This window comes from Jiella avicenniae (genome assembly GCF_021390325.1).
Classification (GTDB): domain Bacteria; phylum Pseudomonadota; class Alphaproteobacteria; order Rhizobiales; family Rhizobiaceae; genus Jiella; species Jiella avicenniae.
This window is the reverse complement of sequence record NZ_JAJUWU010000017.1, coordinates 113715-170496: the sequence shown is the minus strand read 5'-3', so window position 1 is coordinate 170496 and position 56782 is coordinate 113715. Positions and strand designations below refer to the sequence as shown.

Here is a 56782-nt window from a genome sequence, read left to right as displayed (position 1 = left end):
ATTGGGGTGCAACACCCCTTGGTGGGAGGAAAACGATGGTGAAAAGCACGTCTTGGAACGCGCCGAACCTGACCCGGCGGCATTTTTTGGGTGCCGCCACGATGGTGGGCGCCGGCGCCATGCTGCCTCGGTCCGTCTTCGCGCAGGCACAGCCCTGGGCCGAAGCGCCGAGCAGCAGTGTGGACCGGCTCAATATGGCGATGTGGACCTATGGCGACGTCTGGCCGACGGCGGCGAAGCAATTCGAGGCGGCGTGGGGCGTTCCGGTCGAGGTGATCTCGATCCCGTTCCCGGAGCTGCCGACCAAGATGATGAGCCTCTATGCGGCGGACGAGACCATCGACATCTCTCTGACCTCGCCGGCCACGATCGCGAACTGGCACGATCTGGGCCTCATCGAGCCCCTGGGGGACCTGCCGGGCGCGCAGGCCTATGTCGACGACATGGTGCCCACCGCTCGCGACAGCTGCTTCTTCGACGGCGAACTCGTCGCACTGCCGTTCATGGGCGCGGTCTGGGCCTGGAACTACAATTCCGAGCTGCTCGAAAAGGTGGGCGGCAAGCTGCCGACCAGCTATGACGAACTCGACGAGATCGCAGCCAAAGCCAAGGCCGACGGGATCTCGCAACATCCTTATGTGTGGTGTGCGATCAGCTCGGGCGAGCACATCACCTTCACGTGGTATTCGCTGACCTGGAACCGCGGCTCGGGCCTCTTCGACGCGTCCGGCGCGCCGCTTCTCGGCGAGGGGTCCGAGGCGCGCGAGACTCTGCGCTGGTGGGCCAAGACCTTCGCCGACGGGCTGTCCGACCCGAGCTCTCTGCAGCTGTCGATGGATGCCAGCGCCCGCGCCTTCGCCACCGGCGGGCACCTGTTCCGGGGCCCGACGCAGCACTACGGGCTTCGGGTCATCAACGATCCCGACCAGTCGCCGATCGCCGGCAAGGGCGTGCTGTGGGAAGGGCCGCTGGGGCCGCGGACGATCACGTCCTGGCACCTTGCCTATGTCTCCGCCAACACGCGCGATCGCGACTGGGCGTGGATGCTGTTGCAGCAGGTCGCGGGCAAGACCAAGTCGGGCGAATACGAGATGGCCAAGCAGGTCGCGAAGGCCGCCGGCTTCGGGCCTGGCTACAAGAGCCTCGTCGAAGGCGGATTCATCGAGGACGTATGGTCGTCATGGATGGACGTCTCGAAGTACAAGCAGCTTCAGGACAACGCCTCGAACTCGTTCGAAGTGGTCAATGCCTTCTACAAGCCGTGGTACCAGGAATGGAACCAGCGGGCGGAGATCGAGCTGCAGCGCACTTTGACCGGCGAGATCACGGCCGACCAATGCTGTGATAACCTGATCGCAGCGATCCCGTCGAACTGACCAGGCGGGCGGTTGGAGACAATCGGCGGTGCGGCCCTCTCCCGCACCGCCTACAGCGCCGGGCGCTGCAACGCCGTGACAAGTGCGGACTCCGTCTACGATGAACACGATTACCGAGAAAAATGCCGCCCGTCCTTCGGCGCGCAGCCGAGCGGACGAGATGTCCGTCGGATGGCTGGCGGTCGTCATGAACCTGCCGACGCTTCTGACGCTGCTCTGCGTCCTGGCCTATCCGATCATCTTCGCCGCCTTCCTCTCACTCCACACCGTCGGCCTGCGCGAGTTGAGGCGCGGCGAGCTGCCGTTCGTCGGGCTGGATAACTTCTGGTTCCTCTTCTCCGATCCGCTGTTCTGGACGTCGATGAAGAACACGATGATCCTGTCGGTCTTCTCGGTCACGGCGGAGATCGTGCTGGCGATCGGAATCGCCCTGTTGATCAACAGGAAGGGTCTTTGGACGAGCGTGGTCAGCCGTCTCTTGATCCTGCTCCCCTTCGCCGTGCCACCCATCGCGAACGGCCTGATCTGGACGTTCGTCTACGCCTATAACGGCGGTTTCCTGAACCGCGTGCTGATCTCGACCGGGCTCATCGATCTTCCGATCAACTGGCTGGGGAATGCCGACACCGCCATCTACGCGGTCGCGGTTCCTTATATCTGGCGCTCCCTGCCGTTCTGCGTGCTTTTGATCCACGCGGCGCTGCAAGGCATCAGCAAGGACTACTACGAGGCCGCATCCGTCGACGGCGCCACGTCCTGGAGCCAGTTCTGGGAGATCACCCTGCCGCTCCTGCGGCCCGTCATCGTCGTCCTCCTGATCCTGCGGACCGCCAGCGCCGTCGTCGTCTTCGACGAGGTCATCGCCCTGACGGCGGGCGGGCCCGGCAATTCGACCTGGGTCGCCGCCTGGTACAGCTACCGCAAGTCGTTCCAGCCGCCCTTCGACATCGGCGTCGGCGCGGCATCGGCCTATGTCCTCGCCATTCTCGTCGGCATCCTGGCGATCGTCTACATCAAGCTCATCTACAAGCCGGGAGTGTAGCGGATGAACCCCCTGGTGCGAACCGGCCTCACCGCGCTGAACGTCGTCACGATCCTGTTCGTCATGTTCCCGATCGTCGCGGCCGCCATCGCCTCGCTGCAATCGGAACTGGTTCTGAGCAGCGACCTGACCGCAATTCTTCCCGCGGAATACACGCTCGACAACTACCGCATCCTGTTCGGCGGCACCGACGAGGCGAACCGGGCCGGCACGATCTATGCCAACGTCGCCTACCTGCCCGATGCGATCCGTTATTTCGACCGGGCGCTGCTCAACAGCCTGATCATCTCGTCCTCCGTCACCGCCCTGACGATCTCGTTCTCGGCCCTGTCCGCCTACACGGTCGCCCGGCTGCGTCTGCGGTGGCTGCTCGTTCTTCTCGCATGCAACGTGTTCGCGCGCTTCGTACCCCTGGTGGTGCTGGTCATTCCGCTCTACGTCATCTTTCGCGACATCGGGCTGACGAACTCGCTCCTCGGCATCATCATCGCGCAGACCGGCTTCCTGCTGCCGTTCGGCGTCCTCATCCTGTCGCCCTACTTCGCCGACATCCCGCGCGACATCGAGGAGGCCGCCCGGATCGACGGCTGCAGCCGCTTCGGCAGCTTCCTCAAGATCACCTTGCCGCTGTCCGGTCCGATCCTGGTGTCGCTGGGGACGATCATCTTCATCGCGTCGTGGAACGATCTGCTGATTCCGCTGATCCTCAGCAGCAAGCAGGAGTTTATGACGGTGCCGGCGATCCTGGTCTCGCTCATCGGGGACAACGCCGTGTTCTTGGGCCTTCTGTGCGCCTGCTGCCTCGTCGCGCTGCTGCCGACCGTCCTCATGGTGCTGATGCTGCAGAGATACGTGGTCTCGGGCCTTACGGCGGGGGCGGTCAAGGCTTGATGCGTCGGGCGGCTCGGCATGACGCGGTGTCGTGGCCTGGCTGCGGGCTCGACCCGCGGCTGGTCTCGGCGCGACCATCGTGGATCGCGATCTGCCAGCGGCCGGTCGCGGTCAGCGGGCCGCCTGCTGGCGATCCTCGATCGAGCGATACATGCGCATCAGCTTTCCCTTGAGCGCGCCGTGATCGAATTCGTCGATGCCGAGCGCGTGCTCACCCGCCCGGGCCAGGAAGCCGGATCGAGCCGCCTCGACATGGTCGTGGACGGCGGTGGCGATCCGACCGACTTCGCCGCTGCGGATCGCATCCAGAATCACGTCATGCTCGGCGATGGCGCCCTCCCGGAAATAGGCCCCGAACCGGGCGAACTGCGCCATCATGATCCGGGTCGTGATCTGATTGTAGACCTCGCTCAGCTGAGCGCCGGGCGAATTGGACAGAAGCCGCAGGTGGAAATCCCTGTCCGCATGCGACATCGCGATGTAGGTGTCGAGGTCCGGGCTCTTCGATGCGGCGACCGCCTTGAACCGGCCGTTCGCTTCCTCCAGCGCGGCGACGTAGCCGGCGTCGAGCCGACCGACGGCATAAGCGGTGCCGTAGAGTTCCAGCATGTCACGCAGGTCGTACAACTCCAGCACGTCGGCAATGCTGGGCGCGGCGACGAAAGGCCCCGCGCCGGGCTTGAACTCGACCAGCCCCTCTCCCGAAAGCCGCTCGAGCGCCCGCTCGATCGGCGTGCGGCTGATGGACAGCGTCTCCGCCAACACCTTGGATCGAAGCCGATCGCCCGGACGAAATTTCTGGGTCAGGATCGCGTGAAGGATCGCATCGTAGGCGCTGTCGATGAAGGTCGTCTTCGTCAAAGGCTTCGAGTCCAGGGCTGGCTCCTTTTCCGCGCTGCAAACAATCCGAACCGGGCCGGACCCCTGACCACCGTCCGAAGGCCGTGGGCTGCGAGGATCAGTACGTCCGCGACGAACAGATTGACAAGCGGATAACCACGGTCAATATGTGCATTCTGGAATTCCAAAATTCCAACTGAGTTCGGGGCCACACCTCATGACGGCAAATGCTCGCTCCAGCGGCAGGAAAAGCACCGTGGCTGGCAGGAACGCGGCGCGGACCGGATCGTCGGAACATTCCGGTGGGGTCCGTGTCCGTCGACGGGGCCCGATCGGCTCGTCCAAGGCGATGCCCGCCTTTGCCAACGCGGCGGGTCGTTGCCCGTGAGCGCCCGATGCACCCGGTATGAATCAGCGGAGCGGTAATGGCTTCACTCACTTGCGAGCGCCTGTCGAAATCCTACGGTGCTTTCCGCGCGGTCAAGGAATTGCAGCTCGACATTCCCGACGGGGAGTTCCTCGTCATCGTCGGTCCTTCGGGCTGCGGGAAATCGACCGCACTCCGCTGCATTGCGGGTCTCGAAACCGTAACCTCGGGACGGCTCCTCATCGGCGAGGACGACGTCACCACGACGGCCCCGCGCAACCGCGACATCGCGATGGTTTTCCAGAGCTATGCGCTCTACCCGCACATGGACGTGCGTCAGAACCTCGCTTTCGGCCTGCGGCATCAGGGCGTGCCGAAGAACCAGATCGACGCCAAGATCACCGAGGTCGCACGGATCCTCGAACTGGGCAGCATGCTGGACCGCCGTCCGCGCGAGTTGTCGGGCGGCCAGCGCCAGCGTGTCGCGCTCGGACGAGCCATCGTTCGCCAGCCGCGCGTCTTCCTGATGGACGAGCCGCTGTCGAACCTCGACGCCAAGCTGCGCGTGCAAACCCGCGCCGAACTCGTGGCGCTGCAGAACGAGTTGGGCACCACGACGATCTACGTCACCCACGATCAGGTCGAGGCGATGACGATGGGGCACCGGATCGCGATCCTCGATGCCGGAAAGTTGCAGCAGCTGGGAACGCCGCAGGAAATCTACGACAAGCCTGCGAACCGCTTCGTGGCGACCTTCATCGGCAGTCCCGCGACGAACGTCCTGAGGGTGCGGGCGGAGCGGTCGAACGGCCGCATGGTCGCCCGGCAACCGGGCATCGAACTGGACTTCGGCGCGTCGCCGCCACCCTGGCTCGCAGAGGGCGGGGACCGGGACTACGACATCGGCATCCGACCAGAGCAGCTTTTCGTCGGCGGAGAGGCCGGAGAGCCTCTGACCGGCGACATCAGGGTCAGCCTCGTCGAACCGCTCGGGCCGGAGAAGCTGGTCCATTTCGTGACGCAGGGCGGCCAGACGCTGGTGACGAAGGTCCCCACGGCCACCCCCATTGCCGCCGGCGACCGGCCGAACCTGCGCTTCGACCCGGCGGCGGTGCACGCCTTCGATCCGAACACCGGAGCGAACCTGTCGCTCCGGCATTAGGCAGCGCCGCGGCGCGCAAGCCTTTCGAAAGGCCGCCGCGAAGTCTCCCAGGCGTCCATCCCACCCGTCCACCGGGACGGATCGCCAGATCGAGAAAGGAAAGACCCGATGAGTGAGAAGATCCGCGTGGCGCTCTTGAGCTTCTGGCATAGCCACGCCATCCGCAGCGACGAGGTCAGGTTCAAGGGGAAAGGCATCTACGGCGAGGTCAAGGACCATCCGGAGGTCGAGATCGTGACCTCCTGGGACGACGACGCCACGCGCGGACGGAAGGGTGCCGACGAATTGGGCGTCCCCTTCGATCCGGATCTGGAATCGGTCCTGTCGCGGGAAGACGTCGACGGCGTCGTGATCATCAACGAAACGACCAGGCACGCCGAACTCGCCATCGCCGCCGCCAGACACAAGAAGCACATCTACATCACCAAGGTCCTGTCCCCTACCTTCTCGGAGGCGCAGGAGGTCATCCGGGCGTGCGACGACGCCGGGATCGTGATCGTGACCATGCTGAGCCGCCTCTCCATGCCCTGGGCGCAGAAGATTCGCGATCTGATCGCGGACGGGACGATCGGGAAGCTGATCTCCTTGCGGATCTGGCATGCCCACGGCCTCGCGACGAAATACTCCGAGGCGGACGGTGCCGGCTATCTGCCCGACGGGCATGGGTTCCTGACCGAGCGTGACGGCGGCGGCGGGGCCTATGTGGACATGTGTCACCCGCAGTACCTCGCGCCCTACCTCCTGGGCGGCGCCCCGGACAGCGTGTTCGGACGCAAGTCGTCCGCTTCCGGGCGAGGCGACGTGGAAGACAACGCGGTCGTCCTGCTGGACTATCCCGGCGGGCCCTACGTGATCCTGGAAGAGGGCTGGGCCTCGGCGCCGCAGACGACCTTCGTCGAGGTGCAGGGCACGGACGGCACCATCCTCTACGTCGACGACAAGGCGGATCCGGGCCGCAACGTCTTCGGCGTGCGCAGCGGGGATGCGGCAACGTTCAGCGCGGTCGATCCGGGTCCCGCGACCGGGACGCCGCTGGACGAATGGATCGGGCACATCCGCAACGGAACCCGCCCCGACGAGAACATCGAGAGGACGTTGCTCCTGTCGAAGATGAACGAGGCGGCTTACCGCTCGTTCGAGAGCCACGTGCCGGTGCGTCTCGAGGCCATTTCATGATCCGCGTGACCATCTGGAACGAATTCCGCGACGAGAAGGTCGAGGCGGAAGCGGCCGAGCTCTATCCCGACGGGATGCATCCGGTGCTCGCGTCGATCTTCGCCGGAGACGAGCGCTTCTCGGTCCGGACGGCGACGCTGGACGAGCCGGAGGCAGGCCTCGGCGGATCCGTCCTCGACGAAACGGACGTGCTCTTGTGGTGGGGCCACAAGCATCATGACGAAGTGCCCGACGAGCTGGCGCGTCGCGTCCAGTCGAGGGTCCTCGAGGGCATGGGGCTGATCGCGCTGCACTCGGCGCATTTCTCGAAACCGTTCAAGCTCTTGATGGGGACGCATTGCTCGCTCCGCTGGCGCCGCATCGGCGAGCGGGAGCGCGTCTGGAACCTCGCGCCGTCGCATCCGATCACGGCGGGCATCGGCGACTATTTCGAACTCGACGCGTCCGAGATGTACGGCGAGCGCTTCGACATCCCCGAACCGGACCAGACGATCTTCATATCCTGGTTCGCCGGCGGCGAGGTCTTCCGCTCGGGCTGCGCGTGGCAGCGGGGAAACGGACGCGTCTTCTACTTCAGCCCCGGCGATCAGGCCTATCCGATCTACTACGACGAGACCGTTCGGCGGGTGATCCTGAACGCGAGCGAATGGTGCGCGGCGCGCGTGCGCATCCCGTTCGCCGTGCCGAACATCAAGGATCCGATCGAGCCGGTGACGTGAGGCAAGTGACGGCGTCCGCCGCGTTGGCGGGGTCCGTCTCGTCGAAGCCCTCGCCGGTCGCAAGAATGCAAGCCCCTTAAAGGAAACGAACGTGAAACTCACAGAACACAAGTCGATCTCGGGGGAGCTTTCGCTTTCGAGAGTCGGGCTGGGCGCCCTCGCCATATCCGGCCGCTTCGGCAAGGCCGACGAAACCGAGTCGATCGCCGCCATCCATGCGGCCGCCGATGCCGGGATCAACTGGGTCCACACCGCCCCCAGCTACGGGACCGGCTATGGCGAGGTCGTCGTCGGTCGCGCGGTGCGCCAGATGCCGGAAGCCGATCGCCCCCTGGTCTTCACGACCTGCACCTGGGTCTTCGACCAGTCCGACGAGGGGAACGATCTCGCGGTCCGAACGAAATCGCTCGCGCCGGAATCGATCCGCAAGCAGGTCGACGGCTCCCTCAGGCGGCTGGGCCTCGACCGGATAGACCTCTTGCAGTTCCACTGGCCCGACTACAACACGCCGATCGAGGAATCCTGGCAGACGATCGGGGAACTGATCGACGAGGGCAAGGTGCGCACCGCCGGGTTGTCGAACCATCCGCTGGACCTCATCAAGCGATGCGAGGCGGTGCGCCATGTCGACGCACTGCAGCAGCCGCTCTCGCTTCTCGACCGCTCGTCGAACGGCCCGTACTCCGCCGACGGACGCAATTCGGGCGGGCTCGACGTTTTGAACTGGGCCGAGGAGAACGGGGTCGCCGTCCTCACCTATGCGCCCCTGCAGCACGGGCTTCTGGCCGGCCGCTACAATCGGGACTCGGTGCGGGAGTTCGTCGACGCCGGCGATCCGCTGCGCCCTGCCCTCTACTGGTTCAAGGAACCGACCTACGGCCAGGCGCTCGAACTCGTCGAACTCATCCGCCCCATCGCCGCGCGTCGAAACACATCCGTCGCGTCGATCGCGATCGCCTGGGTCCTGCAGTGGAGCGCGGTGACGGGCGCCATCTGCGGAGCGAGACGTCCCTCCCAGCTGGACGCGCCGGTCGGTGCCTTGAAGATCGAACTGACCGAGGAGGACATCGAAGAGATCGGCGAGGCGATCCTGAAGACCGGCGTCGCGGCGGGCACGCCGGGCGACGGACCGGCAAGACCGATCCGCAAGGGCTGATACGAGCGGAAAGTCTGACGGCCGTCATGCGGACCGGATCGTGCCGGTTCCACTATGGAGTCGTCCGTGACGAAGGCCCGCTGGTGGGCGGGAGGCAGGCGGATCGGCGTCCGGGTCATGAAGAAGACGGAGAGCGCGCGGGCACCCCGGTCGGCGAGCTTGGCGAGATGGGTGTAGGGAAGGCCGGACGGAGATGGCGGCCTTCCCGATCGAGCCCTTCGCGCAGACAGCGGGTATGACGGACCGCTGCACTCACACCGACGCCGGCGCCCGGCCGTCACCGAAAGCGGTTCGCCCCCTTTCGTCTTGCTTGCCCCTTGACAATGGCACCCTGTCGCAACAGGCTAAAGCTGTAATATCATGTTACAGGACAGCGGGAGGCTCCGTGCTGTGGCCTGTATCGATTCTGCTGTCAGGGAGGAAGAAGATGAAATTTGCAAGCTTTGCACTGGGCGCGGCGGTGGCGGCGCTGTTGACCTGTTCGACCGCCGGGGCTCAGGAGAGCGCGGAGAATTACCCGAGCAAGCCGATCACGATCGTCGTCTCATACACGCCCGGCGGCTTCAACGATCAGGTTGCACGGCTCTTGTCGGAAGATCTGTCCAACCGCTGGAACCAGACCGTCATCGTCGACAACCGGCCCGGCGGGGGTACGGTCGTTGGGACGGACGTCGTCGCGAAGGCTGAACCGGACGGCTATACGCTCGGGATCGCGCCCTTTGCCTTCGCGGTCAATCCCGGCCTGTTCCCGCAATTGCCCTACGATTCGGAAAACGACTTCACCAACATCGCCATCCTCGGCGGAACCTTCAACGTCCTCGCCGCCAACCCGGAATTTCCGGTCAACAACGTGCAGGAACTGATCGACTACGCCAAAGCCCATCCCGGCGAGATCAACTACGGATCGGCCGGCAACGGCTCGTCCAACCACCTGTCGGCGGAACTTCTGAAATCGCTGACGGACACCGACATGGTTCACATCCCCTACAAGGGGAGCGCTCCGGCGAGAACCGATCTGATCGCCGGGCGCGTCGACGTGATGTTCGACAATTTCACGAACTTCCAGTCGCTCATCGAAGCGGGCCAGTTGAAGGCGCTCGGCGTCAGCATCCCGCAGGAGAGCAAGCTTCTGCCCGGCGTCCCGCCGATCTCCGACACCGTGCCGAACTACGAAGTGACCGTCTGGTGGGGCCTGAACGCACCGGCCGGGGTGCCGGAGCCGATCGTCGAGAAGATCAATACGGCCGTCAACGAATTCCTTCAGAAGGACAAGACCATCGAAACCTTCGCCAACCAGGGGGTGGACCCGATCGGCGGAACGCCCGCCGAAGCGGAGGCCTATGTGAAGGAACAGATGGAAACCTGGATCCCGGTCGCGAAGAAGACGCAGATGCAGGTCGACTGACCAGGATGGGCGCCTCGTCCGAAGCCACGCTCTCGGACGAGGCGCCCGATGCCGGAGCGAGCATGCCGACAGTCTTCCTGACCGACGCCATCGATCCCGGTGCCGAACGCACGCTGCGATGCCATGCGACGGTGATCGCGCCACGCGAGCCGTATGGTCTCGACGCGTTGGCGGATTTTCTCGCACGGTCCGACGTCGTCGTCGTGCGGCGTCGGCTTCCGCCCGGATTGCTGGCCGAATGCCCTCGCCTGCGCGCCGCCGTGCGCCATGGAGCCGGGCTGGACTTCATTCCGGTCGACGAGGCTTCGCGTTGCGGGATCGCTGTGACCAACGTTCCGGGGGCGAATGCGGACTGCGTCGCCGAACATGCCATCGGTCTCGCGCTGTCTCTCTGCAGACGCATCGCGGCCTTCGATCGAGGCATCCGCGAGGGGCGCTGGGGCGATCTACGCGAAGCGGCGGTGAAACTGACGACGCTCGGCGGCCTCTCGGCCGGAATCGTCGGCTTCGGTCGCATCGGAGAAAGGATCGCGGCGATCTGCCGTGACGGTTTCGGAATGGAGGTCCGCGCCGTCGCCCGTCCGGGTTATTCGGAGCGTGAAGGCGTCTCGTTCCATGATCTCGATACGGTCATGAAGGAGAGCGACGTCGTCTTCCTGGCGTGCCCGCTGACACCACAGACTGCCAAATCGATCGGCGCCGCTCAACTCGCCTTGATCGGCCCATCGGGCATACTCGTCAACATCGCCCGCGGGCCGATCGTCGACGAACGCGCCCTCCTCGCCGCCTTGCGCGAGGGAACCATCGCGGGCGCCGGGCTCGACGTCTTCGAGGATCAACCCCTTTCGGCCGACCACGAACTGAAGGGCATGACCAACGTCGTGATGACGCCCCACGTCGCCGGCATCAGTCAAGCCAGCATGAAGGCGATGAGTGCGGTGGCCGTCGCCGACACGCTCGCGATTCTCGGCGGCGAGCGTCCGAGACACCTGGCGAACGAGACGGCCTGGCCGGCGATCCGGGCAAGATGGGACGGCCTCGACCGAGTATCGGCGGACACCAAACGGTAGCGGCCGCGATGCGGCCCGAACACCGATCAGTCCGCTTGCACCGCCTGCGTACGCCTCAGCAGTTCCTGCCCGCGTGCGATGACGCGCAGTTGCGAATGTTCGATGTGCTGCAGCATCGCGGCCTTGGCGCCGGCCGGATCCTGATTGCCGATGGCCGTGAAGATCGCCTCGTGTTCGTTGAAGATTGCTCGCCTTCGAGCGCTCTGACCGAGCATGGACAAGCTGTGCGCCAGCATCTGGCCGAGGTCGATATCGTATTCGATCGCCTCCAACGCATTCATATAGTATGTGTTTCGCGCTGACTTCGCTATGCTCATGTGAAAATGGAAGTCGACATGGGCCTTGGCCTGCGTTTGCTCGATCGTCTCTTCGAAATCCTTCAGAGCTTTGTGCATCATATCGAGGTCGTCGGCCGTTCGGCGCAATGCGGCGAAGTAGGCTGCGTCCGGTTCGACGCTGCGCCGGAACTCGAGCGCCTGAAGGATCGCGACGAACTGTTCCTGCGCTTGGCCGGAACCTCCGTCCCCCGCATGGGCCAGAACGTACCAACCCGATCCCTTGCGTGGCTCGATCAGACCTTCGTCGCGCAGTCGAGCCAACGCGGTCCTGACGACGGGGCGCGAGACGGCGAAGAGCTGACAGAGTTCGCCTTCGGCCGGAAGCCGGCTGCCTGAGGTGAGCTCTCCCGCCGAGATCAAACGCGCCAGCGCCTCGTAGACCTCGTCCCCGAGCCGCCGCTGCTGCGCGGGCCTGATCTCTCGGCGAAGCTGGATCTCGGCGGGGTCCATCGTCCGCCGGGTCGTCGCCTTTCTCAACGCTTGGCCCGCCTCACTCGAGATATCCTTGCGCATCCCACGAAAGTCTTTCTTGGGCGAGCGAGGCGACTTTGTCGAGCAGCGCCTCGGAAAGACGCTCGCCATCGACCTTGAGCGGCCGCGCGGCCGAGCGCCAGTTCATGCCGTACGCGCGCAGATGGTCGAGTGCGCGATTGGCGTTGGAGAACGCATTCGCGCCGCCTTCGTCGGCTGCTTCCGCAAAGACGGCTCCGACCGTTTCGCTGATTTCGGCCGACAGGGTCCCGGCCTCCCGCCGGTTTCCGGCCTCCAACAGACGCAGGATCTCGCGCAGCTCCCGGCCGAGCGCATTACCGGTGCTGAGCAGCCATCCATCGTAGGGCCCGTCCGGTTTCAGGGCTTCCACGTAGCCGCCTTCGGCCCCCCTGACCATGAGGGTCGACCCGAAATCGGGACCACTCTTGGCGACCTCATCGATGCCGCTGCTGTCCTTGAACATGATGACCTTCGGATTGCCGGCGATCTTCGCGACGGTCCGAGGTTCGAGGGCACAGCCGGTGACCTGCGGTAGCTGGTAGACCGCCAGCGGCAGATCGGATGCGGCGAGGATTTGCCTGTAGTGCTCTTCGATCACCTGTTGATCCAGCTCGGAACCGACGGGAGGACAGACCGCGACACCCTCAACGCAGGACCGCAATCCGTCGTCGCTCCCGAGCCTCGCCTGCAGCCGACGCAATCGGTCGAGGACACCATCCGTATCCGGCCTCAAGAGGCCGAAGAGAATGCGCGACGGCGACGGACCACGCCCGACGATCGCTGCGAAGTCGATCAGCGATTCGAACTGATCGTCCGTCAGTTCCCAGCCGTCACCCGTCGAGCCGGCCAGCATGATTTGGCGGACGTCGCCGGAAATGCTCGAAAGGTGCGCGCCCATGCGCCTGATGTCGGGAGCGTCGGGGCTTTCGTCGCAATAGTGGGTCAGGAGCGGGACCCACAACAGATCCTCATTTCGGGAAGGCATTTCGACAGTCTCACTCATGCGGCGCTCTCCAGATCGGCATTCCGTTCGCAAAACAGCTCTTGCAAACCGATGGCTCAAAGATGTTATATGACATGACAGGATCTGGGAAGGCCGCCGTCAGTGCGGGGGAGCGACCGGATGCCGATCCACCCGATGCGAGGACATCGAGCTGGCTCGTCCAGCCCGAACTGGAGGACCGAAATGAAGATTCGCGCCGTGAACGTGCATCCCATCTCCCATGAGATACCCAACAATTCCGGTGCGACGATGGGCGTCGGGCGCATGGTCAAGCGGGATGCCGTGCTCGTGGAGATCGAGACGGACGAGGGTGTCACGGGGTGGGGAGAGGCCCATCACGGCAGATCGCCCGGTGCGATCGCCAAGCTGATCGACACGACCTTGAAACCGATGATCCTCGGCATGGACGCCTTCGACACGACCGCCGTGTGGCACCGCCTCTACAAGGGCCACTTCGCGACCCATGGATTCGGCGCCGGGACCGCGATCGCGATGAGCGGCATCGACCTTGCCCTCTGGGACATTCGCGGCAAGGCCTGCGGCTGGCCGATCTACAAGTTGCTCGGCGGCGGACGGCGACCCTTGAAGGCGTATGCCGGGGGGATCACCCTCGGCTACCAACCGGCCGCCGGGCTCGTCGAGGAGGCGAAAGGCTTCGTCGAGAAGGGATATCGCGCCCTCAAGCTGCGGCTCGGCGATTCGCCCGCGCGCGACATCGAACGCCTCGAAGCCGTCCGCGCGGCGCTCGGCGACGAGATCGACATTCTCGTCGACGTCAATGCCGCCTACGGCCTGGAGGAGGTTCGGCGGATCCTGCCGGTGCTCGACGCCTGCCGCGTCGGCTGGCTCGAGGAGCCGTTCCCGCCCCATGACCGGTACGCCTACGGCAAGGCCGCGGAACTGGGCCGCACGCCGATCGCGGCCGGCGAGAACCATTACACGCGTTACGAATTCGCATGGCTCATGGAGGATCAGGCGGTCCAGATCTTCCAGCCCGATCTTTCCAAGACCGGCGGCCTGACGGAGGGGCTGCGCATTGCGGCGATGGCATCGCCCCGCAAGCAGCGCGTCGCGCCGCATACGTCGATGACCGGCCTGAACATGGCCGCTTCTCTGCATTTCCTGTCGAGTATCGAGAACCCCAGCTATTACGAAGTGGACGCGACGAGCTTCAACCCGTTCCGCGCCGAACTGACCGGGCACGCGTTCCAGCCGGACGGCACGGGTTGCCTCCAGGTTCCCGACGGCCCGGGCCTCGGAGTCGAGATCGACCGGGATTTCTTGCGGCATCATCCGCTCATCGAAGGGCCCTGCTACGTCTAGTGGTGTGATCGAGACATCTGGCCCCCGCCTGTGTCGGGTGCCGAGCCAAATGTCATGGCTTGGAGCGTCGTTCGTGCGTCCGATTGGACGCACGGCGCTCCAGCTCCGGTTGTTTGGGAGGACGACGGGAATGCCTGCAATCTTCAGGGACAAGGACTTTCTCGCGGGATGCCTGTTTCTCGCGATCGGTCTGTTCTTCGCGGTCGAGGCTCCGAGCTACGGCATCGGAACGGCGCGTCGGATGGGAGCGGGATACTTCCCGCTCATCCTCGGCATCGTGCTCGCCCTCATCGGACTGGCCCTGTCGGCGCGTGCCGTCCTGCAAAGCCAGCCGGACGTGATGCCGCGCCTGTTCATTCGCCCGGTGGCCGCGATAACCGCCTCGATCGTCGCGTTCGGGTTTCTTCTCGATCGCGCCGGACTGGTGATCGCCACGCTGGCGGCCGTCCTCGTTTCGGGCCTTGCAAGCGAGGAAACCCGCTTCTTCGAACTCGTTCTGGTCGCGATCGGTCTCACCGTCGTCTCGGTTCTCCTGTTCGTCCAGTTTCTGGGCCTTCCGATCCCGTTGTGGTGGCGTCTATGAGCTTCTTCGACAATATCGCGCACGGCTTCGAACTCGCCTTCAGCTGGTGGAACCTCATCTACTGCGTCGTCGGGGTTCTCGTCGGGCTCGTGATCGGCGCGCTGCCCGGCCTCGGCGCGGTCACGGCAATCTCGATGCTGTTGCCCTTCACCTTCGGGTTCGACCCCTTGAGCGCCCTGATCATGCTGTCCGGCATCTTCTACGGCGCGCTCTACGGCGGCTCGATCGCATCGATCCTCCTGAATCTTCCGGGAACCCCTGCCAACGCGGTGACGGCGTTGGAAGGCAACGCCCTGGCGAAACAGGGACGGGCCGCCATGCCGCTCTTCATGGCCACGGTGTCATCCTTCTGCGGATCGATCATCGCCCTGATATTCGTCAGCGTGGCGGCACCGGCGATCGTCACCGTCGCGCTCGACTTCGGTCCGCCCGAATACTTCTCGATGATGCTTCTCGGCCTCATTGCGGCGTCGGCGGTCGCTGCCGACTCGCTGCTGCGCTCGATCGGAATGACCGTCGTCGGCCTTCTGATCGGCCTCGTCGGCCTGGACATCGTGTCCGGGATGATGCGCTACACGTTCGGCGTCCCGATGCTCGCCGAAGGGATCAGCTTCATCGTCGTCGCCATGGCGTTGTTCGGTTTGTCCGAAGTGATCAGCAATCTCGAACCGAATACCCGGATGGAAGTCTTGAAGCCGAAGACGGGGCTTCGGGACATGCTGCCGACCGCCGCGGAAGCGCGCCGTTCGGTCGGCTCCATCCTGCGCGGAACTGCGCTCGGAGGCTTTCTCGGCGCCTTGCCGGGGGCCGGACCGACGATTTCCTCATTCATGGCCTACACCGTCGAACAACGCGTTTCGCGGCATCCCGAACTGTTCGGCAAAGGCGCGATCGAGGGCGTGGCCGGCCCGGAGGCGGCCAACAATTCGGCCGCCCAGACCGGCTTCATTCCGACCCTCACGCTCGGCATTCCGGGCGACGCCGTCCAGGCGCTGATCCTCGGGTCTCTGATCGTCCACGGTATCCAGCCGGGGCCTCTGGTGATGACCCGCAGCCCCGATCTCTTCTGGGGACTGATCGCCAGTATGTGGATCGGCAACATCATGATCCTCTTCATCAACATCCCGTTCATCGGAATGTGGGTCCGGATGCTGAGCGTTCCTTATCGCCTGTTCTACCCGCCGATCATCATCTTCCTTTGCATCGGCGTCTTCAGCGTCTCGAACAGCACCTTCAACCTCTATCTCATGGCGGGCCTCGGTTGTGCCGGCTACCTCTTGACCAAGCTCAACTGCCCTGCCTCGCCGCTGCTTTTGGGTCTCATCCTCGGGCCGATGATGGAGGAAAATCTCCGCCGCTCCCTGCTCCTGAGCCGCGGCAGCCCGATGATCTTCATCGAGAGCCCGATCAGCGCGGGTATCCTGGTCTGCTGTCTGCTCTTCCTGATCTTCTCGATCTACTCCCAGATCCGCAGCCGTCGCCGCTCACGCATGGCGGACGCGACATGAGGCCATTGTGACGCCAGGGCTTGCGGCCGATCTCGGGCGCCTGCTCGGCCGAAAGACGATGGGGAACGATCCCTTCGGAAAGGCTCGCGACGCCTTTGGTCGACGCCGGCATGCTCGTCACGGACCCCGGCCGTGTCCGGAAGGATCGGCGTTGCGGGATTGATCGCTTCACGGATTCCACCGGTTGCCGATTGAACCGCCGGGACGCCAGTGCCGCCGGTCGCTGCCGTCTCGAGACCCGACAGTGCGGACGGGCCGGGTTGTTCTCGCGGACGATTTCCGAGAGCATTGGCGGCGCCGGCAGGCGCTCGATTCCGAGAATGAGGGCGGCGTGATCGGGATCGCCCTCATGGCGCCGCACGTGATGGCGCGCGTCCCGGCCTCCCCCGCCCGTGCCGCGGGAAACCCGCATGCCGAGATAGTCGACGCCCGCCTCGGCAAGCCGGGCCGCACGCTGGCGCGCCTCGGCCGGCCGGATCGAACTCATTTCGACGACGAGGCTTGCCTTCGCGACTCGCACCCCTGTTCGAAATTCCGCGCCCACCTCTGCTGAACTCGCCGACATTTTGCCCACACCCGGAAGCACGGCTGGAGTAGATATCGTTCAGTCTGTTTTTTCAGATATTTGTCCCCTCCCATACTTGTCTTGGACACAGTTCGGAGGTGTACTTTAAAACAATGCATGATGCCTCTGACGCCCAAGGGAACGGCCGACCTTCCGCTGGCGCGGTCACGCAAATGCCATGCAAGTTGAGAACAACAGAGACGCGCGGGGTGGTTACCGACAGCTCGAGGCAAGACCGATCGGGGCGCATCGTTTCGGACATCGCGGGACGCCGCACTGCCGTAAAGTCGTTCACGAGAAGCGACCGGGAGGCGAAGGCCTGATCGACACAAAACAACAAGATCAATGACCGGGGATGGAAATGCGGGAGGCAATTCTTCTTTACCAGGGCGATTTCGGACGCCTGTCGATCCGGAATGTCGTCGGCGATCTCGTCACGCATGCTCATCGCGACGTGCACTTGATCCTCTGGATGCGCGGATCGACGGGAGAGATGACGATCGGCAGTCGGCAGGTCCATCCGGGCCGGGACTTGGCGATCGGCGTCAATTCCTTCGAGCCGCACAATCACAGCATGATGGCCGAGGGCGAGGGCGGCCTGTTCCTGGCCTTTTATCTCGATCCCGACTGGATTCGCCAACGCAGGGGTATCGATGGCGACGTTCCGCTCTTCGTCGATCCCGCGATCCCGATCGATCCCGCGACGCACGACCTGATGGCCAATCTCGTCGACCGGCTGATCGACGGGGATGATCCGGGCCATCTCCTGCACTACGAGATCGTCTCCTTCGTCGATTCTCTGCTCGACGCTGCGGAAGCCGAACGGGCGCGGCAGCGCCTTCCGAAACGCGCACCGGGAGCTCGCGATTTCCGCATCCGCAAGGCGATCGCCCTGATGAAGGCGAATGTCACGGCCCGCATCTGCTTCGACGAGGTAGCCCGCGAGGTCGGGTTGTCGCGGCCGCACTTCTTCGCGCTCTTCAAGGAGCAGATGAACGTCACGCCGAACATCTACTGGAACATGCTGCGCATGGAGGAGGCCCTTCGCCACGTCCAGGGCAGCGACGACCGATTGACCGAGATCGCGACCGATCTCGGCTTCACGACCCAGGGCAACTTCTCGCGCTTCTTCCGCGAGCATGTGGGCGTGCCGCCGGCGGTTTACCGCTCGGCTGCGCGCTCCATGGTGGCGTGACTTTTTAAGACTGAACGATTGGACGATCCGACCCACCGATAAGTCCGGGCCGGATCGAGGCGTTAGAGAAAGGGCATCGCCAATCAACCTGGGGAACCGATCCATATGCCCACCGTCACCGTTTCGAGTGTCATCGACGCGCCGGCTTCCGAAGTCTGGGCGTTGATCCGCGACTTCAACGGCCTGCCGAACTGGCATCCGCGCATGGTGGAAAGCCATATCGAGGACGATCTCGCCGCCAACGAGATCGGCGCGGTCCGCAACTTTCAGACCGCGACCGGCGCCAACCTGCGCGAGAAGCTGATCGGAATGTCGGACGACGACTACTCGGTCACCTATCAGATCCTTCAGACGCCCGCCCCGATCACCAATCACCGCGCCACCCTGCGCCTCTTCCCGGTGACGGACGGCGACAAGTGCTTCGCCGAATGGACCGCGACCTTCGACTGCCCGCCGGAAAAGGCCGAGGCCGAGGCCGCCGGCATGGGCAAGAACGTCTTTCAGGGCGGCTTCGACGCCTTGAAGAAGCATTTCGGCGGTTGAAAAGCCAAGCGCCGGATGATCAGGCGGCGCCCCGGTCTTCGGCCGATCGCCACCGCTAGACGACACTCTCCCGAGACGCACGGAAAGGCGGGCCCCGGCAGGCCCGCCTTTTCTCGTTTCGCAAGGGACCGAAATGGCCGTCGCGCCTCGGTGACCGTTCCGGGGTGAAGGTTCCGACGCAATGATAACTGCGTCAGACCAGGCGATAAGCGCAGCTCCCTCCCAGCCTGTAGCCTTTCCTCGAAATGGCGCAGACAAGCCAAGGGGATGGAAAAAATGCTCGATCGCGTAGACGTTCCTTCCGATCTGAACGCGGCGCTGGAGACCCTTGCGGGGTGCCGGGCCGGCGCGATCCTGTCCGGCGGAACGCTGCTCATGCCGGAGATCAATACGCGGGCGACGGGTCTTACCACCCTCGTCTCGCTGAAGAAGCTCGATCTCGCCGGCATCTCGGTGAGCGGCACACGCGTCACGATCGGCGCGACGACGACGCTCGACGCCTTCGGCCGCGACGAGCGCCTGGCGCTTCTGAAGCCGGTCGTCGAATCGATCGCCTCGCCGCCGGTGCGCAACATGGCGAGCGTCGCCGGCAATCTGTTCGCCGCCCAGCCCTATGGCGACCTCGCCGTCGCGCTTCTCGCCCTCGACGCCGAGGTCGAGATCGCGGGGCCGAAGGGCAAGCGACAGGCCCCGGTGTCCGAGATCGTCAAGAAGGGCGTCGCGGCGGACGAGATCGTCACCGCGCTCACCTTCGATCTGCCAGACGGGGGGAGCTGGTTCTACGCCAAGACAATGCGGCGGAACACCAATTCGGCGGCGATCGTGTGCGTCGCCGCCCGCGTCCAGGTGGAAGGCGGTGTCGTCAAATCCGCGAGCATCGCCCTCGGCGGGGCGGGGCCGAGACCCTTGCGCGTGCCGTCGGTGGAGGCCGCGCTCGTCGGCAAGCCTCTCGATGCCGAAAGTGTCACCGCCGCAGCGGCGAAGTTCGAGGCCGATTGCGAGCCCTTCACCGACGCCTATGCCAGCGCCTGGTACCGGACGCGGGTCATTCCCGTCCACATCCGCCGCGCGCTTGTCGGAGCCTGAGCGGCCGGTCGGCGAGGCAACGCGCCAGCATTGCCCGCGCTCCAGAACGTCAACGAGATGCCGCAGAACGGCGGAGGAGGAACCATGGCATCACGGATCGTGACGCTGCTCGTCAACGGAACGCCGCAGGAGGTGATCGTCAGGCCGGGAACGACGCTCGTCTCCGTCCTGCGCGACCAGCTCGAACTCACCGGAACCAAGCGCGGCTGCGCCGACGGCTCCTGCGGGGCCTGCTCGGTCGTCGTCGACGGCAAGGCCGTGCGCTCCTGCCTGATCCCGGCCGAAACCGTCGACGAAGCGGAAGTGACGACCGTCGAGGGGATCACGCCGGTCGGCGGTCTCGGCCCCTTGCAGGAGGCGCTGGTCGAGGGCTTCGCGACCCAGTGCGGCTTCTGCAACTCCGGCATGCTCATGGTGGCGACCGCCCTCATCGCCGAAAACCCGGATCCCAGCGACGCGGACATCATGCGGGCGATCTCCGGCAATGTCTGCCGCTGCACCGGCTACCACCCGATCATCCGCGCCATCCGCGACGCCGCCGCCAAGATGCGCGGTGCCCAGCAGATCGCCGCAGAGTGAGGAGCGCCCCGATGGACGATCACATCCCTTCCGAGACTTCCGGCGAAACGCTCGATCGCAGCTATTTCTCCGACGAGAACCAGCACGACTTCAAGGTCGTCGGTCAGCCTTCGCCGCGCCTCGACGCGCGCGGCCACGTGACCGGCACGACCCGCTATTTCGAGGACAATCATTTTCGCGGCACGCTGCACATCAAGGTGTGCCGATCGAAGCGCCATCACGCCAAGCTGACGCGGATCGACCCCGCGCCGGCCATGAACGTGCCGGGCGTCGTGCGCGTCCTGACGGCCAAGGACGTGCCGGCCAACTGGTATACGGTGCTGAGACTTATCAATGTCGGGCCGAACGACGAGCCGGTGCTGGCGGAAGACAGCGTGCGCTATCTCGGCGAGCCGATCTGCGCGGTCGTCGCCGAGAGCGAGGCGGCGGCGATCGAAGGCGCGAGCCGCGTTCAGGTGGACTACGAAGATCTCCCCGTCGTTCTCGACGTGGAGGAAGCGCTGAAGCCGGACGCCCAGATCGTCAATCCTGTCCACGGCAAAAACTATTTCGAATATGAAGGTCACCCCTTTCGCCGCATCCGCTTCGGCGACGTGGAAAAGGGTTTTGCCGAAGCCGACCATATCTTCGAGCATCGCTATCAGTCGCGGCCGATCGAGCAGGCCCCGGTCGAGACCACGGGCTGCATCGTCAAGCCCGAGGGCGACGGGCGCCTCACCATCTATTCGGACACCCAGGCCTGCTTCTTCACCCTCGACAATACGGCCCTAATCCTCGACGTACCGACCGCCAAGCTCCGCGTCGTCGGTGGCACGGTGGGCGGCGGCTTCGGAGGCAAGGTCGACGTCATGGTGGAGCCGCTCGCCTGCATCGCGGCCATGCTGACCAACCGGCCGGTGAAGTTCGTCTACGACCGGGCGGAGGAGATGCAGGTCTCCTCGCCGCGCGCGGCCGAGCGCATCTACATCAAGGACGGCGTGATGAAGGACGGGCGCATCGTCGCCCGCAAGATGACCTTCTACATCGATTCCGGCGCCTATTCCCGCCACACGCCCTATGGCGTGACCAAGGCCTCGGCCCACGTGCCCGGTCCCTATTCGATCCCCAATGTCTGGGCGGACTGCCATTGCGTCTACACCAACCGCACGCCGTCGAGCGCCATGCGCGGCTTCGGCGTGACGATCGGCGACTTCGCGCTGGAAAGCCAGATGGACCGGATCGCCAAGACCCTCGGGCTCGATCCGCTGATCTTCCGGCTGAAGAACGCCTATCGCGACGGCGATACCAAGGCCCATCGCAAAAAGGTGGAAGGTGCCGCGCTGATCGAGGTGATCCAGCGGGCTGCCGAGCTGGTGGGCCACGATCTGCCGGAGGAATACCGCAAGATGTCCTCGGTGAAGCGGGAGGCGAAGTGATGGCCAAGCATTTCGGGCGCGGCTTTGCCGCCGTGAACTATCCGACCGGCATGAATCTCGGCGGCGACCCCTCGCAGGCGCTGGTTCATGCGACGCCCACCGGCGTCTTCTCGGTCGTCCTCTCCTCGGTCGATCTCGGCCAGGGCATCAAGACGATCGCCGCCCAGTGCGCGGCCGAAGTGCTCGGCCTGCCGGTGGAGAACGTGCTGGTCGACACCGCCGACACCGATACCGGCCCCCATTGCATGGGCACCTTTGCCAGCCGAGGCACCCACCGGGTGGGCAATGCCGTCATCATGGCCGCGCGGGAGGCCCGCGAGGTGATGCTGGAGGTCGCGGCGGAAGAGATGGAGGTCGACGCCGCCGATCTCGAAACCGACGGCACGGGCTTCGTCAAGCTGAAGGGCTCGGAGGAAAAGAAGATCAGCATCATGGACGTGGCGCTCGCCGCCCATTTCAAGCAAGGCCGCACCATTTCCGGGCGCGGCATGTTCATGAAGCCGCGCAACTATCCCGATCCCGAGACCGGCGCGATGGACCCCGATTCCGCCCAATCCCACGCCTGCACCGTGGTCGACGTCTCGGTCGACGACGAGACCGGCGAGGTGGAGGTTCTGAAGCTCCAGAGCGTCTACGAGCTCGGCCGCGCGCTCAATCCGGCCATGGTCCATCAGCAGATCACCGGCGGGGCCTGGATGGGCATCTCGCACGCCCTCTACGAGACGACGGAGCCCTATTATCCGGACCGCTCCCACGGGCCGGTGAGCTTCAGCGACTATCTGATGCCGGGGCCCTCCGACACGCCGCCGGTCACCAGCGTCGTCATCGAGCGTCCGGTGGCGAACGGGCCGTTCGGTGGCAAGGGCATCGGCGAGATGACGGCGAACTCGCCCATTCCCGCCATCGCCAATGCGATTTTCGATGCCTGCGGCGCGCGGGTCGAGGAGTTGCCGATCACGCCTGAACGGGTGCTGCGTGCCCTGGACGCGGCGCGCGAGACCGCCGTGGAGGCATGATCGTGGCGGCGAGCCTGCCGATGATGGAAAGCCCCCGGGCGCTTCAGGCCGAGCTTGAAACGGTGAATTATTTCGCCGATCTCGGGCTCGCGACGGCGATCTATCTCGGCGTCGCCCTCAACAAGCCGCTGCTTCTGGAAGGCGAGCCGGGCGTCGGCAAGACCGAGGCGGCGCGCGCGCTCGCGGCCGTCACCGGGCGCGAGCTGATCCGCCTGCAATGCTATGAGGGCCTCGACGCCGCGCAGTCGCTCTACGAGTGGAACTATCCCAAACAGCTCCTGAAGATGCGGGCTGGTTCCGGCGAGGCCGAGACGCTCGCCGACATCTATACGCCCGAATTCCTGCTCGAACGTCCGCTCTTGAAGGCGCTCCGCCAGCCGAAGGGCGCGATCATCCTGGTCGACGAGATCGACCGGGCGGACGCCGAATTCGAGGCGTTCCTGCTGGAATTTCTCGGCGACTACCAGATCACCATTCCCGAACTCGGCACGGTGAAAGCGGAGGTCGCGCCCATCGCCGTGCTGACATCCAACCGCACCCGCGAACTGCACGATGCCCTCAAGCGCCGCTGCGCCTATCACTGGATCGACATGCCGGAGCCCGCACAGGTGCGCCGCATCGTCGAGACCCGCGCGCCGGGGCTCGCGGCGGAGGCGGCCGAGGCCCTGGTCGAGGCCGTGAGCCGGGTGCGGGATCTTCGTCTCACGCGCCAGCCGGGCATTTCCGAGAGCGTCGAATGGGCGCAAAGCGCCATGGCGCTGGAGCGCAACGGCGAAAGCTGGCCGATGGCGCTGCGCCGCTCGCTCGGCCTTCTCATCAAGGATCAGGACGATCTTGCCCGCGTCAAGAAGGCGATGAACGAGTTCGAGGGCGCGACGTCATGAGTGCGGCGGCGGAGCGCCATATCGACGGCTTTCTCTCCGCGCTGGCGAACGCCGGTCTTGAGCCCTCGCCGCTTCGCCGCACGGATTTCCTGCGCGCCCTCACGCGGACCGATCTGCCATCGGTCACCGATCTCTATTGGACGGCCCGAATCACACTGGTCTTTCGGCACGAGCAGATTGAACCGTTCGATGACGTCTTCGACGCATGGTTCCGAAACGGCGACGAACTCGTCCGACAAGAGGTCGAGGCGCCCGAATCGGAGGAGAACGAGCGTCCGCCGGATTCAGACTCCGGCGAAACGCCGCCGCCCGCCGAAATGGGCGAAGGCACCGGCGAAGCGGCGAGCCTCGACGAATTCCTCGCCAATCGCGGCCTCGCAGAGACCGGCGAGGCCAAGCGCGACATCTGCCGCGAGATTACCGATCTCGCCCGGGGCCAGCTTCCCCGCGAGCGCTCGCGCAGGGCCAAACGCGCCTCCCGGCCGGGCACACTCGATCTGCGGCGTGTTCTATCCGAGATGCGGCGGAGCGGCGGCGAGATCGTCCATCTCGCCTATCGTGAGCGCCCCACAAGGATGCGGCGCGTGCTGATGCTGATCGACGTCTCGGGCTCGCTCAAGGCGACGAGCCCGGACGCCCTTCGCTATGCTCACGCTTTGATGAAGGCTGCCCCGCGCATGGAGGTCTTCACCTTCGGCACCCGGCTCACCCGCATCACCAGGACCCTGAGGACCGAGGACGTGGACGAGGCGCTCGAAGCGCTCTCCGACGTGATCTTCGACTTCGACGGTGGCACCCGGATCGGGCCTACCTTCGAGAGCTTCCTTTCCGACGGACGGCTCCAGACCTTGGCGCGGGGCGCGCTGGTGATCATCGTCTCGGACGGTCTCGAACGCGGCGACGTGACCGCCATGCGCGATGCGACGGGGCGGCTTTCCCGGCTCGCCCACCGCCTCGTCTGGCTGACCCCGTTGATGAGCGACTCCTCCTACAAGCCCGCGACGCGCGGCATGCAGGCGATCCTCGGCACCCTCGACCGGCTCGGCGATGCGGGCACGCTCTCGGCCCTTTGCGAGGAGGTCGCCATCCTGGACGCCAAGGTCGAGCGGGCCGCGCGCGGACAGGTCGCCGCCCGATGGGCGTGACCCCAGACAAACGCCCGCAAAGGGCCGCCACACCCAGACTTTGGAGGATTCCATGACCCTGGTCGACTGCCACTTTCACATTTGGGAGCGCGAAAAGCTCGACTGGCTCAACGGCCCCATGAAGCCGCGTATTTTCGGCCCCTACGAGCCGATCCGCCGCGATTACCCGATCGAGGAGTTCATGGAGGACGCGAAATCGGTCGGGATCGAGAAAGCCGTCTACGTCCAGCCGAACTGGGGCCCCGGCCGCGAGGTGGAGGAGGTGCGCTGGGTCGAGGAGCGCGCCGAGCGCACCGGCTGGCCGCACGCGATCGTCGCCCCCACGGACCTGATGGACGACGACTGCTTCGCGGTGATGAAGGAGGAGGCCCGCATCTCCAAGCGCATGCGCGGCTGTCGCCAGCAGCTCCATTGGCACGAGAACCCACAATATCGCTACGCGCCGGTGCCGGACCAGATGAATGATCCGGTCTTCCGCAAGAACCTCAAGCATGTCGCCGATATGGGCTGGCTCTTCGAGCTTCAGGTCTTCTCCGGTCAGGCGGAAAACGCCGCCAAGCTCGTGCGCGACTTCCCCGACATTCCCTTCGTCCTCGTCCATGCCGGCATGCTGGAGGGCGACACGCCGGACGTCGTCGAGCGCTGGAAGACGGGGCTGAAGCGCCTCGCCGAGAACGACAATCTGGCGGTGAAGTTCTCCGGACAGGGCACCTTCAACCAGAAAGTCGACCGGACTTTCATCGGCCTCGTCGTCGACGAATGCCTCGCGACCTTCGGCTCCGAGCGCTGCATGTTCGGCAGCAATTTCCCGGTCGAAAAGCTCTGGACCGACTACGCATCGATCTTCGAGGCCTATCAGGACGCGCTCTCGGCCTACTCCGACGACGATCGGCGCAACGTCTTTGGCGCGACGGCCGAGCGCGTCTACCGGATCTGAGACCCGACAGGTCCACGCTCAATCGGACGATATCGGAAGGACAGGACATGACGGATCGGTTGAAAGGCAAGCGGGCCTTCGTGACGGGCGCCGGCCAGGGGATCGGCCGCGCCGTGGCGATCGCCTATGCGCGCGAGGGGGCCGAGGTGATCGCGGCGAGCCGCACCGTTGCCAAGATGGCCGATCTGCCGGAGATCGATCCGGCGATCACCCCGATCGGGCTCGACGTCACCGACGGCGCGGCGGTGAGACAAGCGATCGACGAGGCGGGGCGGATCGACATCCTCTTCAACTGCGCGGGCTGGGTCCACAACGGCACGATCCTCGACTGTTCGGAGGAGGATTGGCTGCGCAGCATGGAGCAGAACGCCACCTCCTGCTTCCGCACTATGAAAGCGGTGCTGCCGCAAATGCTGGAGCGCGGGGCGGGCTCGATCATCAACGTCTCCTCGGTGGTCTCCAACCTCAAGGGCGTGCCCAACCGCGTGGCTTACGGGGCGAGCAAGGCGGCGGTGATCGGGCTGACCAAACAGGTCGCGCGCGACATCGTCGACACGGGCGTGCGCGTCAACGCGCTCTGCCCCGGCACCACCGAATCCCCGTCACTGGAAGAGCGGATCGCCTCTCAGGCCGATCCCGAACAGGCGCGCAGAGACTTCATCGCCCGCCAGCCGATGGGCCGGCTCGGCACGCCGGACGAGATGGCCGCGGCCGCGGTCTATTTCGCCAGCGACGAATCCGCCTTCACGACCGGCGCGACGCTGGTGGTCGACGGCGGCCTGACCATCTGAGGGTCGGTCCATTCGATAGGGATCAGCCGCACGGTTGACGGAACGACAGAACCGGCCGCTTCTCTTCGAAAATCAGACGCTACGAAAAGCCTCTTCTGGCGAAATCCATATGATCGACAATGCAGCGGGCCTCTTTTCGTGAATATCCACGTGATGGCCTGAAAATGGATTTGCTACCTTGAATAAACACGGATTTTGTTCGGAACGCCTCCGGTTTAATTCTTGAGCTGATCGTGCTCTTCACGGTCAACGAGTAGTCGTACCAGCGTTTTTCTTGCCGTGCCGCGTTCGTCCGGAACCGGCGATCCCTCGGGAGGGGATGGCGGAAAACGTGTCACGGGAGGAAGATGTGGTTGAGGGTTCGGAGAACCTGGCGATCGAAGCCCGCAGGATTTCCAAATCCTTCTTCGGGGCCCGAGCGCTGAAGGCGGTCGACTTTTCCGTCCGGCGCGGCGAGGTTCACGGTCTCGTCGGCAAGAACGGGGCCGGCAAGTCGACCCTCGTCAAGATCCTGGCCGGTGCGCAGCCGCCGGACTCCGGCACGATCCGCGTCGGCGAGAAGACCTTCGAGGCCCTCGATCCGCTCACCTGCGGCAAGGCCGGCATCGCCGTCGTCCACCAGAACGCCGAACTTCATCCCGAGCTCTCCGTCGCCGCCAACATCTTTCTGGGCGCCGAGCCCCGCACGCGCTTCGGCTTCGTCGACGAAAAGACCATGGCGGAGGAGGCCCGTAAGCTTCTCGAGCAGCTGAAGCTCGACATTGCGGTAGAGCGCCGGCTCGGCGATCTCGACATTGCCATGCGCCAGCAGGTGGCGATCGCGAAGGCCGTGCGCGAGAAGGCCCGCATCCTCCTTCTCGACGAGCCGACGGCGGCGCTCAACAAGAGCCAGGCCGACTTCCTCTTCGACCTCATCCGCGACCTCGCCGAAAGCGGGCTCGCCATCGTCTACATCTCCCACCATCTCGACGAGGTCCTGACGATCTCGAACCGGATCACCGTCCTGCGCAATGGCGAAAAGGTCGGCGTCGTCGAAGCCGGCGAGGCCGACAAGGAAAGCCTGATCGCGATGATGGTCGGTCGCGCCCTCGAAAAGACCGTGCGCGAGAGCGTCACCACCGCGTTTCCTGCCGTCATCCTCGATCTCGACGCGATCACCGTGCCGGAGAAGCTCGACGACGTCTCGCTCTCTCTCGGTCGGGGCGAGATCATCGGCGTCACCGGCCTGATGGGTAGCGGCACGCGCGAGCTCGCCGAGGTGATCAGCGGCGTCAGCCGGGCGAGCGGCACCATGACGCTGGAGGGCAAGCCTTACGAGCCCGCCTCGGTGCGCGACGCGATCGCGCGCGGCGTCGTCTTCATCCCCGAGGACATGCGCGAGCGCGGGCTCGTCATGCCCATGTCGGTCGGCGGCAATATCTCGCTCGCCGCCCTCGGCAATCTTGCCCGCCTCTCCTGGCTGAATCTCGGCGGCGAGCGGAAAGCGGCGCTTTCCATGTCGGAACGGCTCGACCTCGTTCCCCGCGCGCCGGAGAAAGAGGTCCGTTTTCTCAGCGGCGGCAACCAGCGAAAGGCGCTGCTCGGCCGCGCCGTCTTCGCCGGGGCCAAGCTCTTCGTCCTCGAAGAGCCGACGCAAGGGGTCGACGTGGAGGCGCAGGCGCAGATCCACGACCATCTGCGCGCGCTGGCGGCCGACGGCGCGGGCGTCATCTTCATGTCCACCGATCTGGAAGAACTGATCGCGCTCGCCGACCGCATTCTCGTCCTGCGCGACGGGTCGATCGACGCGACCCTCTCGCCGGTGGGGCTGACGCCCGAGGATTTGCTGACGGCCATTCAGGCCCAGCCTTCCGCACACGCAAACACCCAGTCCGAACCCAGGTCGACGAAAGCTGCAACGCATGTCTGAGGCGATCTCCACCCGCTCCGAAGTCAAGGGGAACGATGCGAAAGCCGGACGGTTGAAGTTCGCCAATATCGGCCGCTACACCCTCGTCCTGACGCTGATCGTCATCATCGTCCTGACGGCGATCGGCAATCCGCGCTTTCTCAGCACGAACAACCTCCTCAACATCCTGTTCCAGGTCTCGGCGCTGGGCATCGTCGCCTTCGGCCAGACCATCCTCCTCGTCTCGGCGGGGCTCGATCTTTCCGTCGGGGCGATGCTCTCGGTCGCGGGTATCGTGACGGCACTCACCATTGCGGCGACGGGCTCGGTCCTTCTCGGCGTTCTCGCCGGTCTTGCCACCGGCCTCGTCATCGGCGCGATCAACGGCATGCTGGTCGCCACCAACCGGGCGACACCCTTCATCATAACCCTCGGCATGATGACCTTCCTGCAAGGCGTCGCGATCATCATTTCGGGCGGCAGCCCGGTGAACGGCACCGGTGGTCTCTTCGACTTCATCGGCTTCGGCAGCCTCGCGACGATCCCCTATCCCGTCTACGTCATGGCGATCGTCCTCGTCGTCGTCTTCTTCCTTCTGAGGAACAGCGTTCTCGGCCGCTACGCCTTCGCCATCGGCGGCAACGAGGAGGCCGCGCGGCTCTCCGGCATTCCGATCGCCCGGATCAAGATCGCGCTCTACGCCATCAACGGCCTCATCGTGGGCGTCGCGGCGGTGGTTCTCACCGGCATTCTCGACTCCGCTTTGCCGAACATGGGCACCGGCTACGAGCTTCGGGCGATCGCCGCGGTGGTCATCGGCGGCACGCCCCTCGTCGGCGGGCGCGGCACCGTGCTCGGCACGCTCGGCGGCGTCCTCCTGCTCGGCCTCGTCAGCAATTCCATGAACCTTCTCGGGATCGGCGCGAACTATCAGAGCGCCGTCCTCGGCCTGATCATCACGGCCGCTGTGATCCTGCAGCGACCGCGCTGAGGCCGCTCGTGGAGGGCGGGCCCTCCCAGGCGGACAGACCACCCCATCGTTTCAAACCGGGAGGAACAAGATGAAACGGTATCTCACGAAACTCGCGCTCGCGACCTCGGCCGCCGCGCTCATCGGCTCGGCCGCCCATGCAGACACCTACGCCTTCATGCGCGCGGGCCCCGATCCGTTCTACCAGTACGGCATGGAAGCGGTGCAGATGGCGGCCGAACAGCTCGGCGACGAAATCGTCACCTACAACGCCAACAACGACAGCACCCAGGAACTCGCCAACATCCAGGACGCGATCACCCAAGGCGTCGACGGCATCCTGATCTACGCCGTGTCGCTCTCTTCGGAAAAGGCGGCGATCGCCCAAGCCCAACGTGCCGGTGTGCCGATCTTCTTCGAATATGGCTATGATCCCGAGCTCCTCGACAAGGTCGCGGGCTTCATGCAGATCGACGTGCCGACGTTTGGAGTTCCTGTGGGCAAGTTCGTCGGCGAGACGGTCAAGGAAGGCAAGGTCGCCATCATCAGCGGCAAGCTCGGGCGCGGCGACGCCGAGGCCTATTCGGAGGGCTTCAAGAAGGGCCTCACCGAATCCGGCTCGAAGGCGGAAGTGGTCTCCGAGGTGCCGGGCGACTGGAACCGCCAGATGGCGCTCGACGCGACCGCACAGATCCTGACCGCCCATCCGGACCTCAAGGCGCTCTACGTCCACAATGACGACATGGCCGTCGGCGCCTCGATCGCCATCGAGCGTGCCGGCAAGACCGGCGAGGTGCTGCTCGCCTCCGGCACCAACGGCGCGCCCTACGGCCTCGAACTCATCAAGGAAGGCAAGCTCGCCGTCTCCCATGCCAACCCGCCGTCCAGCGCCTCGGTCATGGCCTACCGGCTTCTGAAGGGTGTCGTCGACGGCTCGGTCGAGCCTGGACAGTACTACGATGCCCCGTCGACCATGATCACCAAGGACAATGTCGACGAGGCCCAGCCCTGGGATCCGAGCAAGGAACAGGTCGCCGAATGGGTGAAGATGCCGCTGCCCGAGCCGGTGAAGCCGGCACCCGGCACGAACTAAGTCTCATTCACCTGGTTCGGCGTCGTCGGAACCGTTCTCTTCCACGACGGAGCCGCCGAGCGGATCGATGACGATCCGCGACGCCGGCACACGGCGCGTCTGCGCGTCTCGGAGGCCCAGAAAACCATCCTCCGTCTCGATCACGACGGTGCGCACCCGTGCATCATCGAGCATCACGAGAACATCCGCCACGGTGCCGATCCGGCTTCCGCTCCCGTCCAGGGCGGGCTGTGCGATGAGATCCGTCGTCGACACGATCTCGCGCGTCAGGCCGACCTCTGGAGCGGCGGCGGAAGCCGACGCGTCCGCCGTCTCGGACATCGCGGCAGGCGGGGCATCCGGCGGTGCCATGGGAGCTCCGCCCGGAGTCGCATTCGCCGTCGCGTCGTCGCCGGCCGAATCCGCAGAGCCGTCCGCTTCACGATCGGCCGTCACGATGCCGGCGACATCGCTCCGATCCCGTCCGCTCGCCTCAGTACCTTCATCCGGCGAGCCTTCGTCGTCCGCATCGGCAATGGTGACCGTGGCCGGCTCGTCCGTCCCGCCGTCGTCACGGGCCCGAGCGAGGGTGGGACGCTTCGGTCGGGAGCCGCCACGTGTCGCCAAATCGTTGGCTGCCGAATGAACTCCATGGGCCGTCGAAGGGGCCACGTTTCGAAGCGCGGCAGGGCCCGTTTCCGTCATCGGCGCCCGGGACCGACCATTGTCGTCGGTCGAGAGCAAAGGCTGCAATCTTCCCAAGTTCATTCACGGCGCTGACGTGATAGACCCGAGTTCGACCAACTTCTTGCGGCGACACCGGGTGCAGGTTTCGGACGATGGCGGAAAGCATGGAAGAGACCATCAAGAATGTGGCGGTCTGCGCGATCGGCGCCTCGGCGGGCGGCGTCGGCGCGCTGAAGGAGTTGTTTCGACAACTGCCGAATGATCTCGGGCTGGCCTATGTCGTCATCACGCATCTGTCGCCGGATCAACCGAGCGCGCTGCACCAGATTCTCGCCGGCGTGACCGACCTTCCCACGACGCAGGTGACCGACCGGGCGACGCTGGAGCCCGATCACGTCTACATCATCCCGCCGGACCGTGAACTCGTGATCGACGGCGACGACGTCCGGGCCCGGCCGTTCACCGAGGCGCGCGGCCACAGGGCGCCGGTCGACATGTTCTTCCGCTCGGTCGCCAAGGGACGAGGCGACGGGCTGGCGGTGATCCTGTCCGGTTCCGGATCCGACGGGGCGGTCGGGGTGCGCGACATCAAGGAGGCCGGCGGCGTCATCTTCGTGCAGGAGCCGAAGACGGCCGAATTCCCGATGATGCCGCGCAGCGCCATCGCCATGGGCGTGGCCGACTTCGTGGCGCCGCTGCCGCGGCTCGCGGAACGGATCGTCGAGGTCACCAAGAGCAAGGAAGCGGTGCGATCGCTCGCGGTGATGCCCGCCGATCAGCTTCTCCAGCGCATCGTCAGCTTTCTGAAATCGCGGACCGGACACGACTTCTCGGCCTATAAGCGCGCCACCGTCATGCGGCGCGTCGCCCGGCGAATGCAGGTGGCGCGCTGCTCCGATCTCTCGCAATATTTCGAATACGTGGTGACGAACCCGGAGGAAGCGCAGGAACTTCTCGGCGATCTGCTCATCTCCGTCACGTCGTTCTTCCGCGACGCCTCCGCCTACGAGGCGCTGGGAAAGACGGTGATCGGGTCCCTGCTGGAAAACGCCGGTGACGCCGGCATCCGGATCTGGGTGCCTGGCTGCGCCACGGGCGAGGAGGCTTACAGCATCGCCATCCTGCTCCTCGAGGAGGCGGCGCGGCGACAGGTGAGCATTCCCATCCAGATCTTCGCCACCGATCTCGACGAGGGGGCACTCGCCACCGGACGCGAAGGCCGCTACCCGGCCAGCATCGAGGCCGACGTGTCGCTGGAGCGGCTTCAGCGCTTCTTCGTTCGCGAAGGGGCGCACTACCGGGTGCGCAAGGAGCTGCGCGACGTCGTCCTCTTCGCCTCGCACAGCGTGCTGAAGGATCCGCCGTTCATGCGGCTCGATCTCATCTCCTGCCGCAATCTTCTGATTTATCTGGAGCGCGATCTGCAACGACAGGTCTGCGCCCTCTTTGCCTACGGGCTGCGGCCGCATGGATATTTGTATCTCGGTTCGGCGGAGACTGCCGACGCTTCGGCGGAGCTTTTCGCGCCGCTCGACCGGGAAGCGCGCATCTATCAGGCGCGCCCGCAGGCATCACGCCGATTGCCCGTGATCTCGCAGTTCCCGGCCGAGCATAAACCTGGGCCGTTGAAGAGCGCACAGCCGCAGAAATCACAGGGTCCGGACGGCGCGGTAAGCCTCGTGCACCACGAAGCGCTGGAGCATTCGGCGCCCCCGAGCGTGCTCGTGGATCGCGACTACCAGCTCCTCAACGTGTCGGAAAACGCCGGTCGGTTCCTTCTGCACTCGGTCGGCCCCCCGACGACCGACATCACCGTCCTCGTCCGCCCCGAATTGCGCCTCGACGTCAGGACCGCGGTCCGCCAGGCGCTCGATTCCGGCATGACGACACTCACGCCGCCGATGGCCGTCGCTTTCAACGGCAGCAGGCACCGGGTCAGCCTGTACGTGGCCCCCGGCTCGGCGCCTCGAGAAGGTTCCGTCGGACAAGCGCTGATCCTGTTCCTCGACGCCGGTCCGGTCGACGAAAGCGCCGAATCCGATGCGGAGAACGGCGAAGCCAAGAAGCTGCGGGAGGATCTCAACGCGGCCCATGCGCGCCTTTCTGCATCGAGGGCCGAGCACGAGGGGACCATTCAGGATCTTCGGGTCGCCAACGAGGAGCTGCAATCGATCAACGAGGAATATCGTTCGACGGCCGAGGAGCTCGAGACCTCGAAGGAAGAGCTCCAGTCGATGAACGAAGAGCTGCAGACCGTGAACGCGGAGCTGAAGAGCAAGCTCGAGGCGATCGGATCGGCGCACAGCGACCTCGAGAACCTGATCGCCGCAACCGACATCGGCACGCTGTTTCTCGATGCCAAGCTGCGAATCCGCATGTTCACGCCGCGGCTGTCGGAGGTCTTCAACATCACCGAGGCCGACGTCGGCCGAAACCTGACGGACTTCACTCATCACCTGACCTATGACGGTGTTGCCGAAGACGCCGCGCTCGTCCTGCGCGACCTCGCGCCGGTCGAACGTGAGATCCAGTCTCGCGACGGACGCTGGCTGATGCTGCGAATCCGGCCCTACCGCACCGTCAACGACCGTATCGACGGAATCGTCGTCACCTTCGTCGATGTCACCGAGCGCCGCGAGGCACACATGCGCCTGCGCGAGAGCGAGGAGCGGCAGAGTTTCCTTCTGACACTCTCGGATGCGCTGCGCCCGCTCTCCGATGCAGCCGAGATTCAAGGCGAGGCGTGCCGCCTGCTTGCCAAATGGCTGAACGTCGATCGCGCATACTACGTCGAGGTCGACGAAGCGGAAGGGGTGGCACGGGTCGAGCGCGACCATGTGCGCGATGGCGGCACGTCGCTCGCGGGTGAGCATGGCATCGCCGACTTCGGATGGTCGGTCGAGATCCTGCGTCGCGGCGAGTGCCATGTCATCCCCGATACGCAGACCTCGCCCCTGGTGCCGGACGCGGACCGGCCCGCTTCGGCGGCGCTCGGCATCATCGGATGCATGGGGGCGCCCCTGATCAAGCAGCGCGAGCTCGTCGGGGCGCTCTGCGTGACGACGGCGCGTCGGCGCGACTGGACGAGACACGAGCGCGACCTCCTGAGCGACGTCGCCGATCGGATCTGGGCGGCGATCGAGAGAGCGCGAGCAGAGACTGCCGAACGTCACAGTGAGGAACGTTACCGCCTGCTCTTCGACATGATGACGCAAGGTTTCTGCATCGTCGAAATGATCTTCGACGAGACCGGCCGAGCGTTCGACTATCGCTTCCTCGAAACCAATCGCGCCTTCGAGCGCCAGACCGGCCTCGAGGACGCCGCGGGCCGAACGATGCGCTCTCTGCGCCCCGGTCACGAGGAGATATGGTTCGACACCTACGCCCGCGTCGCGCGGACGCGCCAGCCGGAGCATTTCGAGAGCGCCGCAGCGGCCCTCGGACGATATTACGAGGTCTTTGCCTTTCCTTTCGGTCCGCCCGATGCCAGCCAGGTCGGAATTCTCTTCAACGACGTGGCGGGTCGCAAGCGGACCGAGAACGCTTTGCGGGAAAGTGAGCAACTGTTCCAGCAGTTCGGCGACGCATCCTCGGATGCACTCTGGATCCGGGATGCGAAGACCTTGCAGTTCGAATATCTCAGCGCTGCCTTCGAGGACGTGTACGGGGTCGCTCGCGGCGAAGCTTCGGCTGAGGGCGGCGTCGAGTTCTTCCGCGACCTGGTGATCGCCGAAGACCGCGACCGGGCGCTGAACGAGTTCAAGAGCCTTCGCGAGGACGCTGCGGTGATCGAATTTCGTATTCGCCGCCCCCGGGATGGAGAGACACGCTGGATCCGATCGACGGGCTTCAATCTCATCGATGCCGACGGTTCGGTGCGTCGCCTGGGCGGAATCTGTCACGACATGACGGACGAACGGCGCACGGCGGACCGTATGCAGGTTCTCGTCGGCGAACTGCAGCACCGGACGCGCAATCTGATCGGTGTGGTAAAGTCGATCGCGCAGCGCACGTTCCGCGCGAGCACCTCCCTCGAGCAGTTTTCGGAAGACTTTTTCAACCGTCTCGATGCGTTGGCGCGAGTCAATTCCCTCCTGTCGCGTCTCGAGGATGGGAGCCGGGTGACCTTCGACCAGCTCATCGACGCGGAGATGAGCGGTCATGGCGTCACCATGGAGACCGGCGAAGGCGCTCAGGTCATGGTCGACGGTCCGAAGGGCGTCGCGCTGCCGTCCGCTTCCGTGCAGACGTTGGCATTGGCCATTCACGAGCTCCTGACGAACGCGACGAAATATGGTGGCCTGAGCAACCCGGAAGGCCGCCTGACCGTTTTCAGGCGTCTCGTGGAAAACGGCGTCACGCGTTTGCAAATCGAGTGGCGGGAGGTCGGGTTGCTGGCAACGGACGCGATCGACGCGCCCAATGGCGGAGGCTACGGCCGCGAACTCATCGAACGGGCGCTTCCTTATCAACTTGGCGCCGATACCACTTATGCACTCGATACCGAAGCTCTTCGCTGCACCATCTCGCTGCCGTTGCTCGAGCGAAAAAAACCATAGAGGTTTGACATGGCTTCCCAAGTCGTACGCGGTCGTCGGATTCTCGTCGTCGAGGATGAGTATTTCATCGCCGACGAGCTTCGGCTGGCTTTCGAGAAAATGGGCGCGAGCGTCCTCGGTCCCGTCGCGACGGCGGAGGCAGCCCTCGAACTGATCTCATCCCAACAGGCGATCGACGGCGCCACGCTCGATGTGGCACTGCGCGGCGGGCAGTCGACCGCGGTAGCGGAAATGCTGTTCGAAAGAGGCGTGCCGTTCGTTCTGCTTACCGGCCTCGACGAAGACGCACTGCCCGAGCCTTTGCGCCAGGTGCCGTGCTGTCAGAAGCCGGTCAACGTGCAAGAGGTCCTGAGCAAGCTTTTCATGGACGACGCATCGCACTGAAACGACGGCCGAGGTCGAGCAACAGCGCGACCTCGTGCGGCGTGATGAGGGAACGTCCCGAAAACGAAAGATCGCGACCCGTCCTCACTTGGGCATCCTCGGGCCGGACGTCCAAGAAGCTGCCGCGAGACCAATTCGAGGGGCCCCGCGGTCTTTCTCGGAGTGGAGCCCCCCTGAGTTTTCAATCCGATCCGAGCGGCCATTCGCCCGCCGACCACCGTCTCCCATCAAGGATGGGCGTCAGCGTAGCCGTTCAAGAGGTCGGAGGCATCGAGAGGCGGCGGCAGTATCGGATGAGGATCGGTGGTGAAAAGCACCGGGATTTTCCGGATTCGGGCTTCACTCAGGATCCGTCTTTCGACGAGGGCGGCCAAGGCTGCGTCAGCCGGGTATGCCATATGCCGATGAATCCGTGCCGCGGCCTCGTGAAACAGGAGAACGCCGGAATGACTGGCGTGCTCGATGGCTTCACAGATTTCCTGTTCCAGATGGACAGTCATTGCTGCAGGGTCCCTTCATGGTGAGGACCCGAAGATTGCAGACGTCGCCGTCGCTGACAGTCACATAAGTTTATCCGGGATTGCCAAACGCCATTTTCTTTCAAATAGATCAAATATTCCGATCATCGTTCCAACTTCTTTCGCCTCGATCCTCAACTCTCGCTTTCAGGATCGAGAGATCCGGCCGTCAGCGTCAGGCTGGCTTCAGAGACGTAGCGCCCGTCTCCATCACGCACCCTGACGGCGATTTGGTGCGCGTCCCCGTCCGGCATCACGTCGCGGGCCATCGTCGGAAGTGCCCTGATGGCAGCGTCTCGCACGGCTGCCTCGTCCGGGCAGGGAAGTCCGGTTTCGTCGCGAAAGAAGCGGTCCTCGTCCGTGACGTCGAAATAATGGTGAGGCATCACTCACCTTCCTGCTCGATTGGATTCGGCCACGACGGATTGTCGCCGAGCGACGATGATCGTCGCTCGAGTTCGTGAGGGTTATGTCGATCGCGCTAGTGCGACCCGCGATCGGCGAGGTCGCGTTGCAAACCGTTTTCGGTCCGAGGCACGAGGTGCAGATAGGCCGGATCGAAATCCGCAAACGCCATCAGGGCGTCGAAGTCGGCGATCCGGACACGCCGACCCTGAAACGTCACCAGACCGCGATCACGCAGGTCGGACAGCATGCGATTGGCATGCACGATCGAGATGCCGATCGCATCGGCGAGTTCCTGCTGCGTCAGCGGAAGCTCGAAGGTGTGGTCGATAACGAGGCCGACGGCCTTGAGGCGCAGATAGAGTTCGCACATCAGATGCGCGATGTGCCGATCTGCCGGGCGCCGTCCGAGATTCGTCACCCATTCGCGAAGGATGGCCTCGTCCACCAGGGTTGCCCACCACAGACTTCGCGTGATGCGCGGATGGTTCATCGTCAGGTCGTCCACCGTGGCCGGCGGAATCTCGACGATCGTGCAATTGGAGAGCGTGGCGATGCCGTGATCCATCTCGCCGAGGATCGCCACATGCAGATCGCAGAAATCGCCGGGAACGAGAATCGCCACGATCTGCCGTTGCCCATCCGGCAGAAGCTTGTAGCGACAGGCGAAGCCCTCGATGACGAGATGAACGTCCTTCGGGCGATCACCGGCGCTGATGACGTCCCGCCGGGCCGCCACGGTCCGTTGCCGCGCGATCACTTTGTCGAGGATGTCGCGGTCGGCGTCGTTCAGGGTGTTGGCGTCCGAGAGCTTGCGGAACAGTGGGTTGGCCATGTGGTCTCTAAAGCGTCCCGTCGCGCATAAAAGACATGTCGCGATCGCGTGTCGATTGTGAGGCGTCTTTCATTCCCTTCCTCCCGCGCCGCAGGAACGCCGCGATCGTCGTTTCACCCATCGCTCGTCTCTCGGAGCGGGAAGACGATGCGGCATCGCAGCCCGTCCGGCTCGAAATCGATCGTCACGTCCGCCCGAAGCTCGTAGGCCAGGCTTCTCGAAAGAAGCTCGGTGCCGAAACCGGTCCGCGAGGGGGGCCGGTCGATGATCACGCCGGTTTCCTTCCAGCAAAAATCGAGCATGCGCTCCCCATCGCCCACAACTGACCATTCGATCGCAATTTTTCCACCACGATCCGTAAGCGCGCCGAATTTGAGAGCGTTGGTGGCCAGTTCGTGGACCGCCAGACCGAGAGGTCCGACGGCATCTGGCGGAAGACGGATCTCGGGTCCAGCCATGACGAAAGTCTCGCCTTCGCGGGCCCGCGCGGCAATCAACTCTTCGGCGACGATGTTCAAAAGGGCCACCCCATCCACCGAATTGCGCGCCAGCGCCGCTTGGGTCCGGGCCAAGGCATCGATGCGCCCCTCGAAGTGCATGTGATAGTCCTCGACGGACTCGCTCGTCTCGGCTGTCCGACGCGCGATCGAGCGGATGACGGCCAAGGTATTGCGGATGCGCCATTCGCCTTTCTGCCACCTCGCCTCGGAGAGTCTTCTCCCGCTCTGGTCGGTCGCCACCACGAAAACACCCTGGACATGGCCCGCCTTCCCGAGGGGGCTGCATGTCAGATCGAACCATGCCTTGACGAGGCGGCCGTCTCTGTCGATCAGAACTTCCTGGTTGGAGATCCTTCGGCTCTGCCCCGCCAGGACGCTCTCGTAGATCGGTGCATGGGCCGGCCAGCTTGCCGGCCACGTGTTTCGCACCGGCTCGCCGAGAGCATCGGGATGGCGATCCGCCATGATCTCCCGGTAACCGTCATTGTAGATCTGGGTCAGATCGGATCCCCACAGGATGGCCATCGGCAGGGGGGTCGCCAAAATCAGTTCGACCGCGTCGGCCAGGGGCGCCGGCCATGACGATTGCGGGCCGAGGGGCGTCCGGCTCCAGTCCCTTGCCTGGATGAGGTCGCGCATTGTCTCGACCGGCGGGCCGGAGGCGGAATTGTCTTCGAAGTCGACCACGTTCGACCTCCCTGGTCTCGTGACGTTCGCCACACATTTTCCGAATGACCGAACCGGAAACGGTCTGGCTGCGAGCCTCATGCGATCCGCCGCCAACGAGGGGATCAAAGGCTTTCGAGACTGCGTCCCACCCACTGTCGGACAGAGATCGGCCCTTTCGCAGGAAGCCGATCTGGCAGAGCAACGCATCAAAGGCCCATCCGGACGCATGCCGCGGATCGAAACCGTTCAGTCGGCCATCGACCGACCTCCCGGTCGGCACTGACAGTGCGCCAGCAGGCCGATGAACGAATTCGCCCATGAAGGGCCGCGATCCGACGTTGCGAGCCATAATCGCACCCATGCGGCAATGAAACAGACGCCCGGCACCTCGAACCCGCATGAAGGCCCGTCCCTTTCAAGAGTCGATGGACGAAAATCCGCCCGCTTCGCCGAGATGCAGGTAATTCGGATTGAACATCGCCCGGCGCTTGAGTTCGTCGAAGTCGACGATCGTCAAAGTCCTGTGCTTCAGGGTGATCAGGTTCGAACGACGAAAGTCTTGCAGGACGCGGTTGACGCTGACGGTGGTCAATCCGGTGATCTCGCCGATCTCGGCCTGGGACAGCGGCATCGGACAACTGTTGCCATTCGTCAGGCCGACACAATCGAGCCGGATGAACAATTCGCATAACGTGTGACTGATGCGCTCGACCGCGTCGCGCTGGCCCAGCGTGGTCGTCCGCTCCCGCTGGATCGCCGCGTTGACGAGGGTTTCGCGCCAAAGTGCCTGGGTCAGGCGCGGGCGCTCGGCGATCACCGCCTCGAAATCCGGGCGGGTGATCCGCGCTATCGCCACCGATGTGAGAGCTGTGACGCTATGATCCATCTTGTCGAGGACGAACATATTGAAATCGCACAGGTCGCCCGGAATGAGCACCGACGTGATCTGACGCTTGCCATTGGCGAGCACCGTGTGCCGATAGGCCCAGCCGTCGAGATGGAGATTGATCACCTCCGGCCGTTCGCCCTCTGCGATGATCGTCTCCCGCGGCTCGTAGAGGCGCAGCCGGAGTTCGCCAAGGCGGTTGATCGCCTGGACGTCGTCGTTCGAGAGGGCGGCGAAATGACTGAGCTTTCGAACGAACCTCATGCTCATCGCGACAATGCCTTTCGGTCTTTGCCACGCCTGATAGCGGCTTTTCGCCGCAACACCTTTTACATAGTATATATTCGCCCGAGACGGGTTCGTGAGACGTCATCTGCGTGAGGCCGGTCTGTCGAGGCGATCGATTCGGACGGGCGATCGCAATCTGACTTTGAAGTGCCGCCGGCAGAGATCATGCCGGCGGTCCGTGATTGTCGTTGGGACGGACGATGATGGACGCCATGGAGCAGGAACTTCAGGGCCTAACGGTCCTGGTGGTCGAAGACGAATATTATCTGGCGGACGACATCTGCCGGGCTTTTCGTCGGCTGGGGGCGAGCATCATGGGCCCTGCCCCGACGGTGGCTGAGGCAACCGAGCGGCTCAAATTGCACGAGACCCCGAATTTCGCCGTGCTCGACATCAGTCTCAATGGCGAGTCGGTGTATCCGCTCGCCGATGAGCTCAATCGTCGCGGCGTGCCTTTCGTGTTCACCACTGGCTACGATCCGACCGCCATGCCGGACGACTATCGCAAGATGCCGCGATGGGAGAAGCCGTTCGATCCCGCTGCATTCGCCCTCAGCGTCGCGGCGCTGTTGCGCAAGTAACGCCTGCCGGGACAGTGGTGACGCCGGCCGCTTCACTCATGCTTTGCATCCCTGCGTCGAGTTTGCCGAGAATTTTCGGCAATCCGGGATGAATATTTCTGGCACACGGGATTGACATACGAATCGATTTCGGCGGATCTGAAGAATTAAAGCAGTTTGGTTTTTTTTCAGATTTTGAGAAATTACTTCCAGTCCACCTGTTTGGCGGCGAAATTGGTGATAGTTACATTGCCCAGACGGTTCGCTCAGGCGCAATGACGTGCCCGAGTTCTTCGATCGCCCGGCGCTTTCGATCGCCCGGTGCTGCCGAAGCGGGCGATCCCGCCCATGGGCCGAGCGCGCAGGACGCTCGGGCCCGGACCGATACCCGATGTCGATGACGAAGCGACCGTGAAGGTCGGTTCGCTCGATCGGTGGTCGCAGCATGGCTCAGGCCAGCTTGGCCCCACCGGCGCGGAGCCGGACGAAAGACCCGGCCCGTTGTCGCTTGACACCGACGGCCGCGAATACGCCAGAACAAGGGACACGCAACGATGTCGTTAAACGGCCACCAGATCCCCGCATCGAACGCACTCCGGCCGGACGGGCACCGTTTCGTGCCCTCGCTGGTGAACATCATGAAGAGCGGACGCGCGCTGATCACGATCAGGCTCGCCGAAATCGGCCTTCATCCCGGTCAGGACCACATGCTCATGCAGCTCGATGCGAGCGGCGAGCCGCAGCTCGTCTGCAAGATCGCCGATGCGATCGGGGTCCGTTCCTCGACCGCTTCCAAGATGCTCGATCGGCTGCAGTCGGGCGGATTGGTCGAGCGCACCCATGGAACGATCGACAGGCGCCACACCATGGTCAGCCTGACGCCCAAGGGGCGGGACGTCCGCGACCAGGTGGACGAGCTTTGGGGCGATGTCGAGATCTACATCCTGCGCGGATGCCCGCAGGCGGAGGTCGAGGCCATGTGCCACGCGACGGAGCGGCTCGACGCGCTCATGGCCGAACGGCTTCGGCGGCTGCGATAGCGCTTCGTCGGGCCGTTCGGCCGGGACCTGGCCGCCTTCCGTCGGCGAGAAGTCCGGAACCACCTCCGTCGTCGCCGGAACCGGCGCTTTGCCGGTCCGTCCCATGAAAATCGGCTTCGATGATGCGGAATCGACGATCGGGAATACGCCCCATGCCGCATGCCGATGGACCTGCCTGACCATCGCGCCTCGCGGGAGGTTTCCCTTTGCGCACGGCGCGGCTTCTCTTAAGCCGCCCAACGACTTGTAATGAAACTGACGTCGCAAGGGCCGCATTGGTTTGCTGAGTGCTTGGAAAGCTTTCGCTTCAAGCACATCGCAAGAAAATGTGAAACCCAAGCCAAGTCCATACATAGTGGAGGAACGTCAATGTTCATCAAATCGAAGTCATCTATTGCGGCCGTAATTGCCACATTCCTGGCCTCGACTGCTTTCGCGCAGAATACCAACGATGCGAATTCGGCGTCGGCACAGAACAGCACATCCGGCCAGAACCAAGGTATCGTCTCATTGCCGGACTGGCATCCCGACCTTTCCAACGACAATTCCATGAGCGCCGACGCGATCATCGACATGGATGTGATCGGCCAGGACGGTGAGGACATCGGCGATGTCGAGAACATCCTGTTTGGCACCGATGGCCGGGCGCTCTCGATCATCGCCGAGGTCGGCGGCATTTGGGATATCGGTGACACCCATGTCAGCGTCCCCTGGGACGAAGCCGATTTCGACATGACGGCCGGGCAGGTTCGCGTTCCCATCATGGAAGACAATGTCGACGACTATTCCATCTTCGATCGGGAGATCATCGGGGCCGAGACCGCAAGCTCACAGATCACCGACCTCGAAAGCGGCTGGTTTTCCGAGACCGACACCGGCCCCCGCGTCTGGCGCGTCACCGAGTTGATCGACGACTATGCCCGATATCAGGGCGAGAATTCCTGGACGAATTACGGCTATGTCGATGACGTCATGATCTCGAACGGCGAGCTCTCGGCCGTGGTCATCCGTCCGGACATGGGAACCGGCATCGGAAACGGCTACTATACCTATCCGTTCTACGGCTACGACTATGGCTGGTCACCGGGTCTCGCCAATTACGACCTGCCGTATGATCAGGCGACGATCGAGAACAGACAGGCGGTCGACATGTAGGAATCGGACGCGCGTAGAGGCGCACTCCGATCTTGTTCGGGAAGGCCCGGACGCGATGGCGTCCGGGCCTTTCTCGTGACAGACGTCCCGCGAGACAAATCCTTCGAATGCCTATCGCGACGTGCCCAGCACGAGGATCGCGCGCTTGGCGCCTTCGCCACTGGCGAGGAACGCCGCACCCGCCGCATCGAAACGCTCGTTGGTGACGGCGGATGTAAATTGCGGATTGTCGAGCCACTGTTCGCGGAAATAGCGGAGATCGGCATCGGTGATCTCGGCTCCGCAGCCCCCGCACCCGGCGGAGATCAGTCGCAGGGAGCGCCAATCCCGTCGGGCGCCCTCCGGCAGAGCGGCGTAGAGGTCGGACTCGCCGTCCTGGTCGAGAAGCCCGCCATCCTCTTCCGGAAGAAGGTTTCGCGCCGCCTGGGCCAGGGTTTCGCTGTTGGCAAGGGCGGGCAGGCCTTCTCTTTCGCGGGCCCTGTTCAGCATTTCGACCATCGTGTTCGAACGTTCGGCCTCGGCGATCGGGCTCGGCTGCTGATCGGGCCCGAGGGCGGGCGGAACGCCCGGGCCGGCGAAGGTTTGAACGGCAACGATGCGCCCCTCCTCCCCCGCAATGCCGAAGCCGAAGCCTTGGAGCCCCTCGCTCAGGATGTTCTCGCGATGGGGCGGGCTGTTCATCCAGCCGGTCTCGAAGGATTCGACGCGCTCCTCGTCCGGCGGGAGCGCGCAGCCCGAACAGCGCGCGATGTTTTCGCGCACGACCTTCGCCCGGCCGCCGCCCTGGTCGAGGAAACGATCCTGCGGCCCGACACCCTCGGGCGAGACATGGGCATAGTAGTCGTTTTCGATCATATCCTCGGCATGGGACTGGGCCGCTTCGTTGAGCGCCTCCTGAAGCGTGAGCGGCGGCAGATCCTGTTCGGCGCGATCGGCATTGACCTGCGCGAGAGCTTCCTCGCGCAGGACATCGAGATCGCCGGTTTCGAGAGCCGTCGCGGATCCCGCCAGTCCGAGACAGATGGCGAGCGCCAAGGTCAGCGGCGCGGTGGTCGCGGTCGTCATGGATGCGGCTCGATGTTTCCGTTTGCTCGTCTGCACGTCGTGTTCCTCGGCTTTATATCTCGGCCCGATTCGTCCTGGCTTCGTCCCGAAAGTTCCGTTTACCCGTCCAGTCGCATCGAAAGAGGCCCGCGCCCTCTCCGGGTGCAGGCCTTCTTGTGTCACGATCGACCGCGCGACCTCACGCCTGGATCAGGTCTTCGGGCCGGATCGGAATGCGGCGAAGCCGCGTGCCCGTCGCATGATGGACGGCATTGGCGATCGAAGCGGCGACGCCGACGATGCCGATTTCGCCGATGCCCTTCACGCCCGCCGGGTTCACCTTGTCGTCGACCTCCGGCACGATGATCGCGTCCATGTTCGGGACGTCGGCATTCACCGGCACGAGGTATTCCGAAATGTTGTCGTTCATGTAGGCGCCGGTACGCGGATCGACCTCGGCCGCCTCGAGGAGCGCGTGGCCGATGCCCCAGACCATGCCGCCGAGATATTGGCTCTTGGCGGTCTTGGCGTTCATGATCCGCCCGGCGGCGAAGGCCCCGGTCATGCGCGGCACGCGGATTTCATGGGTGAACCGGTTGATCCTCACCTCGGAAAAGATCGCGCCGAAGGCGAAGGCCGTATAGCTTTCCTCCGGCCCGCCGACGATCGTGACCTTGCCGTTGTAGAGCGTTTTCGGCGCGTTCTTCTTGGCACCGGGCGGGTTCCACTCCGCATACTCCTCGATCCCGCCCTGGCCGAAATTCTCGAACGCCGCCGCCAGATCGTTGTCGCCGCCGCGCTCGAGGCCGAGGCGCTGGCGGATGCGCTCGCAGGCGATCATGATCGCCGAGACGTTGGAGGCGGTCGAGATCGAGCCCCCGGCGATCGTGCCGGGTGGCAGACGACTGTCGCCGAGTTCGACCCGCACCTTTTCGACCGGGATGCCGAGCTCGTCGGCGACCGCCTGGGTGAGCACCGTATAGGCGCCCGTCCCGACATCGTGGCTTGCCACCTGCAGCCGCGCCTCGCCGGACACGTCGAGATGGATCCGCACCGTGCAGGGCGACATCTGCGTCGGATAGGTGGACGTCGCGACACCCCAGCCGATCAGCCATTCCCCCTCGTTCTTCGAGCCGATCTCGGGCGTGTAGTCCGACCAGCCGAAGGCTTCGGCTCCCTGGCGGAAACACTCCTTCAGCGACCGCGAGGTGTAGGGCACGCCGTCGACGGGGTCGACCATGGTGTCGTTCTTGATCCTGAGTTCGACCGGGTCCATGTCGAGCTCACGGGCGATCTCGTCCACGGCCGATTCCAGCCCGAAGAAATAGGGCGTTTCGGCCGGGGCTCGCATGAAGCCCGGCGTCTGGCGATCGGCATGGACGGTCGTCAGCTTCGTGCGGATTGCATCCGCCTGATACATGCGGATCGTCGCGTCCTGGCCGTTGACGAAATAGTTGTCGGCCCTGGAGGTCAGCTCCTCGCCGGTATGTTCGAGTGCCTGGAAGACGCCGTCCTGCGCAGCGCCGAGGCGGACGCTCTGCCGCGTTTCGGCCCGGAACGAGGCGGTGGTGAAGCCTTGTTCGCGGGTCACGTAGAGCTTCACCGGACGGCCGAGATCGCGCGAGGCGGCCGCGATCAGCGAAACCCAGGTGAACAGCGAACCCTTGCCGCCGAAGCCGCCGCCGACGAAGGGGCAGACGACTTCGATATTGGCCTCGTCGATGCCGAGCTCCTCGGCAAGCCCGACCTGAAAACCCTTCACCCACTGGCTCGGGACGTAGACCGTCAGCTTGTCGCCGACCCAGTGAGCCGTGGTGGCGAAGAGCTCCATGGCATTGTGGACGTTCGGGGCCGTCTCGTAGTCGGAGTCGATCTTCACGGGCGCGGCCTCGAAGGCGCTGTCGAAATCGCCCTTGGTCGTGGACTTGTCGGGCATCTCCTGGCGCTCGACGCCCGATGCACTGAAGACGGCGGCAGGATCCTGCGACTCGTATTCGAAGACGAGTTCGGCCGCCGCTTCCCGCGCGCCGAGGATCGTCTCGGCAACGACGAGACCGACCGTCTCGCCGTAAAAGCGCACATCCGGTTCGGCGAAAGGCTCCCAGGACTGCTGCGCCTGACCGCCGGCGGCGAAGAAGGGCGCCGAACCGTTGTCGAGCTTGTTGGCGTGGCTGTAGATTTCGCGCAGACCCTTCACCCGGCGCGCGGCACCATCATCGATGCCGGTGATCCGCCCCTTGCCGACGGTCGAAATGACGAGATGGGCATAAAGCGGGTTCGGCACGGAGAAATCCGCCGCATAACGCGCCTGGCCGGTCACTTTCAGCGGCCCGTCCACGCGACTGATCGCGGCGCCGACATTGGCGTTCTCCGCGGCGCGTTCGGCGCTTGCCACCTTGTTCTGCGTTTCGACGTCCTGGGTCGGCGTCTGGTCGAATGTCATGGTTTCGTCGGCCATCAGTTGGCTCCTTCACTGGTGGCGGATGTCCCACCGGCGCCGCTGTCGGACGCGCCGGAGATATCCATTCCCGCCGCGTCGAGGATCGCCTTGGCGACGACCTGCCGCCCGAGCGGGATCTTGAAGGCGTTGTGTTCGTAGCCCTTGGCCCCTTCGAAGGCGATGCGCCCGGCTTCGAGCGCCGTGTCCTCGCTCACCGTCTTGCCTTGAAGGAAGTCCTCCGCCTCGCGCGCTCGCCAGGGCACGGTCGCGACACCGCCGAGTCCCACGCGCGCCTCCCGGATCGTGTCGCCGTCGAGATCGAGGGCCACGGCGGCCGAAGCCAGCGCAAAGGCATAGGACTCGCGGTCGCGGGCCTTCACATAGACCGAGCGGCGTGCCCAATCCGGCAGGTCGAAGCGATAGCCGGTGATCAGCTCGTCGTCGCCGAGCATGGTCTCGCGCTCGGGATGATCTTCCGGCAGGACGTGGAGATCGTCGAAGGGGATCTGACGTGGTCCCTCGCCCGCCCTTTGGGTTTCCACCGTCGCGTCGAACAGGATCAGCGCATTGGCGAAATCGCCGGCATAGGTGGCGATGCAGTTTTCGGAGGTGCCGAGAACGGCCAGCAGCCGGTTGATGCCGCCAATCGCCGCGCAACCGGAGCCAGGATCGCGCTTGTTGCAAGGGCTGACATTGTCGCGAAAATACGGGCAGCGGGTGCGCTGGAGCACATTGCCACCGAGCGTCGCGACATTGCGAAGCTGTGGGCTCGCCGCCTTCCAGAGGGCATCGGACAGCGCCGGGGCTCGTTCGACGAAGATTGGATGCTCGGCAGCCTCCGCCATGGTGACGCGCGCGCCGATCCGCACCTCGCCGCCGCTCTCCTCGATCGTATCGAGGCCGAGATTCTTCACGTCCGTGACGCTCGGTGGCGTCACCACATGCAGCTTCATCAGATCGATGAGCGTGGTGCCGCCCGCCAGGAACGCCCCGCCTTGGCCGGCGATGCCCATGGGATCGACCGCCTCCACGGCGGCGTCGACCGAGCCGGGTGCCTGATAGCGAAAGGGCTTCATGATGCACCTCCGACGTCGCTGGAGCGCGTGGCATCGCGGGCCTCGATGATCGCCTCGGTGATGCCCTTGTAGGCGCCGCAGCGACAGAGATTGCCGGACATGTATTCGCGGATCTCGGCCTCGCTGTCGGCATGGCCTTCCTTCACGCAGCCGATCGCCGAGACGATCTGGCCCGGCGTGCAGTAGCCGCACTGGAAGCCGTCATGTTCGAGGAAGGCGGCCTGCATCGGGTGAAGATCGCCATTGCCCTCAGCGAGGCCCTCGATCGTGGTGATCCGGGCGCCGTCAGCCATGGCGGCGAGCGTCAGGCAGGAATTGATGCGCGTGCCGTTCATCAGCACGGTGCAGGCGCCGCACTGGCCGTGATTGCAGCCGACCTTGGTGCCGGTCAGGTCGAGTTCCTCCCGCAAGAGGTCGAGGATCGTCGTGCGCGCATCGAGGCTTCGCTCGTAGGACACGCCGTTGATGACGAGGCTGACATCGACGGTCTCGCCGCCCGCCGCATCCATCTCCTGGGCGAGCGCTTCCTGCGCGCTTCCGGCGATGCCCGCGAGGGCCGTCGCCCCCGCCGTCGCGGTTCCGCCCAGAAACCCGCGCCGCGTGACCTCCGGGCTGATCTTGGCGCGCTTCAAGCCGCCGGTCTCGTCGCTTTCGTCTCGGTGATGGCCCATGAGCCCCATCCTCCGCTAGCCGGGGCGATCACATCCGGGGCGTTTGGCCCCGGAACTCGGGAGATCGAGGCGCGCTCGTTCGCCACTCTGTCTGATCGCTCGTTTCAAGTTCTCGGGAAGAGCTAGGAAAACGAATGGCGCTGCAAACCTGGAATTCTTCCAATTATAATTAGCCGCCCGGGGTAATGGCTTACGCCAAACCCGGAATTCGCCGGCCGCGGCCCCATGCGGCGATCGCCCAGCATCCAAGCGGACCTCGCCGCTACGGATCGACGACCCCCTCTGCAAGCGGCCTCATCTCATCGAAATTTCTTCTGCAAGTTCCAGGAGTTCGAGCGGATCGCCAGGCGCGCCGACCGACGAGTGCTTCGAAGCCGCCATCCTTCGCGCCGTGTCCCTCATCCGTCCGCGGTGATCCTCGACAAACCCCGAAAAAGGTCGCCGAGGAAGTTGCCAACCGGGACCGCGCACAAGGCTTGGAAGGGAGATCGAACCCCATCGAAACCGGGCTCCGGAAGGCCGGCAGAGATGGGCGAAGAGAAATCGCTCAGGCCGGGAGTTCCATCTCCAGCACCGCGAAGCCGAGGGACTTGCCATGGGCGTCCAGCGCCACGGATCGGGTTACGCCGCCCTCCAGTGCGCCCTCCACCACGAAATTCAACGCATGGAGTTTGGGCAGCACGTAGCGCGTGACGGTGACGTGCCGGTCGAAGATCGCGGCCACGCGCTCGGCCGTGACATGGGCCTCGATCAGCGGCCAGTCTTTCGCGTGATAGGCGATGACGGAGATATTGGACGTCGTGCCTTTGTCGCCGGTGCGGCCATGGGCGATCTCATGCAGTTTCATGTCACGACTCCACGATGCGCACGGACACCTCGACCTCCGATCGCGGCATGAAGGTCGAGCGGATACCGATGACTTCCCTGAGACTGCGGGTCACGCCGCCGCCGCCGGCGGGGCCGCAGAGGTAAAGCGTCTCCACTTCGTCCGCGACGGTTTCCGCCACCTCGCGGCTGTCGCATCGCGCCGCGCACCGCAGCCGAACCTCGCGCGGCGGCGGGGCATCGCTGTCTCCCGGAAGAATGGAATCGACGCCGATCAGGTCCGACCGATAGGCGGCGATGGCGTTCTGGAAGGGCAGAAGCCGCTCCTTCAAAATGTCGGCGGCCAGACGGCCGCGCGCCACGGCGCCGGGACCGGCATAGGAAATCTCTCCCTGGCCGATCCAGCCATCGCGACTTCCGACGGAAACCTTGAGCGTTTCGGGTCTGGGATGCCCTGCCCCGCCGCTGACCGCCACGCGGTCCGGCCCGATCTCGGTGAAATCGACATTCGAGAAATCCGCGACGACGTCGGGCTGCAGATAGCGGGCCGGATCGTGGATTTCGTAGAGAAGCTGCTCGGTGCAGGTGGCAAGGGTGACCTGACCGCCGGTACCCGGCAATTTGGTGATGACGGCGTTGCCGTCTTCGCCCACCTCCGCCAGGGGATAGCCGACATTGGCGAGATCCGGCACGTCCTTGAGGCCGGGATCGGCGAAATAACCGCCGGTGATCTGGGCCGCGCATTCGAGAAGATGGCCGACCAGCGTGCCCCGCCCGAGCCGCTCCCAGTCATCGGACGCCCAGCCGAATTCATGGGCGAGCGGCCCCAGAAACAGGGCGGGATCGGCCGCTCGGCCGCAGATCACGACCTGGGCTCCGGCCTGGAGCGCGTCGACGATACCCGCGCTTCCGATATAGGCGTTGGCCGAGACGAGGCGGGTGCCCAAAGCTTCCGCCGGCATCCCGGTGTCGTCGAGGGGATAAGGAGCGACGTGGCCGAGCACGTCGTCTCCGAGGACGGCGGCGACCTTGACGCCCGTGAGCCCCATATCCGCGGCCGTCTCGGCCACCTTTTGGGCCGCCGCCCATGGATTGGCCGCGCCCATATTGGTGACGATCCGCGTGCCGTTCCTCAGACAGTCGGGAAGAACGGCGCGGATGCGCCGTTCGAGGAGCTTGTCGTAGCCCTCTGACGGATCGGCGACCCGGGCAAGCTGCGCCAAGGCGATCGTGCGTTCGGCGAGGCACTCGAAGACGAGATAGTCCAGCGCTCCATCCCGCGCGAGCGCCACCGCCGGATCGATCCGGTCGCCACCAAACCCCGCCCCCGCTCCGATGCGCACCGTTTTCATGTCGCGACCTGCCTGCGGTTTCGACCCATGAGCCAGCCGAACGCGAGCAGCGCGGCAGCGATGAAGGGCGTCGATGGATGCGGCCAGATGGCGAGGGCGATCGCGGTACTGAGAAGCACGATGTCCAACCACCGCCAGCCGGACAGCGGCACGCGCGAAAGCAGCGTCGGAATGGCGAAGACGAGGACGACACCCGCGAGAAGAGCGTCGACGACGGCGAGGTTGCCGCCCTCCAGCACCATGCCCGGATAGATGAGCAGGAGGAAGGGCACGACGTAGGTCATGGCACCCAGCCGCACCGCCTCGCCGGCAGCGGCCATCCATCCGGTGTTGGCGATCCCCGCCCCGACGAAGACGGCGACGCAGACCGGCGGGGTGATCACCGAAATGGTCGCGAAATAGAAGACGAAGAGATGCGCCGTGAGGAGCGGCACGCCGACCTCGGTCAGGGCCGGCGCCAAGACCGCCGCGACCAGGACATAGGCCGCCGTCGTCGGCAGGCCCATCCCCATCACCAGACAGACGACGCCGACGAGCAGCGCCACCAGCGCCATGGAACTGCCGCCCCAGGCGACGATCGCGGTGGAAAGCGCCACCCCCGCGCCGGTCAGATTGACCATCGAGACCAGGATCTGCGCGCCCGCCAGGAGGACGCCGATGATGACGAGGCCCCGCCCGGCATCCTCGAATCCCGTGAGCACGCGCTGCCCCATCTCCCGCAGTGACAGCCGCCCGGCTTGCGACAGCACGAAGGCGGCGAGCAGGCCGACGATGCCGTAGAAGGCGGATGTCGAGACCGAGCGCCCCATCCAGAAGCCGATGCCGAGGCCGGTGAGCGCGGCAACGACCGGCCCGATCCGCCGCGCCGCCAGGATCTGGCGCCATGGCGGCAACTCCTGTGCAGGCACGAGCGCGAGGCCCCGCTGGACGGAAACGAGATGAACGGTCACGAAGACGGAAACGTAGAAGAGGATCGCCGGCAAAAGCGCTGCGCTGATGATCGCCGTGTAGGGGACGCCGACGATTTCCGCCATGACGAAAGCCGCCGCGCCCATGATGGGCGGCGCGATCTGGCCGCCGGTCGAGGCGACCGCTTCCACCGCAGCGGCGAACGGACGCGGATAGCCGAGCCGGATCATCATCGGGATGGTGAAATTGCCGGTCGTCGCGACATTGGCGACGGACGAGCCGGAAATCATGCCGAACAGTCCCGACGCGATGGTCGCGATCTTGGCGGCACCGCCCGCCTGCCTGCCACCCAGCCGCATGGCGAGATCGATGAAGGCCTGACCGCCGCCGGTATGGAGAAGCAGCGCGCCGAACAGGACGAAGGCCGCGATCACCGTCGCGGCGACGCCCGTCAGCATGCCCCAGATGCCCAGATCGCCGAGGAAGACCGTTTCGGTAATGTAATAGGCGTCGAAGCCGCGATGCCGCAGCGCTCCGGGCAGCGATGCGCCGAAATAGGCATAGGCGAGGCCCACCAGCACCAGGAGCGGAAAGATCACCCCGACGGTCCGGCGCGCCAGTTCCAGCACAGCGAGGACGAGCCCCGCCGTCAGGACCATGTCGAGCGGCGTCGCCCAGGGCAGCTCCGTCATGATGCGATCGTAATTGACGACGACATAGACGCAGGCCGCAACGCTGATCGCCATCAGAGCGAGGTCGACCACCAGTCCAAGCCACCGCCACGACCGCCCCTGGCCCAGCGGATAGATCGCAAAGCCGAGGCAGATGACCAAAGCGAGGAAAATCGCCCGCTGGATGAGGCCTTCGAACGCGCCGAAGGCCGCGGTGTAGAAGACGAAGGCACCCGTCAGGAGCGCCAACGCCTTTCCCGGTGACGGAAAATGGAGCACGGCGTCACGACTACTGCTGCGGCTTCAACCGGTCGGGAACGGTATACCCGTTCTCCTCGAACCATCGCACGGCGCCCGGATGAAGCGGCACAGTGCCATAGTCGAGCGTCAACCGCGCGAGATCCGCGCCCTTGACGCCGGCCATCGCATTGCCCTGGACGGACTTGTCCTCCATCACCGCCTTGACGATCTTGTAGGCCGTATCGTCGGACATTTCGGACGTGGCGGCCACGCCCACGCCGAAGCTCCACGTCGTGTAGGCGGGCACACCCTCGGCGACGCCCGCGGCGACGTCCACGATGGAAATGTCCGGCATGTTCTCGCGAATGGCGTCGGCCTGCTTCTGGTCGAGACCGAGCACCCGGATCGGCGTCGTGGTGGCCAGATCGATCGTCGAACTGTCGAGGGTATTCGCCGAACCGGACTTCACATAGCCCGCCAGCCGGTTGTCCTTGATCGAATCGACGATGTCCGTGGTCGAGCCGCGCACATAGTCCGGCTCGATGTCGAGAACCTCGAAAACCGCTTCGGTGGTCGTCTCGGTGGCCGATCCCTTGATGCCGGGATTGAGGCGGACGCCGCCGAGCGCCGACAGGCTCTCCACGCCGGAATCGGCTCGCATGATCACGTTCTGCGGGGCCGGCAGATAGACCCACAGGAGCGCCAGATCCTGGGCGCGACCATCGAATTCCTGCGTGCCGGCGACGGCATGCTGGAGAACGTTGGTGGTGATGATGCCGAGATCCATCTGGCCGCGTTCCATGCGCCGGATGTTGTCCATCGCGGCGCCCGTCTCGACCACCGTCGCATTGATGTCGGAACCGCTCTCGTTGATCAGCTTGCCGACGGCGACGATGTAGCCGTAATGGCTCGACGAGGCCGATGTGGAGCCGAAGAGGATATCCTCAGCATGGCCGGTCCCGCAGGCCAGAAGCAAGGCGGCAATTGTGCTGCCGATGATCCGTTTCATGTTTTCCTCCCTGATATGGTTCTTGTCGTTTCCCGCCGGCGCAGCCGGCAAGCCGTCGCTCCTCCTCCGACGCCCGGTCGAGGCGTCAGGATGTCGTGTGCCGGGCGCCTTCGAGGATCTGGCGCGCCCGCTCGATCAGCGGACGGTCCACCATCTTGCCGTCCACCTGAACCACCGACCCGGCTGCTTCCTCCAGCGCCGCGACGACCCGCTTTGCCCACTCCACTTCGCCCGGTGTCGGAGAAAAACCCGCATTGACGGCTTCGACCTGGGCCGGATGAATGCACAGCTTGGCACCGAAGCCCATGGCTCGGGCTCGCAAGACGTCCTTCTCGATGGCTTGTTTATCGGCAAAGTCGGTCGTCACACCATCGATGGGGCGGGCGAGCCCCCCGAGACGCGAGGCGACGACGATCTCGAAGCGGGCCGGATCGAGCTCGGCGCCACTTTCCGGAATACGGGCATCGGCCCCGAAGTCGAGATTGCCGAAGGCCAGCCGCGTGACGCCGGAGATCGTCACGGAGTTCCGCAGCGTGGCGAGCCCCGCCACCGTCTCCACCAGCGCGATCACGGATCGGCCGGGCAGATGCCCGGTCAGATGGGCCAGTGCCTCCGGCTCCGCTTTCGGGAGCATGATGTCTGCGGTGGTGATATCGGCCAGCGCGGCGAGATCGTCCGCATGCCACGGCGTGCCGCGACCGTTGATCCGCACGATCCCCTGCCCACCCTGGCGGAACCAGTCGACGACATGGGCGCGGGCCTCGTCCTTCGCATCCGGGCCGACGGCGTCTTCCAGATCGAGGATCACCGCGTCCGCTCCGGACCCCGCAGCCTTGGCGAATCTGTCCGGCCGCTGACCGGGAACGAAGAGGTAGCTGCGCGGCTCGCTCATCGCCCGCCCCTCACGTCCGGAACGTGGCGTCGGCCTTCATCGCCAGTTCGCCGTCCGGGCCACGCGCCCACAGCGCGAGCGTTTCGGGTGTGTCGCCGGCGGAGGCTTCGAGGTGAAACGGCCGATCGACGAAGAGCGGCGCCATGCCGCGAAACGAGAACTGCGCCAAGGCCGCATCGGGCCGGCAGCGCTGCGCGAAGCCCTGCAACAGGGTGGCGATCAAAGGGCCATGCACGACGAGGCCGGGATAGCCTTCCTCGCCGGTGGCATAGGGCTGGTCGTAATGGATGCGGTGCCCGTTCGAGGTGAGAGCGGAATAGCGAAACAGGAGGACCGGGTCGGGCACGACCTCTTCGGACCATTCGGCTCCTTCGGGGGCCGCGGCCGGAACGGGCTTCGGCGCGTCGGTTGCAGGGGCTTCGCGATAGACGATGTCCTGCTCTTCCTCGACGCAGAGCGTGCCGCCGGCTGAGATTCGATGGCGGACGGTCACGAAGACCAGCCGTCCGCCCCGTCCGGATTTCGGCACGACGTCGAGGATCGTGCTTTCCTTTTCCGCCGTCGCGCCCACCGGCAACTCGGCATGATAGGTGAGCCGTCCGCCGGCCCACATCCGGCGCGGCAGGCCGACATCGGGCAGAAAGCCGCCTCGCTTCGGATGCCCGTCCACGCCAATCTCGCTTCGCCGAACGAAGGGATTGAAGAACAGCCAGTGCCATCCCGGCGGCAGTGGCTCGCCGGCCATGGGCGCACTGGCGATGTCGAGCGTGGCGGCGAGAGCCGCGACGCGCTCGGCCGGGATCGCTTCCACGCGGCTCTCGGTTCGGCCGATCGCCTCGGAGCCGTCGTCTTCGGACATGGCCGCCAGGGTGTTCATCTCGGATTTCTCGCTTTCGTTTCGGTCAGTAGATGACCTCTGTCTCGATCAGCCGTTCGCGCTCGGCCCGCCCCATGCCGAGAAGCTCGCCATAAACGTAATCCTCATGCTCCCCGAGCCCCGGCGTGCCCCGCTCGATCCCGGGGGCGTCACTCCCCGAAAAGCGGGCTGGGAAGCCGACCGCCATGCGCTCGCGGCCATCCGTCTCCCGAACCGGCACGACGGCACCGCGCGCCCGCATGTGAGGGTCCTCGGCGATGTCGGCCGCCCGCCAGGAGACGTGCGCCGGCACGCCCGCTTTCTGGAGACGACGTGCCGCGTCCTCGGCGTCGATCTGCCGTGTCCAGGCTTCGACCATCTCGTCCAGCTCGCCGCGTACGGCGATCCGGGCTTCTGCGGTCCCATAGCGCGGATCACGCGCGAGCTGCGGCTCTCCCATGGCTTCGGCCAGGGCCCGCCATTCGGCGTCGGTGGAAACGGCGATGCTGAGCCAGCAATCGCCTTCTCGGCTCGCGTAGAGGCCATGCGGCGCCCGCTGTGGGTCGATATTGCCCGCCCGGCGCATGGCGATGCCGGTCGAACTCGCCGTCAGGGCCTCGCCGACGAGCGAAGAGGCCACTTCACGCGCGGCCACGTCGACATGGCTTCCCTCGCCGCTGCGCCGACGTTTGTGAAGGGCGGCGACGGTGGCGAGCGCGGCATTCATGCCGACGGAATGATCCATGACGTGGCGCATCTCGACCGGCGGGCCATCCTCGTAGCCCGTCAGATGCCCCAGCCCGCCCCATGCGCCGAAGAGCGGCGCATAGCCCGCATAATGGCTGTCGGGTCCGGTCTGGCCGGAGGAGGACACCGAGACCATGACGATGTCACGCTTCACGGCGCGCAACGCCTCATAGCCGAGCCCGAGCCTCTTCATCACGCCGGCGCGGAAGCTTTCGGCCGCAACGTCCGCGATCCCGACCAGGCGCTTGGCCAAGGCGACGCCCTCGGGATGCTTGAGGTTCAGGCGAACGGAGAGTTTGTTGGAAGCCACCTGATCGAAGGTCGCGGGCCCCGCCCGCCCATAGACCGTGTGGGGCTTGCGGAAGATATCCGGTCGGTGAGCGCTTTCGATCTTGATGCATTCCGCGCCGAGTTGCGAGAGCATGTGGGTGCAGAAAGGTCCTGCAGCGTGGACGGTGAAGTCGGCGATGCGGATGCCGGCGAGCGGTTTCATGCCGTGGCCTCTCTCTTCGTCGCCGCAAACCGGGCGTCGAGCAGGGCCTGATCGGCCCCGGGCTTCGGCGCTGCGGCGCCCAATCTCAAGGGCTCGTCGCCGAAGCGGAAGGGCGCGGTCTGAACCTTCACGTCGCCGACGCCAGGCATTGCGAGCGTCTGGAAAATCCCGCGAGCGTTTTCGTGGGCGCCTTCCAGGATCTGCTCCGGCGTGTTGTAGCGTGCCATGGGGACGCCGAGTTTCTGGGCTCGGGCGACCAACTCTTCCACGTCGTGATGACGAGCCCATTCCCGGATATGCCGATTGATGTCCTGGCCGCGCGCACTGCGTTCGGTCGCGTCGTCGAGCGCTTCGTCCAACGCCCATTCGGGCGAGCCCATCAGCTCGACGAGGGCTTTCCATTGCCGCTCTTCCAGGGTGAGAAGCTCGACATAGCCGTCGCGGCATTCGATCACCCCGCCGAAGCGGAACGAGCGGGTATGGCGATGCTCGACCGAGCCGTCGCCATGGCGCTGCAACGCGAAGGCCCCCACC

52 protein-coding genes (2 of these 52 only partly in view) are annotated in these 56782 nt (G+C 65.0%); 30 read left to right on the top strand and 22 right to left on the bottom strand.

Annotated elements, in window-relative coordinates; translation table 11 throughout:
* From LZD57_RS17025 to LZD57_RS17015, 3 genes are all read left to right on the top strand, one after another.
* Positions 1–1376, top strand: the 3' portion of a protein-coding gene (locus tag LZD57_RS17025; RefSeq protein WP_233720678.1) for an ABC transporter substrate-binding protein. Its footprint begins 28 nt before the window's first position; 1376 of the gene's 1404 nt are visible here — the last part of the coding sequence; the start codon falls outside the window, past its left edge; it ends in the stop codon at positions 1374–1376.
* Between the two features lie 160 nt (positions 1377–1536).
* The gene (locus LZD57_RS17020) at positions 1537–2418 is read left to right on the top strand and encodes a carbohydrate ABC transporter permease (protein ID WP_233720677.1); all 882 of its coding nucleotides are present in this window, start codon (positions 1537–1539) and stop codon (positions 2416–2418) included.
* A 3-nt stretch (positions 2419–2421) separates the two neighbouring features.
* Positions 2422–3309, top strand: coding sequence for a carbohydrate ABC transporter permease (locus LZD57_RS17015; protein WP_233720676.1), 888 nt, complete (start codon positions 2422–2424; stop codon positions 3307–3309).
* A 111-nt stretch (positions 3310–3420) separates the two neighbouring features.
* Here the strand turns inward: LZD57_RS17015 and LZD57_RS17010 are convergent, their stop codons facing one another.
* Positions 3421–4170: a GntR family transcriptional regulator gene (locus LZD57_RS17010; protein ID WP_233720675.1), complete on the bottom strand. Its 750-nt coding sequence runs from the start codon at positions 4168–4170 to the stop codon at positions 3421–3423.
* 404 nt (positions 4171–4574) lie between these two features.
* Here LZD57_RS17010 and LZD57_RS17005 point away from each other — a divergent pair, with 404 nt between their 5' ends.
* From LZD57_RS17005 to LZD57_RS16980, 6 genes are all read left to right on the top strand, one after another.
* Positions 4575–5678: an ABC transporter ATP-binding protein gene (locus tag LZD57_RS17005; RefSeq protein ID WP_233720674.1), complete on the top strand. Its 1104-nt coding sequence runs from the start codon at positions 4575–4577 to the stop codon at positions 5676–5678.
* A gap of 108 nt (positions 5679–5786) precedes the next feature.
* On the top strand, positions 5787–6854 hold the full coding sequence (locus LZD57_RS17000; protein ID WP_233720673.1) for a Gfo/Idh/MocA family protein: 1068 nt from the start codon (positions 5787–5789) through the stop codon (positions 6852–6854).
* A complete protein-coding gene (locus tag LZD57_RS16995; protein WP_233720672.1) occupies positions 6851–7573 on the top strand; it encodes a ThuA domain-containing protein in 723 nt (240 codons plus the stop codon). The genes LZD57_RS17000 and LZD57_RS16995 overlap by 4 nt, the downstream gene beginning before the upstream one ends.
* A 91-nt stretch (positions 7574–7664) precedes the next feature.
* The gene (locus LZD57_RS16990; RefSeq protein WP_233720671.1) at positions 7665–8729 is read left to right on the top strand and encodes an aldo/keto reductase; all 1065 of its coding nucleotides are present in this window, start codon (positions 7665–7667) and stop codon (positions 8727–8729) included.
* A gap of 427 nt (positions 8730–9156) precedes the next feature.
* Positions 9157–10134, top strand: coding sequence for a tripartite tricarboxylate transporter substrate binding protein (locus LZD57_RS16985; protein ID WP_233720670.1), 978 nt, complete (start codon positions 9157–9159; stop codon positions 10132–10134).
* Between the two features lie 62 nt (positions 10135–10196).
* Positions 10197–11204, top strand: a complete 1008-nt coding sequence (locus tag LZD57_RS16980; RefSeq protein ID WP_233720669.1) for a 2-hydroxyacid dehydrogenase — start codon at positions 10197–10199, stop codon at positions 11202–11204.
* Between the two features lie 26 nt (positions 11205–11230).
* Here LZD57_RS16980 and LZD57_RS16975 read toward each other — a convergent pair whose 3' ends face one another.
* Positions 11231–12055 carry a FadR/GntR family transcriptional regulator gene (locus tag LZD57_RS16975; protein WP_233720668.1) on the bottom strand — a complete coding sequence of 275 codons (825 nt, stop codon included), beginning with the start codon at positions 12053–12055 and terminating at the stop codon, positions 11231–11233.
* On the bottom strand, positions 12033–13037 hold the full coding sequence (locus LZD57_RS16970) for a dihydrodipicolinate synthase family protein (RefSeq protein WP_233720667.1): 1005 nt from the start codon (positions 13035–13037) through the stop codon (positions 12033–12035). Before LZD57_RS16970 ends, LZD57_RS16975 begins: the two co-directional genes overlap by 23 nt.
* Positions 13038–13220: 183 nt before the next feature.
* Between LZD57_RS16970 and LZD57_RS16965 the strand changes: the two genes are divergently transcribed.
* The 3 genes from LZD57_RS16965 to LZD57_RS16955 all read left to right on the top strand — a co-directional run bounded on the left by LZD57_RS16965 (position 13221) and on the right by LZD57_RS16955 (position 16451).
* Positions 13221–14360, top strand: coding sequence for a mandelate racemase/muconate lactonizing enzyme family protein (locus LZD57_RS16965; RefSeq protein WP_233720666.1), 1140 nt, complete (start codon positions 13221–13223; stop codon positions 14358–14360).
* A gap of 130 nt (positions 14361–14490) precedes the next feature.
* Complete coding sequence (locus LZD57_RS16960) at positions 14491–14943, top strand: tripartite tricarboxylate transporter TctB family protein (RefSeq protein WP_233720665.1); 453 nt, start codon at positions 14491–14493, stop codon at positions 14941–14943.
* The gene (locus LZD57_RS16955; protein ID WP_233720664.1) at positions 14940–16451 is read left to right on the top strand and encodes a tripartite tricarboxylate transporter permease; all 1512 of its coding nucleotides are present in this window, start codon (positions 14940–14942) and stop codon (positions 16449–16451) included. The genes LZD57_RS16960 and LZD57_RS16955 overlap by 4 nt, the downstream gene beginning before the upstream one ends.
* Here the strand turns inward: LZD57_RS16955 and LZD57_RS24250 are convergent.
* Positions 16351–16938, bottom strand: a complete 588-nt coding sequence (locus LZD57_RS24250; RefSeq protein WP_420844830.1) for a Rossmann-fold NAD(P)-binding domain-containing protein — start codon at positions 16936–16938, stop codon at positions 16351–16353. The two genes, LZD57_RS16955 and LZD57_RS24250, sit on opposite strands and share 101 nt — an antisense overlap.
* A 571-nt stretch (positions 16939–17509) precedes the next feature.
* On the opposite strand from LZD57_RS24250, the gene LZD57_RS16945 reads away from it, so the two are divergent.
* The 13 genes from LZD57_RS16945 to LZD57_RS16885 all read left to right on the top strand — a co-directional run bounded on the left by LZD57_RS16945 (position 17510) and on the right by LZD57_RS16885 (position 30558).
* The gene (locus LZD57_RS16945) at positions 17510–18211 is read left to right on the top strand and encodes a helix-turn-helix domain-containing protein (RefSeq protein WP_233720662.1); all 702 of its coding nucleotides are present in this window, start codon (positions 17510–17512) and stop codon (positions 18209–18211) included.
* A gap of 105 nt (positions 18212–18316) precedes the next feature.
* Positions 18317–18754, top strand: coding sequence for an SRPBCC family protein (locus tag LZD57_RS16940; protein ID WP_233720661.1), 438 nt, complete (start codon positions 18317–18319; stop codon positions 18752–18754).
* A 276-nt stretch (positions 18755–19030) separates the two neighbouring features.
* Positions 19031–19840, top strand: a complete 810-nt coding sequence (locus LZD57_RS16935) for an FAD binding domain-containing protein (RefSeq protein ID WP_233720660.1) — start codon at positions 19031–19033, stop codon at positions 19838–19840.
* Between the two features lie 84 nt (positions 19841–19924).
* Positions 19925–20419 (top strand): (2Fe-2S)-binding protein, encoded by a 495-nt coding sequence (locus tag LZD57_RS16930; protein ID WP_233720659.1) that lies wholly within the window; start codon positions 19925–19927, stop codon positions 20417–20419.
* Positions 20420–20430: 11 nt separating this feature from the next.
* Positions 20431–21834, top strand: a complete 1404-nt coding sequence (locus LZD57_RS24055; protein ID WP_255700007.1) for a xanthine dehydrogenase family protein molybdopterin-binding subunit — start codon at positions 20431–20433, stop codon at positions 21832–21834.
* Positions 21834–22850, top strand: coding sequence for a xanthine dehydrogenase family protein molybdopterin-binding subunit (locus tag LZD57_RS24050; protein ID WP_255700006.1), 1017 nt, complete (start codon positions 21834–21836; stop codon positions 22848–22850). Before LZD57_RS24055 ends, LZD57_RS24050 begins: the two co-directional genes overlap by 1 nt.
* On the top strand, positions 22847–23734 hold the full coding sequence (locus LZD57_RS16915) for an AAA family ATPase (RefSeq protein WP_233720658.1): 888 nt from the start codon (positions 22847–22849) through the stop codon (positions 23732–23734). The genes LZD57_RS24050 and LZD57_RS16915 overlap by 4 nt, the downstream gene beginning before the upstream one ends.
* Positions 23731–24879 (top strand): vWA domain-containing protein, encoded by a 1149-nt coding sequence (locus LZD57_RS16910; protein ID WP_233720657.1) that lies wholly within the window; start codon positions 23731–23733, stop codon positions 24877–24879. Before LZD57_RS16915 ends, LZD57_RS16910 begins: the two co-directional genes overlap by 4 nt.
* A 52-nt stretch (positions 24880–24931) precedes the next feature.
* A complete protein-coding gene (locus LZD57_RS16905; protein ID WP_233720656.1) occupies positions 24932–25816 on the top strand; it encodes an amidohydrolase family protein in 885 nt (294 codons plus the stop codon).
* 47 nt (positions 25817–25863) lie between these two features.
* Positions 25864–26607: an SDR family oxidoreductase gene (locus tag LZD57_RS16900; RefSeq protein ID WP_233720655.1), complete on the top strand. Its 744-nt coding sequence runs from the start codon at positions 25864–25866 to the stop codon at positions 26605–26607.
* A 349-nt stretch (positions 26608–26956) separates the two neighbouring features.
* Positions 26957–28516 carry a sugar ABC transporter ATP-binding protein gene (locus tag LZD57_RS16895; protein ID WP_233720654.1) on the top strand — a complete coding sequence of 520 codons (1560 nt, stop codon included), beginning with the start codon at positions 26957–26959 and terminating at the stop codon, positions 28514–28516.
* Positions 28509–29486 carry an ABC transporter permease gene (locus LZD57_RS16890; RefSeq protein WP_233720653.1) on the top strand — a complete coding sequence of 326 codons (978 nt, stop codon included), beginning with the start codon at positions 28509–28511 and terminating at the stop codon, positions 29484–29486. Before LZD57_RS16895 ends, LZD57_RS16890 begins: the two co-directional genes overlap by 8 nt.
* Positions 29487–29556: 70 nt before the next feature.
* The gene (locus LZD57_RS16885) at positions 29557–30558 is read left to right on the top strand and encodes a sugar ABC transporter substrate-binding protein (RefSeq protein ID WP_233720652.1); all 1002 of its coding nucleotides are present in this window, start codon (positions 29557–29559) and stop codon (positions 30556–30558) included.
* 3 nt (positions 30559–30561) lie between these two features.
* On the opposite strand, the gene LZD57_RS16880 is transcribed toward LZD57_RS16885, so the two are convergent.
* Entirely contained in the window at positions 30562–31290 is a 729-nt protein-coding gene (locus tag LZD57_RS16880; RefSeq protein ID WP_233720651.1) for a PRC-barrel domain-containing protein, read from the bottom strand.
* 86 nt (positions 31291–31376) lie between these two features.
* Here LZD57_RS16880 and LZD57_RS16875 point away from each other — a divergent pair, with 86 nt between their 5' ends.
* Positions 31377–35783 (top strand): chemotaxis protein CheB, encoded by a 4407-nt coding sequence (locus tag LZD57_RS16875; protein WP_338034716.1) that lies wholly within the window; start codon positions 31377–31379, stop codon positions 35781–35783.
* A gap of 9 nt (positions 35784–35792) precedes the next feature.
* Complete coding sequence (locus LZD57_RS16870; RefSeq protein WP_233720649.1) at positions 35793–36167, top strand: response regulator; 375 nt, start codon at positions 35793–35795, stop codon at positions 36165–36167.
* Between the two features lie 227 nt (positions 36168–36394).
* Here the strand turns inward: LZD57_RS16870 and LZD57_RS16865 are convergent, their stop codons facing one another.
* The 5 genes from LZD57_RS16865 to LZD57_RS16845 all read right to left on the bottom strand — a co-directional run bounded on the left by LZD57_RS16865 (position 36395) and on the right by LZD57_RS16845 (position 40250).
* Positions 36395–36667 (bottom strand): hypothetical protein, encoded by a 273-nt coding sequence (locus LZD57_RS16865; RefSeq protein WP_233720648.1) that lies wholly within the window; start codon positions 36665–36667, stop codon positions 36395–36397.
* A 152-nt stretch (positions 36668–36819) separates the two neighbouring features.
* Positions 36820–37071: a DUF6894 family protein gene (locus LZD57_RS16860; RefSeq protein ID WP_233720647.1), complete on the bottom strand. Its 252-nt coding sequence runs from the start codon at positions 37069–37071 to the stop codon at positions 36820–36822.
* A 95-nt stretch (positions 37072–37166) separates the two neighbouring features.
* Positions 37167–37925 carry a Crp/Fnr family transcriptional regulator gene (locus tag LZD57_RS16855; protein ID WP_233720646.1) on the bottom strand — a complete coding sequence of 253 codons (759 nt, stop codon included), beginning with the start codon at positions 37923–37925 and terminating at the stop codon, positions 37167–37169.
* Between the two features lie 113 nt (positions 37926–38038).
* Entirely contained in the window at positions 38039–38950 is a 912-nt protein-coding gene (locus LZD57_RS16850) for a PAS domain-containing sensor histidine kinase (protein ID WP_233720645.1), read from the bottom strand.
* Between the two features lie 559 nt (positions 38951–39509).
* Positions 39510–40250, bottom strand: coding sequence for a Crp/Fnr family transcriptional regulator (locus tag LZD57_RS16845; RefSeq protein WP_233720644.1), 741 nt, complete (start codon positions 40248–40250; stop codon positions 39510–39512).
* A 218-nt stretch (positions 40251–40468) separates the two neighbouring features.
* On the opposite strand from LZD57_RS16845, the gene LZD57_RS16840 reads away from it, so the two are divergent.
* The 3 genes from LZD57_RS16840 (at position 40469) to LZD57_RS16830 (ending at position 43023) form a co-directional block, all read left to right on the top strand.
* The gene (locus LZD57_RS16840) at positions 40469–40849 is read left to right on the top strand and encodes a response regulator (RefSeq protein ID WP_233720643.1); all 381 of its coding nucleotides are present in this window, start codon (positions 40469–40471) and stop codon (positions 40847–40849) included.
* Positions 40850–41382: 533 nt separating this feature from the next.
* A complete protein-coding gene (locus LZD57_RS16835) occupies positions 41383–41868 on the top strand; it encodes a MarR family winged helix-turn-helix transcriptional regulator (RefSeq protein WP_233720642.1) in 486 nt (161 codons plus the stop codon).
* A 249-nt stretch (positions 41869–42117) separates the two neighbouring features.
* Positions 42118–43023, top strand: a complete 906-nt coding sequence (locus tag LZD57_RS16830) for a PRC-barrel domain-containing protein (protein WP_233720641.1) — start codon at positions 42118–42120, stop codon at positions 43021–43023.
* A 111-nt stretch (positions 43024–43134) separates the two neighbouring features.
* Here the strand turns inward: LZD57_RS16830 and LZD57_RS16825 are convergent, their stop codons facing one another.
* The 12 genes from LZD57_RS16825 to LZD57_RS16770 form a co-directional block, all read right to left on the bottom strand.
* Positions 43135–44088, bottom strand: coding sequence for a CAP domain-containing protein (locus tag LZD57_RS16825; protein WP_233720640.1), 954 nt, complete (start codon positions 44086–44088; stop codon positions 43135–43137).
* A 178-nt stretch (positions 44089–44266) separates the two neighbouring features.
* Positions 44267–46525, bottom strand: coding sequence for a xanthine dehydrogenase family protein molybdopterin-binding subunit (locus tag LZD57_RS16820; protein ID WP_233720639.1), 2259 nt, complete (start codon positions 46523–46525; stop codon positions 44267–44269).
* On the bottom strand, positions 46525–47583 hold the full coding sequence (locus LZD57_RS16815; protein ID WP_233720638.1) for an FAD binding domain-containing protein: 1059 nt from the start codon (positions 47581–47583) through the stop codon (positions 46525–46527). Before LZD57_RS16815 ends, LZD57_RS16820 begins: the two co-directional genes overlap by 1 nt.
* Positions 47580–48254 carry a (2Fe-2S)-binding protein gene (locus tag LZD57_RS16810; protein ID WP_233720637.1) on the bottom strand — a complete coding sequence of 225 codons (675 nt, stop codon included), beginning with the start codon at positions 48252–48254 and terminating at the stop codon, positions 47580–47582. Before LZD57_RS16810 ends, LZD57_RS16815 begins: the two co-directional genes overlap by 4 nt.
* 547 nt (positions 48255–48801) lie before the next feature.
* Complete coding sequence (locus tag LZD57_RS16805; RefSeq protein WP_233720636.1) at positions 48802–49101, bottom strand: AtuA-related protein; 300 nt, start codon at positions 49099–49101, stop codon at positions 48802–48804.
* A 1-nt stretch (position 49102) separates the two neighbouring features.
* Positions 49103–50431: an acyclic terpene utilization AtuA family protein gene (locus LZD57_RS16800; RefSeq protein ID WP_233720635.1), complete on the bottom strand. Its 1329-nt coding sequence runs from the start codon at positions 50429–50431 to the stop codon at positions 49103–49105.
* The gene (locus LZD57_RS16795) at positions 50428–52260 is read right to left on the bottom strand and encodes a TRAP transporter permease (RefSeq protein ID WP_233720634.1); all 1833 of its coding nucleotides are present in this window, start codon (positions 52258–52260) and stop codon (positions 50428–50430) included. The genes LZD57_RS16800 and LZD57_RS16795 overlap by 4 nt, the downstream gene beginning before the upstream one ends.
* 40 nt (positions 52261–52300) lie before the next feature.
* Entirely contained in the window at positions 52301–53260 is a 960-nt protein-coding gene (locus LZD57_RS16790) for a TAXI family TRAP transporter solute-binding subunit (RefSeq protein WP_233720633.1), read from the bottom strand.
* Positions 53261–53345: 85 nt separating this feature from the next.
* The gene (locus tag LZD57_RS16785; protein WP_233720632.1) at positions 53346–54152 is read right to left on the bottom strand and encodes an HpcH/HpaI aldolase/citrate lyase family protein; all 807 of its coding nucleotides are present in this window, start codon (positions 54150–54152) and stop codon (positions 53346–53348) included.
* A 10-nt stretch (positions 54153–54162) separates the two neighbouring features.
* Complete coding sequence (locus LZD57_RS16780) at positions 54163–55029, bottom strand: HTD2 family dehydratase (protein ID WP_233720631.1); 867 nt, start codon at positions 55027–55029, stop codon at positions 54163–54165.
* A gap of 25 nt (positions 55030–55054) precedes the next feature.
* Positions 55055–56248, bottom strand: a complete 1194-nt coding sequence (locus LZD57_RS16775) for a CaiB/BaiF CoA transferase family protein (RefSeq protein WP_233720630.1) — start codon at positions 56246–56248, stop codon at positions 55055–55057.
* Positions 56245–56782: the 3' end of a CoA transferase gene (locus LZD57_RS16770; protein ID WP_233720629.1), read on the bottom strand. The gene runs 629 nt beyond the window's last position; only the last 538 of its 1167 coding nucleotides appear in the window; its start codon lies beyond the right edge, outside the window — the gene reads right to left on this strand; it ends in the stop codon at positions 56245–56247. The genes LZD57_RS16775 and LZD57_RS16770 overlap by 4 nt, the downstream gene beginning before the upstream one ends.

Excerpts from the sequence above, each read along its gene's own strand:
- LZD57_RS17020 (WP_233720677.1), top strand. The coding sequence starts at position 1,537 with ATGTCCGTCGGATGGCTGGCGGTCGTCATGAACCTGCCGACGCTTCTG.
- LZD57_RS17015 (WP_233720676.1), top strand. The coding sequence starts at position 2,422 with ATGAACCCCCTGGTGCGAACCGGCCTCACCGCGCTGAACGTCGTCACG.
- LZD57_RS17005 (WP_233720674.1), top strand. The coding sequence starts at position 4,575 with ATGGCTTCACTCACTTGCGAGCGCCTGTCGAAATCCTACGGTGCTTTC.
- LZD57_RS17000 (WP_233720673.1), top strand. The coding sequence starts at position 5,787 with ATGAGTGAGAAGATCCGCGTGGCGCTCTTGAGCTTCTGGCATAGCCAC.
- LZD57_RS16995 (WP_233720672.1), top strand. The coding sequence starts at position 6,851 with ATGATCCGCGTGACCATCTGGAACGAATTCCGCGACGAGAAGGTCGAG.
- LZD57_RS16985 (WP_233720670.1), top strand. The coding sequence starts at position 9,157 with ATGAAATTTGCAAGCTTTGCACTGGGCGCGGCGGTGGCGGCGCTGTTG.
- LZD57_RS16980 (WP_233720669.1), top strand. The coding sequence starts at position 10,197 with ATGCCGACAGTCTTCCTGACCGACGCCATCGATCCCGGTGCCGAACGC.
- LZD57_RS16975 (WP_233720668.1), bottom strand. The coding sequence starts at position 12,055 with ATGCGCAAGGATATCTCGAGTGAGGCGGGCCAAGCGTTGAGAAAGGCG.
- LZD57_RS16970 (WP_233720667.1), bottom strand. The coding sequence starts at position 13,037 with ATGAGTGAGACTGTCGAAATGCCTTCCCGAAATGAGGATCTGTTGTGG.
- LZD57_RS16965 (WP_233720666.1), top strand. The coding sequence starts at position 13,221 with ATGAAGATTCGCGCCGTGAACGTGCATCCCATCTCCCATGAGATACCC.
- LZD57_RS16960 (WP_233720665.1), top strand. The coding sequence starts at position 14,491 with ATGCCTGCAATCTTCAGGGACAAGGACTTTCTCGCGGGATGCCTGTTT.
- LZD57_RS16955 (WP_233720664.1), top strand. The coding sequence starts at position 14,940 with ATGAGCTTCTTCGACAATATCGCGCACGGCTTCGAACTCGCCTTCAGC.
- LZD57_RS24250 (WP_420844830.1), bottom strand. The coding sequence starts at position 16,938 with ATGAGTTCGATCCGGCCGGCCGAGGCGCGCCAGCGTGCGGCCCGGCTT.
- LZD57_RS16945 (WP_233720662.1), top strand. The coding sequence starts at position 17,510 with ATGACGATCGGCAGTCGGCAGGTCCATCCGGGCCGGGACTTGGCGATC.
- LZD57_RS16940 (WP_233720661.1), top strand. The coding sequence starts at position 18,317 with ATGCCCACCGTCACCGTTTCGAGTGTCATCGACGCGCCGGCTTCCGAA.
- LZD57_RS16935 (WP_233720660.1), top strand. The coding sequence starts at position 19,031 with ATGCTCGATCGCGTAGACGTTCCTTCCGATCTGAACGCGGCGCTGGAG.
- LZD57_RS16930 (WP_233720659.1), top strand. The coding sequence starts at position 19,925 with ATGGCATCACGGATCGTGACGCTGCTCGTCAACGGAACGCCGCAGGAG.
- LZD57_RS24055 (WP_255700007.1), top strand. The coding sequence starts at position 20,431 with ATGGACGATCACATCCCTTCCGAGACTTCCGGCGAAACGCTCGATCGC.
- LZD57_RS24050 (WP_255700006.1), top strand. The coding sequence starts at position 21,834 with ATGGCCAAGCATTTCGGGCGCGGCTTTGCCGCCGTGAACTATCCGACC.
- LZD57_RS16915 (WP_233720658.1), top strand. The coding sequence starts at position 22,847 with ATGATCGTGGCGGCGAGCCTGCCGATGATGGAAAGCCCCCGGGCGCTT.
- LZD57_RS16910 (WP_233720657.1), top strand. The coding sequence starts at position 23,731 with ATGAGTGCGGCGGCGGAGCGCCATATCGACGGCTTTCTCTCCGCGCTG.
- LZD57_RS16905 (WP_233720656.1), top strand. The coding sequence starts at position 24,932 with ATGACCCTGGTCGACTGCCACTTTCACATTTGGGAGCGCGAAAAGCTC.
- LZD57_RS16900 (WP_233720655.1), top strand. The coding sequence starts at position 25,864 with ATGACGGATCGGTTGAAAGGCAAGCGGGCCTTCGTGACGGGCGCCGGC.
- LZD57_RS16890 (WP_233720653.1), top strand. The coding sequence starts at position 28,509 with ATGTCTGAGGCGATCTCCACCCGCTCCGAAGTCAAGGGGAACGATGCG.
- LZD57_RS16885 (WP_233720652.1), top strand. The coding sequence starts at position 29,557 with ATGAAACGGTATCTCACGAAACTCGCGCTCGCGACCTCGGCCGCCGCG.
- LZD57_RS16875 (WP_338034716.1), top strand. The coding sequence starts at position 31,377 with ATGGCGGAAAGCATGGAAGAGACCATCAAGAATGTGGCGGTCTGCGCG.
- LZD57_RS16870 (WP_233720649.1), top strand. The coding sequence starts at position 35,793 with ATGGCTTCCCAAGTCGTACGCGGTCGTCGGATTCTCGTCGTCGAGGAT.
- LZD57_RS16865 (WP_233720648.1), bottom strand. The coding sequence starts at position 36,667 with ATGACTGTCCATCTGGAACAGGAAATCTGTGAAGCCATCGAGCACGCC.
- LZD57_RS16860 (WP_233720647.1), bottom strand. The coding sequence starts at position 37,071 with ATGCCTCACCATTATTTCGACGTCACGGACGAGGACCGCTTCTTTCGC.
- LZD57_RS16855 (WP_233720646.1), bottom strand. The coding sequence starts at position 37,925 with ATGGCCAACCCACTGTTCCGCAAGCTCTCGGACGCCAACACCCTGAAC.
- LZD57_RS16850 (WP_233720645.1), bottom strand. The coding sequence starts at position 38,950 with ATGGCCATCCTGTGGGGATCCGATCTGACCCAGATCTACAATGACGGT.
- LZD57_RS16845 (WP_233720644.1), bottom strand. The coding sequence starts at position 40,250 with ATGAGCATGAGGTTCGTTCGAAAGCTCAGTCATTTCGCCGCCCTCTCG.
- LZD57_RS16840 (WP_233720643.1), top strand. The coding sequence starts at position 40,469 with ATGATGGACGCCATGGAGCAGGAACTTCAGGGCCTAACGGTCCTGGTG.
- LZD57_RS16835 (WP_233720642.1), top strand. The coding sequence starts at position 41,383 with ATGTCGTTAAACGGCCACCAGATCCCCGCATCGAACGCACTCCGGCCG.
- LZD57_RS16830 (WP_233720641.1), top strand. The coding sequence starts at position 42,118 with ATGAAACTGACGTCGCAAGGGCCGCATTGGTTTGCTGAGTGCTTGGAA.
- LZD57_RS16825 (WP_233720640.1), bottom strand. The coding sequence starts at position 44,088 with ATGACGACCGCGACCACCGCGCCGCTGACCTTGGCGCTCGCCATCTGT.
- LZD57_RS16820 (WP_233720639.1), bottom strand. The coding sequence starts at position 46,525 with ATGGCCGACGAAACCATGACATTCGACCAGACGCCGACCCAGGACGTC.
- LZD57_RS16815 (WP_233720638.1), bottom strand. The coding sequence starts at position 47,583 with ATGAAGCCCTTTCGCTATCAGGCACCCGGCTCGGTCGACGCCGCCGTG.
- LZD57_RS16810 (WP_233720637.1), bottom strand. The coding sequence starts at position 48,254 with ATGGGCCATCACCGAGACGAAAGCGACGAGACCGGCGGCTTGAAGCGC.
- LZD57_RS16805 (WP_233720636.1), bottom strand. The coding sequence starts at position 49,101 with ATGAAACTGCATGAGATCGCCCATGGCCGCACCGGCGACAAAGGCACG.
- LZD57_RS16800 (WP_233720635.1), bottom strand. The coding sequence starts at position 50,431 with ATGAAAACGGTGCGCATCGGAGCGGGGGCGGGGTTTGGTGGCGACCGG.
- LZD57_RS16790 (WP_233720633.1), bottom strand. The coding sequence starts at position 53,260 with ATGAAACGGATCATCGGCAGCACAATTGCCGCCTTGCTTCTGGCCTGC.
- LZD57_RS16785 (WP_233720632.1), bottom strand. The coding sequence starts at position 54,152 with ATGAGCGAGCCGCGCAGCTACCTCTTCGTTCCCGGTCAGCGGCCGGAC.
- LZD57_RS16780 (WP_233720631.1), bottom strand. The coding sequence starts at position 55,029 with ATGAACACCCTGGCGGCCATGTCCGAAGACGACGGCTCCGAGGCGATC.
- LZD57_RS16775 (WP_233720630.1), bottom strand. The coding sequence starts at position 56,248 with ATGAAACCGCTCGCCGGCATCCGCATCGCCGACTTCACCGTCCACGCT.